This is a genomic window from Nocardia vulneris (assembly GCF_001613425.1).
In the GTDB taxonomy this organism is placed as follows: Bacteria; Actinomycetota; Actinomycetes; order Mycobacteriales; family Mycobacteriaceae; genus Nocardia; species Nocardia vulneris.
Map to the genome: position 1 here is coordinate 284,738 of NZ_BDCI01000002.1, position 55,713 is coordinate 340,450.

At 67.9% G+C, this 55,713-nt stretch carries 57 protein-coding genes and 1 pseudogene (2 of these 58 only partly in view); 23 read left to right on the forward strand and 35 right to left on the reverse strand.

Translation table 11 applies throughout. The annotated features are described in order from the left end of the window. From NVU01S_RS03175 to NVU01S_RS44525, 4 genes and pseudogenes are all read right to left on the reverse strand, one after another. Positions 1 to 639, reverse strand: the 5' portion of a protein-coding gene (locus NVU01S_RS03175) for an energy-coupling factor ABC transporter ATP-binding protein (RefSeq protein WP_043681202.1). Its footprint begins 81 nt before the window's first position; only the first 639 of its 720 coding nucleotides appear in the window; the start codon lies at positions 637 to 639; its stop codon lies beyond the left edge, outside the window. Next, complete coding sequence (gene cbiQ / locus NVU01S_RS03180; RefSeq protein ID WP_043681201.1) at positions 636 to 1,397, reverse strand: cobalt ECF transporter T component CbiQ; 762 nt, start codon at positions 1,395 to 1,397, stop codon at positions 636 to 638. Before cbiQ ends, NVU01S_RS03175 begins: the two co-directional genes overlap by 4 nt. Beyond that, positions 1,398 to 1,784: a PDGLE domain-containing protein gene (locus NVU01S_RS44520; RefSeq protein WP_209444893.1), complete on the reverse strand. Its 387-nt coding sequence runs from the start codon at positions 1,782 to 1,784 to the stop codon at positions 1,398 to 1,400. 33 nt (positions 1,785 to 1,817) lie between these two features. After that, positions 1,818 to 2,468: pseudogene (locus NVU01S_RS44525) on the reverse strand (energy-coupling factor ABC transporter permease); the annotation flags it as partial. A gap of 127 nt (positions 2,469 to 2,595) precedes the next feature. Between NVU01S_RS44525 and NVU01S_RS03190 the strand changes: the two are divergent. After that, on the forward strand, positions 2,596 to 2,958 hold the full coding sequence (locus tag NVU01S_RS03190) for an ArsR/SmtB family transcription factor (RefSeq protein ID WP_043681199.1): 363 nt from the start codon (positions 2,596 to 2,598) through the stop codon (positions 2,956 to 2,958). 195 nt (positions 2,959 to 3,153) lie between these two features. Continuing rightward, positions 3,154 to 3,861 carry a cupin domain-containing protein gene (locus tag NVU01S_RS03195; RefSeq protein WP_029898208.1) on the forward strand — a complete coding sequence of 236 codons (708 nt, stop codon included), beginning with the start codon at positions 3,154 to 3,156 and terminating at the stop codon, positions 3,859 to 3,861. Here the strand turns inward: NVU01S_RS03195 and NVU01S_RS03200 are convergent. The 3 genes from NVU01S_RS03200 to NVU01S_RS03210 all read right to left on the reverse strand — a co-directional run bounded on the left by NVU01S_RS03200 (position 3,845) and on the right by NVU01S_RS03210 (position 6,707). Further along, on the reverse strand, positions 3,845 to 4,891 hold the full coding sequence (locus NVU01S_RS03200) for an RNA polymerase subunit sigma-70 (RefSeq protein ID WP_043681197.1): 1,047 nt from the start codon (positions 4,889 to 4,891) through the stop codon (positions 3,845 to 3,847). The genes NVU01S_RS03195 and NVU01S_RS03200 overlap by 17 nt on opposite strands. Then, positions 4,888 to 5,892 (reverse strand): zinc-binding dehydrogenase, encoded by a 1,005-nt coding sequence (locus tag NVU01S_RS03205; protein WP_043681247.1) that lies wholly within the window; start codon positions 5,890 to 5,892, stop codon positions 4,888 to 4,890. The genes NVU01S_RS03200 and NVU01S_RS03205 overlap by 4 nt, the downstream gene beginning before the upstream one ends. Positions 5,893 to 6,065: 173 nt before the next feature. Beyond that, on the reverse strand, positions 6,066 to 6,707 hold the full coding sequence (locus NVU01S_RS03210) for a hypothetical protein (RefSeq protein ID WP_244467527.1): 642 nt from the start codon (positions 6,705 to 6,707) through the stop codon (positions 6,066 to 6,068). A gap of 118 nt (positions 6,708 to 6,825) precedes the next feature. Between NVU01S_RS03210 and NVU01S_RS03215 the strand changes: the two genes are divergently transcribed. The 3 genes from NVU01S_RS03215 to NVU01S_RS03225 all read left to right on the forward strand — a co-directional run bounded on the left by NVU01S_RS03215 (position 6,826) and on the right by NVU01S_RS03225 (position 9,464). Beyond that, on the forward strand, positions 6,826 to 7,692 hold the full coding sequence (locus NVU01S_RS03215) for a helix-turn-helix domain-containing protein (protein ID WP_043681195.1): 867 nt from the start codon (positions 6,826 to 6,828) through the stop codon (positions 7,690 to 7,692). A gap of 74 nt (positions 7,693 to 7,766) precedes the next feature. Further along, complete coding sequence (locus NVU01S_RS03220; RefSeq protein WP_043681239.1) at positions 7,767 to 8,885, forward strand: serine hydrolase domain-containing protein; 1,119 nt, start codon at positions 7,767 to 7,769, stop codon at positions 8,883 to 8,885. 189 nt (positions 8,886 to 9,074) lie between these two features. Continuing rightward, positions 9,075 to 9,464, forward strand: coding sequence for a VOC family protein (locus tag NVU01S_RS03225; protein ID WP_244467526.1), 390 nt, complete (start codon positions 9,075 to 9,077; stop codon positions 9,462 to 9,464). A 10-nt stretch (positions 9,465 to 9,474) separates the two neighbouring features. On the opposite strand, the gene NVU01S_RS03230 is transcribed toward NVU01S_RS03225, so the two are convergent. Both NVU01S_RS03230 and NVU01S_RS03235 read right to left on the reverse strand, forming a co-directional pair. Further along, positions 9,475 to 10,161: an LGFP repeat-containing protein gene (locus tag NVU01S_RS03230; protein WP_043681192.1), complete on the reverse strand. Its 687-nt coding sequence runs from the start codon at positions 10,159 to 10,161 to the stop codon at positions 9,475 to 9,477. 184 nt (positions 10,162 to 10,345) lie between these two features. Then, the gene (locus tag NVU01S_RS03235; protein WP_043681189.1) at positions 10,346 to 10,783 is read right to left on the reverse strand and encodes a MarR family winged helix-turn-helix transcriptional regulator; all 438 of its coding nucleotides are present in this window, start codon (positions 10,781 to 10,783) and stop codon (positions 10,346 to 10,348) included. A gap of 76 nt (positions 10,784 to 10,859) precedes the next feature. On the opposite strand from NVU01S_RS03235, the gene NVU01S_RS03240 reads away from it, so the two are divergent. From NVU01S_RS03240 to NVU01S_RS03255, 4 genes are all read left to right on the forward strand, one after another. Next, entirely contained in the window at positions 10,860 to 11,507 is a 648-nt protein-coding gene (locus tag NVU01S_RS03240; RefSeq protein WP_052281349.1) for a maleylpyruvate isomerase family mycothiol-dependent enzyme, read from the forward strand. Positions 11,508 to 11,591: 84 nt separating this feature from the next. Further along, a complete protein-coding gene (locus NVU01S_RS03245; RefSeq protein ID WP_156161967.1) occupies positions 11,592 to 12,173 on the forward strand; it encodes a hypothetical protein in 582 nt (193 codons plus the stop codon). A 185-nt stretch (positions 12,174 to 12,358) separates the two neighbouring features. Next, positions 12,359 to 13,027 (forward strand): MspA family porin, encoded by a 669-nt coding sequence (locus tag NVU01S_RS03250; RefSeq protein ID WP_043681183.1) that lies wholly within the window; start codon positions 12,359 to 12,361, stop codon positions 13,025 to 13,027. Positions 13,028 to 13,074: 47 nt separating this feature from the next. After that, positions 13,075 to 13,734 carry an MspA family porin gene (locus NVU01S_RS03255; RefSeq protein WP_043681229.1) on the forward strand — a complete coding sequence of 220 codons (660 nt, stop codon included), beginning with the start codon at positions 13,075 to 13,077 and terminating at the stop codon, positions 13,732 to 13,734. Between the two features lie 152 nt (positions 13,735 to 13,886). On the opposite strand, the gene NVU01S_RS03260 is transcribed toward NVU01S_RS03255, so the two are convergent. The 4 genes from NVU01S_RS03260 to NVU01S_RS03275 all read right to left on the reverse strand — a co-directional run bounded on the left by NVU01S_RS03260 (position 13,887) and on the right by NVU01S_RS03275 (position 17,024). Further along, on the reverse strand, positions 13,887 to 14,135 hold the full coding sequence (locus NVU01S_RS03260; RefSeq protein ID WP_043681180.1) for a hypothetical protein: 249 nt from the start codon (positions 14,133 to 14,135) through the stop codon (positions 13,887 to 13,889). Positions 14,136 to 14,163: 28 nt separating this feature from the next. Continuing rightward, entirely contained in the window at positions 14,164 to 14,994 is an 831-nt protein-coding gene (locus NVU01S_RS44530) for a VC0807 family protein (RefSeq protein ID WP_082032426.1), read from the reverse strand. A gap of 6 nt (positions 14,995 to 15,000) precedes the next feature. Next, complete coding sequence (locus tag NVU01S_RS03270) at positions 15,001 to 16,218, reverse strand: cytochrome P450 (protein ID WP_043681174.1); 1,218 nt, start codon at positions 16,216 to 16,218, stop codon at positions 15,001 to 15,003. A 143-nt stretch (positions 16,219 to 16,361) separates the two neighbouring features. Then, entirely contained in the window at positions 16,362 to 17,024 is a 663-nt protein-coding gene (locus NVU01S_RS03275) for a TetR/AcrR family transcriptional regulator (RefSeq protein WP_063048050.1), read from the reverse strand. Positions 17,025 to 17,151: 127 nt separating this feature from the next. Between NVU01S_RS03275 and NVU01S_RS03280 the strand changes: the two genes are divergently transcribed. Beyond that, positions 17,152 to 17,508 (forward strand): hypothetical protein, encoded by a 357-nt coding sequence (locus NVU01S_RS03280; RefSeq protein ID WP_043681171.1) that lies wholly within the window; start codon positions 17,152 to 17,154, stop codon positions 17,506 to 17,508. A gap of 1 nt (position 17,509) precedes the next feature. Here NVU01S_RS03280 and NVU01S_RS03285 read toward each other — a convergent pair whose 3' ends face one another. Genes NVU01S_RS03285 through NVU01S_RS03295 form a run of 3 tightly spaced genes read right to left on the reverse strand, consistent with a single transcriptional unit; the run spans position 17,510 to position 19,797 of the window. Then, the gene (locus NVU01S_RS03285) at positions 17,510 to 17,773 is read right to left on the reverse strand and encodes a hypothetical protein (RefSeq protein WP_043681168.1); all 264 of its coding nucleotides are present in this window, start codon (positions 17,771 to 17,773) and stop codon (positions 17,510 to 17,512) included. 20 nt (positions 17,774 to 17,793) lie between these two features. Continuing rightward, positions 17,794 to 18,846 (reverse strand): LacI family DNA-binding transcriptional regulator, encoded by a 1,053-nt coding sequence (locus tag NVU01S_RS03290; protein WP_043681223.1) that lies wholly within the window; start codon positions 18,844 to 18,846, stop codon positions 17,794 to 17,796. Positions 18,847 to 18,900: 54 nt separating this feature from the next. After that, a complete protein-coding gene (locus NVU01S_RS03295) occupies positions 18,901 to 19,797 on the reverse strand; it encodes a Rossmann-fold NAD(P)-binding domain-containing protein (protein ID WP_043681165.1) in 897 nt (298 codons plus the stop codon). Positions 19,798 to 19,894: 97 nt separating this feature from the next. On the opposite strand from NVU01S_RS03295, the gene NVU01S_RS03300 reads away from it, so the two are divergent. Continuing rightward, a complete protein-coding gene (locus tag NVU01S_RS03300) occupies positions 19,895 to 20,485 on the forward strand; it encodes a TetR/AcrR family transcriptional regulator (RefSeq protein ID WP_156161965.1) in 591 nt (196 codons plus the stop codon). Here NVU01S_RS03300 and ctaD read toward each other — a convergent pair. Continuing rightward, complete coding sequence (ctaD, locus tag NVU01S_RS03305; RefSeq protein WP_043681217.1) at positions 20,470 to 22,182, reverse strand: aa3-type cytochrome oxidase subunit I; 1,713 nt, start codon at positions 22,180 to 22,182, stop codon at positions 20,470 to 20,472. The genes NVU01S_RS03300 and ctaD overlap by 16 nt on opposite strands. A gap of 550 nt (positions 22,183 to 22,732) precedes the next feature. Here ctaD and NVU01S_RS03315 point away from each other — a divergent pair. After that, positions 22,733 to 23,248 (forward strand): hypothetical protein, encoded by a 516-nt coding sequence (locus NVU01S_RS03315; RefSeq protein ID WP_052281347.1) that lies wholly within the window; start codon positions 22,733 to 22,735, stop codon positions 23,246 to 23,248. Between the two features lie 19 nt (positions 23,249 to 23,267). On the opposite strand, the gene NVU01S_RS03320 is transcribed toward NVU01S_RS03315, so the two are convergent. After that, positions 23,268 to 24,449 (reverse strand): phthiocerol/phthiodiolone dimycocerosyl transferase family protein, encoded by a 1,182-nt coding sequence (locus NVU01S_RS03320; RefSeq protein WP_043681159.1) that lies wholly within the window; start codon positions 24,447 to 24,449, stop codon positions 23,268 to 23,270. 171 nt (positions 24,450 to 24,620) lie between these two features. Between NVU01S_RS03320 and NVU01S_RS43110 the strand changes: the two genes are divergently transcribed. After that, positions 24,621 to 24,782 (forward strand): hypothetical protein, encoded by a 162-nt coding sequence (locus NVU01S_RS43110; protein WP_156161963.1) that lies wholly within the window; start codon positions 24,621 to 24,623, stop codon positions 24,780 to 24,782. An 83-nt stretch (positions 24,783 to 24,865) separates the two neighbouring features. Then, positions 24,866 to 26,299 carry a nitrate/nitrite transporter gene (locus tag NVU01S_RS03325; protein ID WP_052281346.1) on the forward strand — a complete coding sequence of 478 codons (1,434 nt, stop codon included), beginning with the start codon at positions 24,866 to 24,868 and terminating at the stop codon, positions 26,297 to 26,299. A 98-nt stretch (positions 26,300 to 26,397) separates the two neighbouring features. Here NVU01S_RS03325 and narI read toward each other — a convergent pair whose 3' ends face one another. Genes narI through NVU01S_RS03345 form a run of 4 tightly spaced genes read right to left on the reverse strand, consistent with a single transcriptional unit; the run spans position 26,398 to position 33,310 of the window. Next, a complete protein-coding gene (gene narI, locus NVU01S_RS03330; protein WP_043681156.1) occupies positions 26,398 to 27,138 on the reverse strand; it encodes a respiratory nitrate reductase subunit gamma in 741 nt (246 codons plus the stop codon). Next, a complete protein-coding gene (narJ, locus tag NVU01S_RS03335; RefSeq protein ID WP_043681153.1) occupies positions 27,135 to 27,815 on the reverse strand; it encodes a nitrate reductase molybdenum cofactor assembly chaperone in 681 nt (226 codons plus the stop codon). The genes narI and narJ overlap by 4 nt, the downstream gene beginning before the upstream one ends. A 13-nt stretch (positions 27,816 to 27,828) precedes the next feature. After that, on the reverse strand, positions 27,829 to 29,583 hold the full coding sequence (narH, locus tag NVU01S_RS03340) for a nitrate reductase subunit beta (RefSeq protein ID WP_063048051.1): 1,755 nt from the start codon (positions 29,581 to 29,583) through the stop codon (positions 27,829 to 27,831). Position 29,584: 1 nt separating this feature from the next. Then, positions 29,585 to 33,310, reverse strand: a complete 3,726-nt coding sequence (locus NVU01S_RS03345; RefSeq protein WP_063048052.1) for a nitrate reductase subunit alpha — start codon at positions 33,308 to 33,310, stop codon at positions 29,585 to 29,587. 627 nt (positions 33,311 to 33,937) lie between these two features. Here NVU01S_RS03345 and NVU01S_RS03350 point away from each other — a divergent pair. Next, positions 33,938 to 34,396 (forward strand): hypothetical protein, encoded by a 459-nt coding sequence (locus tag NVU01S_RS03350; RefSeq protein ID WP_156161873.1) that lies wholly within the window; start codon positions 33,938 to 33,940, stop codon positions 34,394 to 34,396. Here NVU01S_RS03350 and NVU01S_RS03355 read toward each other — a convergent pair. The 4 genes from NVU01S_RS03355 to NVU01S_RS03370 form a co-directional block, all read right to left on the reverse strand. Further along, positions 34,375 to 35,268, reverse strand: a complete 894-nt coding sequence (locus NVU01S_RS03355; protein WP_043678812.1) for an NAD(P)-dependent oxidoreductase — start codon at positions 35,266 to 35,268, stop codon at positions 34,375 to 34,377. The genes NVU01S_RS03350 and NVU01S_RS03355 overlap by 22 nt on opposite strands. A 211-nt stretch (positions 35,269 to 35,479) precedes the next feature. Further along, entirely contained in the window at positions 35,480 to 36,799 is a 1,320-nt protein-coding gene (locus tag NVU01S_RS03360; RefSeq protein ID WP_043678807.1) for an MFS transporter, read from the reverse strand. Between the two features lie 102 nt (positions 36,800 to 36,901). Then, positions 36,902 to 37,660 (reverse strand): SCO6745 family protein, encoded by a 759-nt coding sequence (locus tag NVU01S_RS03365; RefSeq protein WP_043678804.1) that lies wholly within the window; start codon positions 37,658 to 37,660, stop codon positions 36,902 to 36,904. Positions 37,661 to 37,739: 79 nt separating this feature from the next. Next, the gene (locus NVU01S_RS03370; protein WP_043678801.1) at positions 37,740 to 38,732 is read right to left on the reverse strand and encodes a helix-turn-helix transcriptional regulator; all 993 of its coding nucleotides are present in this window, start codon (positions 38,730 to 38,732) and stop codon (positions 37,740 to 37,742) included. Between the two features lie 62 nt (positions 38,733 to 38,794). On the opposite strand from NVU01S_RS03370, the gene NVU01S_RS03375 reads away from it, so the two are divergent. Continuing rightward, positions 38,795 to 39,148 (forward strand): YybH family protein, encoded by a 354-nt coding sequence (locus tag NVU01S_RS03375; protein ID WP_209444873.1) that lies wholly within the window; start codon positions 38,795 to 38,797, stop codon positions 39,146 to 39,148. Between the two features lie 96 nt (positions 39,149 to 39,244). Continuing rightward, the gene (locus NVU01S_RS03380; RefSeq protein WP_043678798.1) at positions 39,245 to 39,730 is read left to right on the forward strand and encodes a DUF488 domain-containing protein; all 486 of its coding nucleotides are present in this window, start codon (positions 39,245 to 39,247) and stop codon (positions 39,728 to 39,730) included. On the opposite strand, the gene NVU01S_RS03385 is transcribed toward NVU01S_RS03380, so the two are convergent. Together NVU01S_RS03385 and NVU01S_RS03390 are read right to left on the reverse strand one after the other, a co-directional pair. Further along, entirely contained in the window at positions 39,708 to 40,994 is a 1,287-nt protein-coding gene (locus NVU01S_RS03385) for an APC family permease (RefSeq protein WP_052281195.1), read from the reverse strand. The genes NVU01S_RS03380 and NVU01S_RS03385 overlap by 23 nt on opposite strands. Positions 40,995 to 41,054: 60 nt before the next feature. After that, positions 41,055 to 42,806: a glycoside hydrolase family 183 protein gene (locus NVU01S_RS03390; protein ID WP_156161871.1), complete on the reverse strand. Its 1,752-nt coding sequence runs from the start codon at positions 42,804 to 42,806 to the stop codon at positions 41,055 to 41,057. Between the two features lie 271 nt (positions 42,807 to 43,077). On the opposite strand from NVU01S_RS03390, the gene NVU01S_RS03395 reads away from it, so the two are divergent. Further along, positions 43,078 to 44,211: a phosphotransferase family protein gene (locus NVU01S_RS03395; protein ID WP_043678792.1), complete on the forward strand. Its 1,134-nt coding sequence runs from the start codon at positions 43,078 to 43,080 to the stop codon at positions 44,209 to 44,211. 42 nt (positions 44,212 to 44,253) lie between these two features. Then, positions 44,254 to 45,351, forward strand: a complete 1,098-nt coding sequence (locus tag NVU01S_RS03400) for a TIGR03857 family LLM class F420-dependent oxidoreductase (RefSeq protein ID WP_043678862.1) — start codon at positions 44,254 to 44,256, stop codon at positions 45,349 to 45,351. Here the strand turns inward: NVU01S_RS03400 and NVU01S_RS03405 are convergent. Further along, on the reverse strand, positions 45,276 to 46,904 hold the full coding sequence (locus tag NVU01S_RS03405; protein ID WP_052281193.1) for an MFS transporter: 1,629 nt from the start codon (positions 46,902 to 46,904) through the stop codon (positions 45,276 to 45,278). The genes NVU01S_RS03400 and NVU01S_RS03405 overlap by 76 nt on opposite strands. 99 nt (positions 46,905 to 47,003) lie before the next feature. Next, entirely contained in the window at positions 47,004 to 47,423 is a 420-nt protein-coding gene (locus NVU01S_RS03410) for a YbaY family lipoprotein (RefSeq protein ID WP_052281192.1), read from the reverse strand. 131 nt (positions 47,424 to 47,554) lie between these two features. On the opposite strand from NVU01S_RS03410, the gene NVU01S_RS03415 reads away from it, so the two are divergent. Both NVU01S_RS03415 and NVU01S_RS03420 read left to right on the forward strand, forming a co-directional pair. Then, the gene (locus tag NVU01S_RS03415) at positions 47,555 to 47,848 is read left to right on the forward strand and encodes a TetR-like C-terminal domain-containing protein (protein ID WP_052281191.1); all 294 of its coding nucleotides are present in this window, start codon (positions 47,555 to 47,557) and stop codon (positions 47,846 to 47,848) included. Between the two features lie 95 nt (positions 47,849 to 47,943). Continuing rightward, on the forward strand, positions 47,944 to 48,639 hold the full coding sequence (locus tag NVU01S_RS03420; protein WP_043678789.1) for an LmeA family phospholipid-binding protein: 696 nt from the start codon (positions 47,944 to 47,946) through the stop codon (positions 48,637 to 48,639). Between the two features lie 8 nt (positions 48,640 to 48,647). On the opposite strand, the gene NVU01S_RS03425 is transcribed toward NVU01S_RS03420, so the two are convergent. Beyond that, positions 48,648 to 49,115, reverse strand: a complete 468-nt coding sequence (locus NVU01S_RS03425; protein ID WP_167829443.1) for an RDD family protein — start codon at positions 49,113 to 49,115, stop codon at positions 48,648 to 48,650. Between the two features lie 203 nt (positions 49,116 to 49,318). Between NVU01S_RS03425 and NVU01S_RS03430 the strand changes: the two genes are divergently transcribed. After that, complete coding sequence (locus tag NVU01S_RS03430; RefSeq protein ID WP_052281189.1) at positions 49,319 to 50,524, forward strand: glycoside hydrolase family 76 protein; 1,206 nt, start codon at positions 49,319 to 49,321, stop codon at positions 50,522 to 50,524. Here the strand turns inward: NVU01S_RS03430 and NVU01S_RS03435 are convergent, their stop codons facing one another. Both NVU01S_RS03435 and NVU01S_RS03440 read right to left on the reverse strand, forming a co-directional pair. Next, complete coding sequence (locus NVU01S_RS03435) at positions 50,525 to 51,700, reverse strand: DmpA family aminopeptidase (RefSeq protein WP_043678786.1); 1,176 nt, start codon at positions 51,698 to 51,700, stop codon at positions 50,525 to 50,527. Positions 51,701 to 51,704: 4 nt separating this feature from the next. Beyond that, positions 51,705 to 52,322, reverse strand: coding sequence for a TetR/AcrR family transcriptional regulator (locus NVU01S_RS03440; RefSeq protein WP_043678783.1), 618 nt, complete (start codon positions 52,320 to 52,322; stop codon positions 51,705 to 51,707). 116 nt (positions 52,323 to 52,438) lie between these two features. Between NVU01S_RS03440 and NVU01S_RS03445 the strand changes: the two genes are divergently transcribed. Further along, positions 52,439 to 53,848, forward strand: coding sequence for an APC family permease (locus NVU01S_RS03445; protein WP_052281188.1), 1,410 nt, complete (start codon positions 52,439 to 52,441; stop codon positions 53,846 to 53,848). Here the strand turns inward: NVU01S_RS03445 and NVU01S_RS03450 are convergent. Beyond that, complete coding sequence (locus NVU01S_RS03450; RefSeq protein ID WP_043678781.1) at positions 53,836 to 54,822, reverse strand: AraC-like ligand-binding domain-containing protein; 987 nt, start codon at positions 54,820 to 54,822, stop codon at positions 53,836 to 53,838. The genes NVU01S_RS03445 and NVU01S_RS03450 overlap by 13 nt on opposite strands. Positions 54,823 to 54,887: 65 nt before the next feature. Continuing rightward, positions 54,888 to 55,713 carry the 3' portion of a sugar ABC transporter ATP-binding protein gene (locus NVU01S_RS03455; RefSeq protein ID WP_043678779.1) on the reverse strand. The gene runs 680 nt beyond the window's last position, so 826 of the gene's 1,506 nt are visible here — the last part of the coding sequence; its start codon lies off the right edge, out of view; it ends in the stop codon at positions 54,888 to 54,890.

The window sequence follows — 55,713 nt, forward strand, 5'->3', positions numbered from 1 at the left end:
GTCGAGGATCACGGCGCGGTCGCAGACGCGGTGGGCGTATGGCAGGTCGTGGGTGACCATGAGCAGCGTGGTGGGCAGGGTCAGCAGGATCTCGGCGAGTTCGCGGCGCGCGACCGGGTCCAGGTTGGCGGCGGGCTCGTCGAGGACGAGAACGTCGGGCCGGCAAGCCAAGACGGTGGCCAAGGCGGCGCGGCGGCGTTCGCCCAGGGAGAGCCGGGCCGGCGCGCGCTGCGCCTGGTCGGTCATCCCGACCGCGGCGAGCGCGTCCCGGACCCGCTCGGCGAGCGCCGCGCCGCGCACGCCGAAATTGGCCGGTCCGAACGCGATATCCTGCGCGACGGTCGGCATGAACAGCTGATCGTCCGGATCCTGGAAGACCACGCCCACCCGCTCCCGGATGGCGCGCACGGTCTCGCGGCCCAATCGTGTTCCGCCGATGTGCACTTCGCCGGATGCCGCGAGGAGCACACCGTTGAGGTGCAGCATCAGCGTCGACTTCCCCGCACCGTTGGGTCCGAGCACGGCGACGCGCTCACCATGGGCGATCTCGAGGTCTACCCCGTGCAACGCCGCGGTGCCGTCCGGGTACGCGAACCGCAGGTCCAGCAGGCGCACCGCGGGCGCCGGTGCCGCGGTCACCGAACCGCCCAGGCGCCCAGGCAGATTCCGACGGCCACGACCGCAGGCAGGCAGCCGAGCAACCATTGCCGCGGCACGGCAGGCCGCTCACCGAGATCCGGCACAGCGCCGGTGAAACCCCGCGACAGCATGGCCAGATGCACGCGTTCACCTCTTTCATAGGACCGCAGGAACAGGCTGCCCACGCCGCGCGCGGTCGCGCCCGCCTGCCGCAGCGTGCGGGGGTCGTCGCCGCGCGAGATCCGGGCCAGCCGCATGCGCGCCGCCTCGTCGGCCAGCACATCGACGTAGCGCAGCATCAGCACCACGATGGTGACGATCAGGCCCGGGACACGCAGCCGGGTCAATCCACCGGGCAGCTCCCGGACCGCGGTGGTTGCCGCCAAGGTCAGCGAAACACCGACGCCGATCGCCCCTTTCGCCACGATGCCCCATGCCGCGTAGAGGCCCGTCGTGGACAGCGAAAGCCCGAGCACCGTGGTGCGCGGCTCGCCCGCCGCGAAGGGCAGCAACACCGCCAGCACCACGAAAGGCAGCTCGATCAGCAGCCGCGGCGCGATCCAGCGCACCGGGACACCGATCCACCGCCACAGTGCGATCAACCCGAGCGCGTAGCAAGCGAAGGGCCAGAACAACTCTCGTGGCGTCGCGACGACGGCGCACACGGTCAGCATTGCACAGACGATCTTCACCTCGACCGGCGCGCGATGCGCGGGCGAGGCGCCGGGCAGATAAAGGCGATTGCTCGTACCGGGCACCTACGGCGTTCCCGGTTGCGCGCGTTCGTCTGCAGACTCGTTGTGCGCGTGGGTATCCCGGCCTCGGGCCCGGCCCGCCCGGATCATCCGGAGCACGGCGAACAAGGCGGCGAAGGCGGCGGCGACGCCGAGCACGCCCGCCAACCCGGTGAGTCCGTCGTCGCCGTCGATCGTGTAGTCGGCCAGCGGCGAATTCGCGAACCGGTGCTCCTCGGCGTTCTGCGCGATACATTCACCGCGCAGTTCTTCGGCACCCTCGGTCTGCACCACCGTGCAGCCGCGTTGCGTGGTGGCGTCGAGGCCGTCGGGTTGCGAACTGGCCACGTAGGACAGCAATCCCGCGATCAGCACCGCGACCGCGGCGAAGGCCCAGAGGAATCCGGTCATCGACACTCGCGCGCGCACCGGCGCTGCGCCGCCCCGCGCCCGGCGCAGCACATAGACCAGATCGGGGCGCGCGTTGACGACGGCGACCACGGTGATCGCGGTGATGATCCCTTCGCCCACGCCGATCAGCGCATGGGTGATCAGCATGTACCCGGCCACCGCGCCGACCGTCGAGCCCGCCGCACCGCCGATCGCGTACTCCAGCACGAAACCCATTGCGGCGCAGACCGTTGCGACGAACGCGGCGAGGAACGCGACGATGCCGAGGCCGGAACGGACGCGGTCGACAAGTACCGGCAGCAGCCGGCGCGCGACCGCATACCCGACCGCGACACCGATGAGGGCCATGTTGGTGATGTTCGTGCCCAGCGCGCTCAACCCGCCGTCGGCGAACAGCAGCGCCTGGACGACGAGCACGATCGCCACGCACAGCGCACCGACGTAGGGCCCCACCAGGATCGCCGCCAGTGCCCCGCCCAGGAGGTGACCGCTCACGCCCGGCAGGATCGGGAAGTTGACCATCTGCACCGCGAAGATGAACGCCGCGACCAATCCCGCCATCGGCGCGGCCCGCTCGTCGAGTTCGGCGCGCGCCCGCCAGGCCGCGAAAGCCAGTCCGGCGACGGCGATGACGGCGAAGAGGGCACTGGTCGGGACATCGACGATGCCGTCGCTCATATGCATTGCCAACGTACTGCTCACCTCGCGAGACAATACGCTGTCATGTGTTCACGTGAACAGATGTGTACGTATTCGGCTCGCCGGATCGATCCCCGGCGAGGGACGGTCGGCGAGGTGGCAGAGTAGAAGAGTGGCAGTAAGTCCTCCGTTGAATCCCGAGCACGCCCGCCGCGCGGCGTCCGGTCTGGACATCATGGCGATCGAGCACTGGGCGGGCCGGTTCGATCTGCTCTCCGACGCCAACCGCCTGCGCCTGCTGGTCTGCCTGCACTACGCACCCGACATCAGCGTCAGCGATCTCGCCGCCGCCGTCGGCATGTCGGCCACCGCCGCGTCCCAGGCGCTGCGCATCCTGCGCCAGCAGGGCTGGGTCGCCAGCAGCAAGGAAGGGCGGATCGTGCGGTACCGGCTCGCCGACGACACGGTCCACCGGCTGCTGCACTGGATCGGCGCCACCCACGCGAGCGAGGCGCCGGAGCACGACTTCTCCTGAGCAGGCGGCAGACCGTCATGCCGACAGCCTTATCGGGAATCCTTGACCCGCAACGGTTCTGCGCCGAGACGGCACCGAATGGGACTTACCGGACTATGACGCGTGTCACCTGGCCACGGAAGTGTTGCACGGTTAACTTAGATCGCAGAGGTGCTTTCCCATTCACTCGGTTCTTGCGCATCAGGAGATGGCGATATGTCAGAAGACTCGAATGCCAAGCAGGACAACAACAACGGCGGGATGGACCGTCGAGCGCTGCTCGGCACCGGCGTCGCCGCCGTGGGCGCGGCCGCGCTGGGCGGCGGACTGGTCGGGGCGGCCGCGGCGAGTCCCGCCGACCCACCCGCGCTCGCGAGTGACGGCGCACTCGACAGCAATCTCAACAACGCCTCCCACCTGTTCAAGCTGCGGGCGGCCGAACGGGCGAACTTCGACGGCGGATACCTGCAGGGGGCGAACGAGGACAATTTCCCTGTGCTGCAAGGCCAGAAGGGGTCGGTGTACTTCGTGCACCTGGAGGGTGGCGGCATTCGGGAACCGCACTGGCATCCCTCGGCCTGGGAACTGAACTACATCATCTCCGGCAAGGCGAAGTGGACGATCCTGGGCACACACCCGGACGGGACCTATCACAACGACGTCTTCGAGGCCGACCAGGGCGATCTGGTCTTCGCGCCGCAGGGCTATTTCCATTACTTCGAAAATGCCAGTGCCGACACGCCTTTGGATGTTCTCGTGACCTTCAACACCAGCGCCAAGGAACCCAACGACGATATCGGCATCGTCGCGACCCTGAACTCGCTGCCCCGCGAGGTCCTCGCCGCGTCGTTCGGCATCCCGGTCTCGGCCTTCGCCAACGTTCCCACCGAGATCAAGCCCGTGGTGATCACCCGCCACAAGTAGCCGAGCACCCCGGGCGGCCGTCGCAACACCGGCCGCCCGGGGCCAGCAGTTCGGGAAAGCCGGGAATCGCGCGCATCGCGGGATCATGGAACGCGACGACCCGGGCGATCCCGGCGGCCGTAACGGAAAGCACGACAATGCCGTTCGCCCTTATCACGCCGTGCTCGTCCCTGCGATACACCGCGGCGGCGGGCTGGCCATTGGCCGTCGTCGCGAACATCCGCCAGTCACCGGGATCGCCGAGTACATACGTTTCGAGCGTGCCGAGGCACTGCCGCCGCCCCGCATACCAATCGCGGAACGGTGTGGCCTCCAGGGTGGCGTCCGCGCGCAGCACCTGCTCGAGCATCCGGGCGTCCGCGTGTTCGAAGGCGGCGATGTAGCCGTCGAGCAGTGCCCGCGCCCGCTGTTCCGTCGGCTCGAGCAGGCGCTCGCGGGTGGGCGCCACCTCCTGCAGCCGAACCCGAGCGCGTTGCAGGCCGCTCTTCACCGCGGCGGTGGTGGTGCCGAGGATCTCGGCGGTCTCGGCCGCGGAGAACGCCAGCACCTCGCGCAGGAGCAGAATCGCGCGCTGGCGGGCAGGCAGATGCTGCAACCCGGCGATCAGCGCCAGCCGCAGCGACTCGCGGGCGATCGCGGCCGCGGCCGGGTCATCGGTAGCCGGGGCGAGTAGTGCGTCCGGCAACGGCGTCAACCACGAAACTTCCCCCGGTGCCGTGGGTTTCGGCGCGCGGGGCGGGCCGGTGTACGCGTCTGCCAGGCCGGAGGGCAGCACGCGGATCCCGCGCGGAGCCGCCGCGGTCAGACACACGTTCGTCGCGATCCGGTACAGCCAGACCCGCAACGACGCGCGGCCCTCGAAATCGGCCCGCGCCCGCCACGCCCGCAGATAGGTCTCCTGCACCAGATCCTCGGCGTCGTGGGCGGAGCCGACCATGCGATAGCAGTGCGCGAGCAGTTCCCGCCGGAATCGCTCGGCCTCGGCGGCGAACCGGTCCCGGTCCGCCGCCCGCGTCCGCGACGTCGTCATGCCGGGAGTGTAGGCCGCAGTGCCAGTTTGCCGACGGTGGCGCGGGACTCCAACGCCGCCAGGACCTTCGGGCCGTCGGCCAGATCGTGCACCGTGGGACGCGCGGGCGCGCAGACACCGGCGGCGACGAGCCCGGACAATTCGGCCAGCACCGCACCGAAAATATCCGGCGCGGCTTCGATCAGCACGCCCATGTTGAGCCCGATGACCTGAACTTGGTTCCGGTACACCAGATCCCAGTTGCTGAGCGTAGCCGTCCCGCCGGCCAGGCCGTACACCACGACCCGGCCCGTCACCCGTCGTGCCGCGTCCAGACCGGCCTCGAGCGCGGCACCGCCCGCGGATTCGAGCACCAGATCGACGCCGCTACCGCCGGTCAGCGCGCGCACCTGCGCGGCGAGATCTGCGCTGCGGGAGTCCACCACGTGGTCGGCACCGCGTGAGCGCACCGTCTCGTGCTTGTCCGGCGCCGCGGCGGCGATGACCGTCGCGCCGTAGTGCTTGGCGAGGAGCACCGCGGCCTGGCCGGTCGCGCCCGCCGCGGCCTGGATCAGCACGGTCTCCCCCGCGGCCAGGCGGCCCACCGGCCGCAGCGCGGCAATGGCGGTGGGCCAGTTCACGCCCAAACCCAGGGCCTCGTCCGCGGTCCAACCGGGCGGCACCGGCTGCGCCGCGGCCGCGGGCAGCACCATGTATTCGGCGAAGGCAGCCTCACCCACCCCGAACACGTGCGCACCCGGTGCGGGCTCGGTCACGTCCGGCCCCACCGCCACGACTTCGCCCGCGGCCTCGAAACCCGCCAGGTACGGCGGCTGCGGGCCACCGCGAAAAGTCCCGTAGGACCGCGAGATATCGACGAAATTGACGCCCGCGGCATCGACTCGGATCAGCACCTGCCCCGGGCCCGGCACCGGTACCCGCACGTCGGCGATCGCACGCATATCCCGCGGACCGCGCAACGACGTCTGTTCCAGCGCACGCATCATGGTCGGCACACTCACCGCGACCAACTCCTTCTTCCAGGCTCCTCGCGGTCCGCCCTGCGACGGACCGCATCCGTCGCTTGTGTAGACCTCGATCACCGCGCAAAGGAATCGTTGCCCAGGTCGCGCGCATGCCGGACCCGGGCTCGAGGAGGGTCGGGCCCGGGACCGGATCTTCGAGGGATCGGTGGCTAGGCGTGCCCGCCGCCGAGGCCCGGCTTGTGCAGTCGAGGCTGGGGTTCGAAGGCGGGGCGGTCGGTCGTGCGCACCGGTTCCGGCGCGACCACGACGCCACGGTCGTCCGGGCGGGTGGTCCGAGCGTCGACCTCGCGGCGCGCGAAGGCGATATCGCGGGCGCTGCGCACCGACAACCGGCCGAGCGAGGTGGCGGCGAAGAACAGGATCAGTGCGCCGAGACCGTAGAAGAAGGTCAGTTGCAGGAGGGCGCGTTTGAGATCGGAGGACGCGACCGGCTCGCCGAGCGCGCCCAGATTCAGCAGATCCGCCAGGAACGGACCGACGACGAACCACAGACCGGCCGCCGCGGCCAGCCAACCGCCGAAGCCGGCGACGAGCCGATTCCGGCTGGTCAACATCAGGAATCCGCCGACGATCGCGACCACGCCGGGCAGCACCTCGAGCCAGCCACGTGCCGAGGTCCACACCCACGAGTCGTCCGGGGTGAACGCGAAATCGAAGTACGGTCCGAGGAACGGAATCAGCGCGCCCCAGATCCCCAGCAAGAGCACCGCGAGCCCGCCGAGGGCGCCGCGACTGCGGGGTATCCGCAGGGCCGGGCCGCGGTCGGCAGCAACGTTGTCATCGACGTTCATCAGAGCCTCCATTCGTCGAAGTAACTGCTCCTACCGCCTACCCCCGCCGCATCGACATATGCATAACCTGCATCAATGAGCCGAAACGCGGCCGTCGGGCGATGCGTAACCTGAACGCGTGGGAGTTGTGCACGTCGGCCGCGCGCCCGAACCGAGCTGGGATTTCGCCGCCGCGGTCGCGCCGCCGGGGGCTGCGATCATCGGTTACCGCGATCTGGACGGTAGCGGGCTGGATCTGCGCGTCGCCGGGACGACGGCGATCACCGTGGTGATCGGGTTCGGGACGCAGGACGTGCTCGTCGACGACGCGAGCGGACGGCGCACCCTCGACGGCTTCGTGGCCGGGCTCCCCCTCGACCCGATGCGGGTGCACAGCGCACGCGCCGAATGCGTCGAACTTCGCCTCTCGCCGCTGCGGGCGTATTCGTTGCTCGGCGTGTCACCCGCCGAACTCGGCCGCGGCGCCGTCGCCCTGGACGACCTGTGGGGGCGGCGCGCCCGGCAGTTGCGCGAACAACTCGCGGCCGCGCCGAACTGGGACGAGCGTTTCGCTCTGACGAAATCGTTTCTGGCACAACAGGACCGGCGATCGCACTCGCTCGACCCAGAGGTGCTGGCGGGCTGGCACCGCATCCTTGCCGCGCGGGGACAGATACGGATCGGCGCGCTCGCCGAAGCTCTCGGCTGGAGTCACAAGCGGCTGTGGGCGCGGTTCGAATCCCAGATCGGGCTGACGCCCAAGCGTGCGGCGATGCTGGCCCGGTTCCGGTACGCGGTCGACGGCCTGCTGGCCGGGCGCCCCGCCGCCGCGGTCGCGGCGGATTCCGGCTACACCGATCAGGCCCACCTGTGCCGCGACGTGTCGATCTTCGCCGCCGATACGCCCGGCGCGTTGCAAGCCCGGTATCGGCCCGCCATCGCACGACACCGGTACCAGGCTTGGGGAAAATTCTTCCAATACCGCGCGACCTCGCTCGATCGATAGTGGTGTTCGCCCCGGGTGCGGTCGTCCGATCGCCGCCCGGGGCGTCACCCATCGACAACGAGAGGACAGCTGTCGTGCACAACACTTTTGATCCCGCGGCACTGCAAACCGCCCTGGACGCCGTCCACACCGCCGGGTTGCCCGGCGCCTTCGCCGAGGCCCGTGTCGGCGACCAAACCTGGCGCGGCGCAGCCGGAGTCGCCGACCTGGCCACCGGCAGGCCCGTCACCCCCGAGATGCGCCACCGGGTCGGCAGCATCACCAAGACCTTCACCGCCGCCGCGGTGTTACAACAGGTCGAAAACGGCGAAATAGCTTTGGACACACCGATCGGCCACTATCTGCCGCACCTGGTTCCCGGTCCCCGCGGTGCAGCGATCACCGTGCGGATGCTGATCAACCACACCAGCGGTCTCGCCGAATACCTGCCGCTGGCCTATCCTTCGCTCGCCGCCTTCCCCGCCGTCGGCAGAACAACGCCGAAAAGCCTGGAGGACAACCGGTTCACCCGCTTTGACCCGGTCGAGCTGATCGAACTCGGGGTCGGAGCGCCCGCGGTCGGCACTCCCGGCGGTACACCCGGCGTGTACTCGAACACGAATTATCTTCTGCTGTGCCAGCTTCTGGAGTTGGTGAGCGGTCTGTCCGCGCAGAAGTGCATCACCCGCGACGTCATCGAACGCGCCGGACTGCCGGACACCGAACTCCCCACCGAGCCCTACCTCACCGGTCCGCACGCCCTGCATTACGAGGCATGGTTCGGCATGTTCGACCCGCCGCGTGATTTCAGCGTCTTCGACATGTCGTGGGTCGGCCCGTCCGCCTCGCTCGTCTCGACCGTGGCGGATATGAACCGCTTCTATCGGCTCTTGCTCGCAGGTGACATCGTCACCCCGTCGTCACTGGCGCAGATGCAGCAGACCGGACCGGTCATCTCGTTCGAGGGCAAGACCATCACCTACGGTCTAGGTCTGCACAAGCTCACCGTGCCCGGTCACGGCGTCTTCTGGGGCCACGACGGCTCCGCCTGGGGCAGCGGGGCGCTGGCGATGATCAGCGCCGACGGACAACGGCAGCTGGCGCTGGCGGTGAACATGCAGCGGTGGAACGCACTCGATTCCACCCAAAAGCCGCAACCCCACCCCATCGACTTCGCGCTGCACGCTTTCACCCAACTCGCGCTCTGTGGTTGACCCCGGCGACGCGGACGCGCATGGCGTAAGTCACCGAGGGAGCCCGGGCTGCGGACTATACGATGAGCAGACAGCGGGCTGAACGAAGTCATCGAGCCCGACCCTGAGATGCGGCGTCACCGGCGTTCGGCGCGACCGAGCGCGAAAGCGAACACATCCTCGTGTCGACCCGGCGAAGGGAGCGGCGGCTTGAATGTCCTCGGCGGCGCGGTAATGATCAACGTTCCCGATCCGGACGCTTCGGCGAAATTCATGATCGAACATCTGGATTTCACCGAGACGATCACCGACGAGGGACTCGCGGTGATTTTCTCGGCCGCCGCGGATTTACACCTGGCGTTCCTGCGCGTCGGCGTGCCGGACTTCCGGCCGGAATCCGTGGCGGGCGCCCTGAGTAAAGGAATGATCATCGTTCTCGTCGTCACCGACGTGGACGCCGAGCATGCCCGGTTGGCCGAGGCCGGGGTCGAGATCGTCACCCCGCTCGGATTCTCGAAATGGGAAGGCAGTTCCGGCGAGCGGTACTTCCAGATGCGGGACCCGAACGGGCTCATCGTCCGATTGACCGAGTGGGTGTGAACCGGCTCGGTCAGCGGGGCGGCTGCCATTCGATGCGGCCGCCCTGGAAATCCTGGGCGCGGCCGTTGTTGTAGTCGTACTCGTCGCTGATCGGGTACCCGTAGCGGCCGTTCTCCCAGTTCTGGCTCGCCCAGATCTCGCGGATCGCGCCGACCACCACGCGGGCGCCGGTATCGGCCGACCAGTAGATCGAGCCGCCCTCGAAATGCTGGCCCGCGCCGTTGTTCTTGGCACGGAATTCGTCGGTGGCGGGGAACCCGAGCCGGCCGTCCTCCCAGGACAGCGTCGCCCACTTGTCGCGGATCGCGCCCCAGGTGTTGTGCGCTCCGGTGGCCCGGGACCAATGGATGGTGCCGCCCTCGAAGTGATTGAAACGCCCCGGTTTCCGGGTGGGCATTTCCCGGCTGGTCGGATATCGCAAAGCGCCGTCCTCCCACCCGAGTTCGCCCCATTTGGCGCGGATCGCACCGCCGATCTGATTGGCATGCCCGTCGGATACCAGCGGATGCCAATAGATCGAACTGTCCTTCTCGAACGCCTGCCAGCGCCCGCCGCGGGAAGCGTCGGACTCCGGGTTCACCGCGATACCGAAGAAGGCGACACCACCGGCCGCGTCGTATTCGATTCGGATCGCGCCGTAGATCGGATAGGGTTGCGCGGCGGATTCGGCGGGAACCAGGGCGAAGCTGGTGCACACCGCCGCAATGACGGCGGCCCGAGCTGCTCGAACGACGCTACGCCGACCATGTTTCGAAATTCGCGGACCAGATGACATGGCCCCTCCTTATGCCCCCGGATAATGCCTCCATTTTACTTGCGCCCGAGGACTTTCGACAGGGGTCGACCGGGAAGGAACGAAAACCGCTGTCCGCGTTGCCCACTCAAGCGTAGGGGTCGGTGATCTCGCGCAACCGGGTCATCGTTCGGCGCAATTGGCGCATGCTCGCGGGTCCGAGTTGCTCGGCCCATTCCGTCTGCACCTGCTCGGCGACCGAGTTCGCGTACGTCGCGCCCGCTTGCCCGCGCGCGGTCAGCCGGACGAGGCGGGCGCGGCCGTCGCTGGGGTCCGCGACGCGTTCCACGTAACCGGCACGTTCCAGTTGGTCGACCAGGAAGCCCGCGGTCTGCTTGGTCACCTGAGCCCGCTCGGCCAGTTCGGTGAGCCGGGTGCCCGCCGCACCGATCTGCGCGACGATCCGGCCCTGCGCGACGGTGAGGTCGCCGTAGCCGGACTCCGCCAGCGCCGCGAAGACCCGGTTCTCCATCGATCGGTAGGCGATCATCATCAGCAGACCCACGTTGAGCTGCTCGTCTGCCATCACGCTCCTTGACATTAGTACGAGAGACTGACGATACTAGTCAGAGTCACTGACCAATGCTAGCGGGAGGTGCGTTATGCCGACCGAACAAGTCACGCTGGACCGCGACGGCAGCTGGCGGGCCATCGAAGCCCAGCGCCGCGCGATCGCCGCCCTGCTCACCGAACTGACTCCCGGCGAATGGGAAAGCCCCTCGCTGTGCGCCGGATGGCGCGTTCGCGACGTCGCCGCACATCTCGCCCTCACCCCGCAGGTCCCCTCGATCCGGGCGATGATCACCGCCGCGGCCCGGGCGCGCGGGAACTACAATCGGATGATCGACCAGCTCACCACCGCCTACGCCGAATATCCTGTCGCACAGCTTATTTCGGATATCGACGAGCACGCGGCGGACCGTTCTCTGCCGAAACTCACCAACTACCGCAACATCCTGTTCGACACGATGGTGCACGGCCAGGACATCGCGATTCCACTCGGCCGCACCCTCGACCTGCCGCCATTCGCCGCCGCCGTCGCCACCCAGCGCGCCGCCACCATCGGCTGGCCGGTCTTCGCCCGGCACCGCCTCGACGGCATCCGCCTGTGCGCCACCGACATCGACTGGTCCTACGGCACCGGCCGAGAAATCCACGGCCCCATCAAAGCCCTGCTCCTCTTCGCCACCGGACGCACCGCCCTGCACCACCACCTCACCACCGAAGGCCACCCCCTCCACCAAGCCTGACCAGCACCGTGTGATCCCAGCGCTTTTCGTGGCATGATCTATCGCGGAGCTAGGCAGCTCTGGTGAAGACGTGGGGTGTGCGCGATGACAACAGTCGTGGCAGTGGCAGGAATCGCCGGCACTTTGCTCGGGTCGCTGCTCAGCCCCATATTGGCCGATATGTGGCGGCGGCGCGGCGACACCCGGCATTACATCAAGACTTCGAGACTCGCGCCGTACAGCGCTTTCGCCAGTTCCGCGGAGGCACTTCAGCTGCAACTGGACCGTCGCGTCGGTGGCCGTTCCCGGGACAGCGAGCTGTTCGACCAACAGGTCGACATCCTCGAAAATGCCCGAGCGCAAATCAATCTCATCGGTTCGCTGCCTGTTCGTGCGTGGGCGTACCGCTGTCGGCTGGCAGTGACGATGCTCGACCGCAGCCTCACCGAAGGCGACGCCGCCAAGAGTTTGCATCACCGGGCCAAGCTCCATGAGGCGATAGCGCAGTTCGCGACGGCGGCGCGCGCAGAGCTCGGCATCGATACCCGGACAGTCGTTGTGCCCGAACAAGCGGCGCTGGGCACCTTTGCGGATACCGCTCCTGGGCACCTCGAGTGGCTCGCATCCGCACCCGAGCCGCCCGCCATGGAGGCATCGATTGTTCCGCGTACTGAACTATCCCCGTAGCGGGCAGCTTCAACCAATACCGGACTGACCAGCCGGGTGGATGGGGGGTTCGGCCGGTTGGGGGGTGGTTGGGGGTGGCGGGGCGGGCCTACGCTCAGCGCGGTTGCCGCTCCGGCGCACGGACGGAGCGGTGACCTGTTCTCGCGGTGCGTAATTCGCACTCCTGCAAGGTGATGAGGGTAGGCATGAATAGATTTCGCGCGGGCAACCGCGGCGTACGAGCTGCCGGGCTCGGTGTCGTGGCGACTGTGGCGCTCGGGTTGTCGGCTACCGGTGCGGCGCACGCCGACACCTTTGTGCCGCTACCGGACGGGGAACGACTCGGCCCCGGCGTGAGGATCAGTCGCACACAGGAAAGCGCGCTGGTCTCGCCGTCGCTGGCGGCCAACGGCGCCGGACGCGTCGCGTGGCTGACCGGGACGGTGACCGCGGACGTGACGACGACCCCGCAGGGCAAACCCGGACCCAACAACGGCGCCAAGAACGCGCCGGGCACCAACAACTCCTCCACGCACGGAGCGTCGCGGCTCAGCACGGGCTATATCGTCGGCTGCCAGGTCAGTATCAGCGACAACGCCATTTCCGCGGGCTTGTCCGCCGGCGTCAACGTCACCAGCGGAAAAGTGGGTGGCTCGATCGGCCTGAAGCTCGGGCCCGGCCAGGTGAGCTTCGTCGACATCGAGGGCAAGGACATCCTGCGCCCCGGCAGCTACTCGATCGAGTACCGCGATGTCGAAATACAGATCCAGGGCTGTGCGGGCTACGCGCAGGCGCGTTCGTACACGGTGGCCGAGATCATCGGCGACAACTACGCCAAGGTCTCCCTCTACGGCCAGCCGTTCAGCATCGGCTGACCCCGAAGCTCCACTTGCGCAACAGCATTCAACCCAAGGATTTCTCGATGATCAATCGCACTGTGGCACGCCTGGCCACCGGCGTCGCCGCGACCGCGGCCCTCGGCCTGTGCCCCACCGCCGCCCACGCCGACACCGTCGTCGCGCTGCCGGGCGGCGAGCTCACCAAGACGCTCTCGGACGGCACGGTGCTGACGGTCCGGCTGGTCGGCGAATCCGCCACCATCAGCCCGTCCATGGGCGCCACCCCCGTCCACCGCAACGCGTGGGTGTCGGGCTCGGCACAGGTCGAACTGTCCAGCTCCGACGCTGTCGGCGGCAAAATCTATCCCGGCTACGTGGTGGGCTGCCAGGTCACGCTCAAAGGCGGCGGCGTGAACGGCGGCGTCGACGCCAAAACCGATTGGGAGGGCAAAAAACCGGAGATCGGCGGCAAGGCGGGCGGCAACCTCACCCTCGGTCCCGGTCAAGCCAAGTCCCTGTATCTGCTCGACCAAGAAGAAGCCGACGACTTCGGCAACGAATCGCACAGCACCCGAAACAAATTCAAGGGCACGAGCGGCAGCGTCACCTGGGCCGACTCCACCATCGGCGTGCAAGGCTGTGCGGGCTACGCCCAAGCCCGCGCCTTCGTCCGCGTGAAAGTCGCCACCGCCACGGTGAATTCGGTGGTCACCCTATGGGGACAGCCCTTCAGCATCGGTTGACGCTCGGCGAGCCGGATCCGGCGGGATCACCGGATCCGCGGACTCGCCCGCCGAAGCGCGCCGGACCCTCATTCTCGGCGAGCACCATCTCCAGCTCACCGCCCGCGGTGTGCAGTTCGTCGACAACGGAAGCCAGGTCGACGCCGACACCGTCATGGCCGGTCTGGAACCGGGGATTGGTCGATGGTCAGGTAGGAGACCGCCATGCGGACAGTCCGCAGGCGCCACTGCTGCCAGGTCATCCCGTCCGGAGCCGTCTCGACGCTCAGCGCGCGGTGCATCGCCGACGCGGTGATGGTGCGACCGATGAACGCCAGCGCCGCATCCGCGTCGTGCAGCCGGATCTCGTCTCGGTGCGGTGTAGCGGCCTCGACCAGCAGGCTCTGTTCGACTTCGAGCAAGGACAGTGACGGAGTGCCGGTCGTGAGCTCATCGACGCACTGGCGCTTGCCCTTTCACCGGTTCGCCGACCCGCACATGCCAGTTCATCCACGCGAACAGCAGCAGGATGCACCCGGTGCCGACCAGTGGCGACGCGACGGCCGCCACCTGCACCGGGCTGGTGAGCACGAGCACGACCCGCACCAGCGATTCCGCGATGAGGCCGATCCCCCACACCGCGGCGACGGTGCGCTGCTGTCGCCGGAAGGCCCGCGACTGCCGCCAGGCTTCGTCCCAGCTGAGTCCGTCGGGGACGAAATCTCTACGGATGTAATAGGTCAACGGCCGCCACAGCGCCAGCGACACCAGGATCACCGCGCCCATCACCGCGGTGATGATCGGATCTTTGAGCAGCACGACCGTGGCGTTGCCGGTCAGCAGTCCGGCCAGCATGCCGAGTACGAATCGGCTCAGCACGAGAACCGACAGCGCACTCACCCGTCGATGCCTCAGGTAGCCCACCCCGACCCGCAGCGCCGAGACGCCCCCCGCGGCGACGAGCGCGACGACATCGGAGACGCCCGCGAGCGTCAGCGCCAGATAGGCGGCGTACGGCACCCCGACGTCGACCACGATCGTCTTGGCGACCAGTGCCCCGGAAGTCTTTGCCGGACTTGCTGTCTCATCGTCCACCACAGTGATCGCACCGGCCGGGCAGCGCGCCACCGCGTCCTCGACCGCGAGCCGCTGCCCGGCCGCCGGCCGCTCCACCACGAGCCGGGCCAGCCCGGTGTCGTCGTCCTGGTCGAACACCGCCGCCGCGGCGAGCACGCAATTCCCCGACCCGACACACACATTCCGATCCACCTGAATTCGCATGCGCCACTACCACCGCACCGGCAGCGACTGCACGCCGTAGACGATGGAATCCGCCCGGAACACGAGTTCTTCGGGCGCCACGGCCAAGCGCAGCGCGGGAAACCGGCGGGCCAGTTCCGGTAGCGCGATCCGCAGCTCCAGACGTGCCAGCGGTGCGCCGACGCAGTGGTGGATGCCGTGACCGAAAGCCAGATGGCCGCTGGGCTTCCTGGAGATATCGAAGATGTCACCGCCGGGCCCCAGGTCCGGATCGCGGTTCGCGCCGGGAATCGAGCAGAGCACCATATCGCCCGCGGCGATCGGCTGGTCACCGATCACCGTGTCCCGCAGCGCCGTTCGCATACCGGGGTGATGCACGATCGAGAGATAGCGCAGCAGTTCCTCCACCGCCCGATCCGTACTCCCCGGATCGTCGCGCAGCAGCGTCCACTGGTCCGGATGCTCGAGCAACAGCAGGGTGCTCAATGCCAGCATGCTCGCGGTGGTCTCGTGCCCGGCGAGCAACAGCAGCACGCCGATACCGATCAGGTCCGCGTCGGAGAGGGCGGCGCCGTGCTTGCGAACGAGCATACCGAGCAGATCCTCGCCCGGGTCGGCGCGTTGCCTGCGCACCAATTCGGCCATGTACCAGCGTGATTCGGCTCCAGCCGCGGCACGTTCGACGTGACTCGACGACCGATCGAGCTGCGCGGCGCCCCACTGCTGGAACTCGGCGCGGTCGGCGTACGGCACGCCGAGCAGCTCACAGATCACCAGGGACGGCACCGGCAGCGCGAAGCTCTGCACCAGGTCGACCGGACCACCGTGCGCGGCCATGGCGTCCAGATGTTCGGCGACGATCTGCGCGATGCGCGGCTGCAGCCTGCGCATCCGCGCGACCGTGAACTCCGGGGTCAGCACCCGGCGCAGGCGGGTGTGCTCCGGCGGATCGGCGACGACGAGCGGTCCGGGCGCGACGTCGGCCATCCGGGCTACCTCTTGTGCACCGAGCAGCTCGGCGAGGTGCTCGGCCATGCGATCGAACGAATTGCTGTACAGCGCAGCATCGTTCAATACCTGCCTGGCATCGTGGTAGCGGGTGACCAGCCACACCGGGACGGCCACCGGGCCCATCGGCAGCTCGACTCGGCTGACCGGCAGGGTTTCTCGGCGCCGCACGAGTTCGGCGGTCGGGTCGAATCGTTCTCGTCGTCGATAGAACGGTACGGAGGCGGTGTGCGTCATCGATCGAATCCCATTCACTCAGCACGCAGGATCGCGACAGATAAGCAAGAGTCGACTCTCACTTGTGTCGCTGACCCGAAGGTAGCACAAATGAGAGTCGACTCTCGTTACAAGCGCAGCCGACCGCGCTGATCAGCGAGAACTCAACGGCCGCGGGGTGATTCCGTGGCAGCGGCGGCATCGAACGGTGGCAGCGCGGTGGCCGCGGCGGGCCGCATCGCGTCCAGCATCAGTGCTAGGTAGCGCCGCCATCCCTCGCCCGGCCCCCTTCCCGCACTGCCCATCCCGAGGAACATGGCGTCGGCGGCGCCGCCGAGCCGCTGCGCGCCGATCAGCATCGTGGTGAGCCGGGGCAGATCGGCGGCGACGAGATCATCGCGCACCACCCCCGCGTCCTGTGCCCGCCGCAGCACGACACCGAACGCGTCGAAATACTGTGCGGCCAGCCCGGTGAAGATATCCGGCGACTGCGCGGCCGCGATCGTGCGCTGTTCGTCCGCGGCCACCTCGAGCACCACGGTCAGCATGTCGACCATCGCCTGCCACGGATCCGCGGTGTCCAGCGCTGCGGCGGCCACCGGCGCGATCGCCTCGTCGAAGCGTCGGGCGAGCACGGCGTGAATCAATTCGTCCCGGCCCGCGAAATGCCGATACAGCGTCGCCTCACCCACTCCGGCACGCCGCGCGACCGCACTCAACTGCGCGTCGGCGCCGTGCTCGGCGAACACCGCCCGCGCGGCACCCAGAATGCGCTCGATATTGCGAACCGCGTCGGCGCGCGGCCGCCGCTGAGGAGTCGAAACCATGCCTCACCCTAGGCAGGCGCGCAGGCGCGCCCCTACATCTCCGGTTCGAGAGCGGGTCCGGTGCCCGCCACCGCACCCCTAGAGTTGAGCCTTGCTGAACTAACACTGGCGAGCAGAGAGGGCGTGCATGGGGATCGAAGGAGAGCGGCTGGGCCTGCCCGCGCTGTGGGCGGTGGCGGCCTGGGGCCTGATCGCGGCCGTGCTGTCGGCCCCGGTGGCGGCCGCCTTGGTCGGCGTGGTCTACCGGTTTCCGATCCCGTTCGGCGACCACGCGCAGGGTTTCGGCGAGGCGGGCAACGCGGCCATGGCCTCGGTGTTCTATCTGGTCAAAGGCGAAGGATTCGGGCTCGCCGCGCTCGGCGGCGGTGCGGGCTACTTCATCGCGCGAGCCGGCGGGCCGGGGTTGCTGCGCGCGCTCATGCTCGCCGTCCTGGCGGCCTTCGGCCTGGCGCTGCTGGCCGCCCTCATTCTTGCCGTGCTGTAGCTCAGGGCGTACAGGTGGACGCGCGGCCGCCCGGGCAGCCACCGAGCGATCGGGCGGCGGAGGCCGTGCGAGTCGCCCGGCTGTGGTCGAGGCGATCGGCCAGCGAGGTCCGCCGGTGCGCCGACGCACGCAGATAGGCGGTGATCCAGCGTCGCGCCGGGGAGTTCCGGGCCGGTTCCGCGCGCCACACCGGCGCGTCCGGACGTGCCGAGTCGGCTTGCGCACGAACAGCTTTGACGGCCATGGTGGCCGCGACAGGATTCATTGTCGTTCCTTTCCGGATCGTCAGCCGCGCACCGGTCCGGTGCTGGAGCGGACGATCAATTCGGTGGGCAGCACGACTCGCTCCTCGGTGTATTCGGGATCGAGCAGCATGCGCCCGAGCAACTGACCCTTCCGCCGGATCGGTTGCCTGATCGTGGTGAGGCCGGCTGTTTCCGCGGCCGAGATGTCGTCGAAACCGGTGACCGAGATATCGCGCCCCGGGGCCAGTCCGCGCCGCCGCATGGCTTCGAGCACACCCAGCGCGAGCACGTCGCCCATCGCGGCGATCGCGGTGGGGCGGTCGCGGCGATCCAAAACCAGTTCGGCAGCGGCGATTCCGGAGTCGACCGAGTTGTGGCCGCCGGAGACGACGGTGATCTCGGCCTCCGGGCCGAGGCCGGCGCGCAAGCCGCCGATCCGCAGCCGGGCGTTGTTGTAGAGCACCGACAGGTCGCTGATCTCGCGTACGCCCGGAGCGTCGCGCCCGCAGTCGACGACCGCGGCCACCCTGGTGTGGCCGAGTTTCGCCAAATGCGCGCCGACCGCCCTGGTCGCGGCCGCCTCATCGATCACCACGCGGCGTCCCGGAAACTCGTCGTCGGAATGCGCGAACGGCAGGCCCCGGGCCGCGACCACGTCCAGCGCGGGATGGTCCGGGTCCACACAGTAGGCCGCGACGCCGTCGACCACGGCGTTGCGCACCGCCTCGACGGAGTCCCGGATGGCCTGCTCGTCGGCGCCGACCTCATAGCGCGGCAACGGAATCAGCAACAGGCCGGTGCTGGTGCGTTCGGCCACCTCGCTCAGTCCGGCCAGCAGGCCGACCGCGAACGGGTCGGAGAACGCATAGGACAACTCTTCGGTGAGGATCAGGCCGATCGCGCCCGCCCGCCGGCCGCGCAGCGTCCGCGCCGCCGCGTCGGGACCGGTGTAGCCGAGTTCCCGGGCCGCCGCGAAAATCCGTTCCCGCACCGCGACCGAGAGCTGCTCGGGCCGGTTGTAGGCGTTCGAGACCGTCGACAGCGAAACCCCCACCGCCGCCGCAACGGACTTCATGGTCGCTTTGGGTGGCATGCCGGACAACTCCCCTAGGTCTACTGAAACGTTCTACTAGAACGATACAGAAGCCTACGCCCGAAGGCGAGGGTCTGGGCGATCCCAGACCCCGGATGCCGCAGCCGCACGGGCGAACTCTTCGAAGGAGCGCGGGGCGCGGCCCAGTAGGTGCTGGATTCCGTCGAACGGCACCGAGTACGCGCGACTCGCTCGACCGCGCACCGCGAGGTCCATGAGGGTGATCGAGTCGTCGGTGAATCCTGCGGCACGGTTCGCCGCCAGCGCCTCGTCCAGGTCGATGCGGTGCGCCACGATGGCACGGTCGAGGGTGCGCCCGATGACCGCCACGGCGTCCTGCTCGCTCAGGGCCCGCGGGCCGGACAACTCGTAGGTCCGGCCGCCGTGCCCGGCGGTGGTGAGCACCCGCACCGCGGCGTCCGCGATATCGGTGACGTCCACGAAGTCGACCACGACCTGGTCCGACACCGCCACGAACTCCACCCGACCGGCGATGATGCCGTCCCGCAACGGTCCGGTGCGGAAGTTCTGCGCGAACACGCTCGGACTCAGAACGGTCCACTCCACGCCCGATTCCCGGACCGGACGTTCCAGCTCCACCATGAACGGATTCACCGGCTCCGCCCGGGCACTGCGCCCGGCGAGCAACACCAGCCGCGTCACGCCGTGAGCCACGGCCGTCGTCACGAAGTCCGCCACCGCATCCGCCGCGAAACCGACCGGGCGCGCCGTTTCGCCTGCGCGCACCCCGAAGGTCATCGGCGTCGCGAGGTAGACGGCATCGACGCCGTCGAGGGCGGCCGGCCAGCTCGCCGGCTCGTACCAGTCGAACGGCGTGCTACCGCCTCGCGATCCGGCCCGCACGGGCACGCCCAGCTGACGCAATCCCGCGGCGACCCGGCTCCCGGTATTGCCCGTCGCTCCGGTCACCAAGACCTGCTGCTCGGACACTTCGTCTCCTCTCGTCCGGCGCCGCTGGTCACGGCCCCGACGCCAGGGTTCGCCGGGCAAAATGGACCCGCAAGTCCGGTTTGGCTAGCCTCGAAGGATGCCACTGGGACCGACCGCGAAGGGCGCCGCGACGCGGCAACGGATCATCGCCGGGGCCGCGGAGGTGATCCTGCACCGTGGCGTCATGAACACCACGCTCGACGACATCCGCGACCACACCGGCACCAGTAAGAGCCAGCTGTTCCACTATTTCCCGGATGGCAAAGAGCAACTGCTCACCGCCGTGGCCGGTTACGAAGCCGCGCGCGTGTTGAATGCCGTGCAGGAACGCGTCGATCCGCTCATCACCTGGCAGGCCTGGTCGGCCTGGCGCGATCAACTGATCGGCGAATACGACCGGCACGGCGCGGACTGCTCGCTCGGGGTGCTGATGAACCAGTTGGCTCCCGCCAGCCCCGCCGCCCGCGCGGTGGTCGCCGAGTTGACCACGAAGTGGCATGCGTTCGTCCGCGCGGGCATCGCGGAAATGCGGCGCCGCGGCGATATCCGCCCCGAGGTCGATCCCGATCGCAGCGCGTCCGCGGTGCTGGCGGGCATCCACGGCGGCGTCGTCCTGCTGCTCAGCACCGGCACCGTCGACCACCTGGCGGCGGCCCTCGACACCGCCATCGACTACCTCAAAGGTTGACGGTGCCGCCGGCCGACGTGCGCCTCGGCCCGCATCCGCTCGACGACGTGCGGGTAGTGCAGCTCGAAAGCCGGTCGCTCGGAACGGATTCGGGGCAGCTCGTAGAAGTTGTGCCGCGGCGGCGGGCAGGTGGTGGCCCACTCCAGCGAATTGCCGTACCCCCACGGATCGTCCACGGTGACGACCTGCCCGTAGCGGTAGCTCTTGAACACGTTCCACAGGAACGGAATCATCGATCCGCCCAGCACGAACGCCCCGATCGTGGAAATCGTGTTGAGCGTGGTGAATCCGTCGCCGGGCAGGTAATCGGCGTAGCGCCGCGGCATACCCGCGTTGCCGAGCCAATGCTGAGCCAGGAACGTGAGATGGAAGCCGAAGAAGGTGGTCCAGAAGTGCCATCTGGCGAGGCGCTCGTCGGCCATGCGCCCGGTGATCTTCGGGAACCAGAAGTAGATACCGGCGAAGGTGGCGAACACGACGGTGCCGAACAACGTGTAATGGAAGTGCGCGACCACGAAATACGTGTCGCTGATGTGGAAGTCCAGCGGCGGGCTGGCCAGGATCACCCCGGACAGGCCACCGAAGAGGAAGGTCACCAGGAACCCGAGCGAGAACAGCATCGGTGACTCGAAGGTCAGCTGACCGCGCCACATGGTGCCGATCCAGTTGAAGAACTTCACCCCGGTCGGCACCGCGATCAGGAACGTCATCAGCGAAAACCAGGGCAGCAGAACGGCTCCCGTGGCGTACATGTGATGCGCCCACACCGCCACCGACAGCGCCGCGATGCCCAGGGTCGCGTACACCAGCGCCGTGTAACCGAAGATCGGCTTCCGCGCGAACACCGGGAAGATCTCGGACACGATGCCGAAGAACGGCAACGCGATCACATACACCTCGGGATGGCCGAAGAACCAGAACAGATGCTGGAACAGGATGACCCCGCCGGTCGCCGGATCGTAGATGTGCCCGCCGAGATGCCGGTCGTAGAACAGCGCCAGCGCCGCCGCGGTCAGCAGCGGAAACACCATCAGCATCAGCACACTCGCCACGACCACGTTCCAGGTGAAGATCGGCAACCGGAACATCGTCATACCCGGGGCCCGCAAGCACACCACCGTGGTGATCATGTTCACCCCGCCCAGAATCGTGCCGAGCCCCGAGACTCCCACGCCGAGAATCCACAGATCCGCGCCCACGCCCGGCGAGTGGATGATGTCGGTCAGCGGGACATACGCCGTCCAGCCGAAATCGGCGGCGCCACCGGGGGTCACGAACCCGGCGGTCGCCATCGAGGCGCCGAACAGATAGAGCCAGTAGCTCAACGCGTTCAACCGCGGGAACGCCACATCCGGAGCCCCGATCTGCAACGGCACCAAGATATTCGCGAAGCCGAAGATGATCGAGGTCGCATAGAACAGCAACATGATCGTGCCGTGCATGGTGAACAGCTGGTTGTACTGCTCCGGCGAGAGGAACTGCAGGCCCGGCCGGGCCAGCTCACCACGGATCAGCAACCCCATGACACCCGCGATCAGGAAAAACGTCATCGAGGTCACCAGATACATCTGACCCAGCACCTTCGGATCGGTCGTGGTGACCATCCGGTACAGCGCCGAACCCTTCGGCAACCGCCGCGCCGGATAAGGCCGCCGCGCCACCAGTTCCGGTTCCGGCTTGGGAGTTACCGCTGTCACCACACCCTCCTCACACCGCGGCGTAGGTCGCCGTCGGTCCGCGCATCACCCGCGGCCGAGCCGACCGTAAACACCGGGCCTCCCCCGAAAACACCCTCCGCGCAGAGGAAATGACCTTCGGCGACCCATCCGATGACCTTCGTCCCCGGGCATGGGACCTGCTCGGCGGCGGACTCGGCCCGAAGGTCCACCCCAACAGGGACGAACGACTCTGCCGCTCGTCGCGCACCCGGCATAGCCTGGTTCGGGTCAGCTGCTTTCGCCCGGCTGACCTGGCGCGAGCCTTACCCCACAGCATTCGGCCGCGCCACCGTGTTGTTGCCGCCGGGGCCGATCCTTCCCTCGGCGGCAACAACCACGCCCCGGCGGAAAGTCACGGCCGCAACGACTTCCGGCGCCATGCAGCGGGCCCGGTGGCGCGATCCGGCGAAAACGGTGATCGAACACGATTGACCGGCCATCCGCGGGGTACGGCTGATGAATGCGGGCGCGCTTCGCCGGGACCCGCGCCGATTCAGCAGCAATTCCGCAGGGGAAGGGAACGAACGCGATGACAGACACCCTGGTCGATCTGACGGCGGACAGCGGACAGGTCGCGCGACCGGATACCCGAGGGCAATCGCCTTGGCGCAGCGGCCATTCCGCTGCCGCGACGGAATGGCGCGACGCCAAAACCGTACTGGTGACCAGGATTACCGGTCCGCGGCAGCTGACGACCGTGCCCCGGTTGGTCATTCCCATCGGCGATACCCAGCTCGCGTTCCGGGTGTCGTCGAAATCCGCCGAGGCCGAGCAGTTGGCCCGCGACGGCCGCGTGCTGGTGCAGCCGGGCGACCGGCGCGGCACGCCGGCCCTCGGCTCCCACCAGCGGCAGGGCCAGGCCCAGTTGGTGACCGCGGGCACGCTGCTCCCCTACGTCGAGTCCGAGATCGCCGCGAAGTACCGGTGGCGAATTCCCATGGCGCGCTTCGCTCATCGCCTCGGGCACGGCGACGCACCCTACGCCGACGTCGTCGTGCTGGTCGCCGTGGCCGAACCGAGCAGCATCCCCATGTTGCCGCAGTAGCGGATTCGCGAACCAGGGTTCAGAGCGCGGCCAAACGGTGCAGGTGCTCGGCGAAGCGGCGGCCCGCGTCCGGGGTGTGCGCGCGCGTGTCGATCGTGAGCTGACCGTCGTAGGTCGTGATGACATGCGGTGTGAGTGTGGGCACCGGCGCATCCGACATGAGGGGATGGAAGTCTTCGATGGTGAGATCGGCCGGGGTCGGCAGCGCCGGAATCACCCCCCAGTTCGTCGAGATCAGCGCGCTGGACAAGGCTTCGGGCGTCAGCAGGGACGCGAGTTCGGCACCGCCGGTGAACAGGGCGCCGGTGGCGATCGACTCGCGCAACCTGCCGCTGACCGCCCGGGCGAGAGCGAGCAGGTCGCGCTCGCTGTGCGGATCGGCGGCGAAGTAGGCGATGCTCAGCACGTTGGTCCCCTCGGGGTATCCGATCCGGGGGCTGACCCTGCTGCGCAGATCGACGGGATAGGTGTAGTGCAGTGTGTCGATATCGACGCCACGGCTCTGCGCGGTCGCGGCGAGCAGCGCCGCCGAGACCAATCCGTTGATCGTGGTGCCGTGCTGCCGACCCGTGGCCAGTAAGGACCGAGTCTCGTTGGCGGACAATCGGGTACGAACACGCTCGGCCGGAGTCGCCGAACGGTCCGCCGGCGATTCGAGCCCGTCCGTATCCGGCAGTTCGAGGGCGGGCGCGGCCGCGACACCGCGCGCCGCGAGCAGCTGCTCGAGCGAATGGGGGTAGGCGTGGCGCGCGGGTGCGGCCGGCGCGCCTTCGGCGTGCGCGGTGTAGTACTTCCACAGTTCCGACAGCAGGTGCAACGAATGGTGACCGTCGGCGATGGCGTGATGGGTCAGCAAGGTCACCGCGACCGTATCGTCGTCACCGCGCACCGTATGGATCGCCGCTGCGCGACCGTCCAGGTCGGGTAGCTCGTACAGCGGGTCCTCGACCGGACCGGCCACCTCGAACAGCGCGGCCGCGACGTCCGACACCGCCGCGATGGCGGGCCCACTCTCGCCGTCCTGCACCATCCGGGTGGACAGCACCGGATAGGCGGCACGCAACGTCTCGAAGGCACGGGCCAGCACCGCAGCGTCGAGCCTGCCGCGCACTCGGGTGGAGTACCCCACGTAGAGCCCGAACCGGAAATACATGAGCTCGCTCGGGGCGAGCGGACGAACCAACAGCTGCGACGACGTCATGACACTGTCTCCTTCGGCTTCACCTTGGGGTCGAGCAGCCCGGAACCGCCGCCCTAACGGCACTGGTAAGGGGAGGTCGGCTAACCCCAGGCTAAACATCAATGGCAGTATCTGCCATAATGTCTCAGTGAGTCATAAGGGTAATTTCTGCCACTTGCCGGGGCAGGAGTGATGCAGCGCACAAAGGTCGGCGATGCCCCCGCCGAGCGCGAAATCCCCATGGCCGCAACAGTGTCGCGCGCGAGCCACGCCCTGAACAGCGCTGCCGCCGGGCACAACCATCTGGACCGTTTGTTTCACGCGCTGCGTCTGCGCCCCGTGAGCAAGCGTTGATCTCCCGGTCATTGCGCGCATCATGCCCGCAATACCCGCTGCATACCTTGGGTTGAACCGATTATGGGAGGCCTGAGTTGAGCATGCTGACGCGTAACCGTGACATCGAGAATTGGGATGCCGAGGATGTCGCGGCCTGGGAAGCGGGTGGAAAAGATATTGCCAGACGAAATCTGATCTGGTCGGTCGTCGCCGAGCATGTCGGATTCTCGGTGTGGTCGATCTGGTCGGTGATGGTGCTGTTCATGCCGGCCGAAACCTACGGGATCGACCCGGCCGGCAAGTTCTTTCTGGTCGCGGTGCCGACGCTGGTCGGCGCGATCCTGCGCATTCCGTACACGGTGGCCACCGCGAAATTCGGCGGCCGCAATTGGACCATCTTCAGCGCGGTCCTGCTGTTGATTCCGACGCTGCTCACGCTGTATTTCATCAATCAGCCCGGCACCTCGTACACGACATTTCTGCTCGTGGCGGCGTTCGCCGGCGTCGGCGGCGGCAACTTCGCCTCGTCGATGACGAATATCAACGCTTTCTATCCGCAGCGACTCAAGGGCTGGGCGCTCGGGCTGAACGCGGGCGGCGGCAATATCGGCGTGCCGGCGATCCAACTGCTCGGTCTGCTGATCATCGCGACGCTCGGCCACGACTACGCGTCCCTGATCTGCGCGATCTACCTGGTCCTGGTGGCGGTCGCCGCGCTCGGCGCCGCGCTGTACATGGACAATCTGCGTAATCAGAAGGCCGACCTCGCCGACATGCTCGCGGCGCTGAAGGTGCCGCAGTCCTGGGCGATCGCGTTCCTGTACATCGGCACGTTCGGCTCGTTCATCGGCTACAGCTTCGCGTTCGGCCAGGTCCTGCAGATCAGCTTCAAAGCAGGCGGTGACACCGCCGCGCAGGCGGCGCTGCATGCCGCGCAGATCGCGTTCATCGGTCCGCTGCTCGGTTCGCTGGCCCGCCCGTACGGCGGCAAATGGGCCGACCGGATCGGCGGCAGCAAGGTGACCATGTACGTCTTCGGGGCGATGATGGCGGCGGCGGTCCTGGTCGTGGTGGCCAGCACGCTCGGTGATCGCAACGGCGGCGTCCCGAGCGGCGCGGCGATGGTGACGCTGATCGCCGGGTTCATCGCCCTGTTCATTCTGTCCGGCATCGGCAACGGGTCTGTCACCAAGATCATCCCGTCGGTGTTCGACGCCAAGTCCAAGAGCCTGGATCTCCCCCGTGCCGGGCAGGCCGCGTGGGCCCGCAACACCGGCGGCGCGCTCATCGGCTTCGTCGGCGCGATCGGTGCGCTCGGCGGTGTCGGCATCAATCTGATGCTGCGCTCCTCCTACGCCTCCACCAAGTCCGCGACGACCGCGTTCTGGGTCTTCATGGCGTTCTACGTCGCCTGCGCCCTGGTGGTCTGGGCGGTCTTCCTGCGCCGTCCCCGGGCCGGCGCCGAACCCGACGTGGTGGTCGAGGCGGAAGCGTTCGTCCTGGAAGCCGAAGCGGCCGCACACAGCCGCCGCTGACCTGCTGGAGCAGCACAAAAGCCGGGTGCGCCCCGACCTCGGAAGGTCGGGGCGCACCCGGCTTTTCAGGCCTCGGGCGGAACTCCCCGCCCGCCGGTTCAGCGCCAGCGATCAGGGGTGACCGGAGCGTCCCAGGCGCGGGCGTAGCGGCGAGTGTCGGGCGCGCTGGACTGCTTGCGGCGGTACACGACATAGGGGCGGGTCAGATAGCCGATGGGCGCGCTGAACATGTGCACCAGGCGGGTGTAGGGCCAGACGCCGATCAGGACGAGCACGATCAGACCGTGCAGCTGGAAGGTCCACGGCGTGCCGACCATCAGTTCCGGTTCCGGATGCGGCGTGAAAAGGCTACGGAACCAAGGGGAAACGGTTTCGCGATAGTTGTAGGTTCCCCAAACGAGGTTGCTGCCCCAGGTGTTGAGCAGTCCGGTGACCAGCGCGCCGGCCAGCAGGACGTACATCACTTTGTCGTTGGCCGTGGTGGCCTTGCGCACCGCGGGCACGGTGATCCGGCGATAGAGCAGGATGCCGACACCGGCGAGCACGGCCACCCCCGCGATCGACCCCGCCGAAACCGCGATCAGGTGATAGGCGTGCTCGGAGACGCCGACCGCGGCCGTCCACGATTCCGGTATCAGCACCCCCAGCACGTGACCGCCGATCACGCCGAGCATGCCGAAGTGGAACAGCGGGCTGCCCAGACGCAGCAAACGGCTTTCGTAGACCTGGGAAGACCTTGTGGTCCAACCGAATTGGTCGTTCCGATAGCGCCACAGATGGCCGAGAACGAACGAGGTGAACGCCACATACGGCAGGGTCAACCATAGGGTGCTGGTCATCGGCGGCCTTCTCCTTGCGCGAACATCGTGGGATCCATGGCGAACGGCTCGAGTCCCACTTCTTCTTCCGGTGGCCCCTGCGCGGCCAATTCGGCGATGCGCCGCCGGTCCGCGGTGGTCGGCGGTGGCAGCGTGGCGACCACGGCCGTGAGCACCGCCGCATACGGAGAAACGCTGTCCGCCAACGAGAGCCGGAGCAGCTCCAGCACCGGCACGTGCTCGCCGAGCAATCGTTCGCCACCGATCGGATCGACCGTCGCGGCGAACTCGAGCAGCACCGCCAGGTGATCGGGCAATTCCTCGTCGCCGAGTTCGACACCCGCCTGCCGGTAGGCGTGTTTGAAGCGGAGCAGCGCCATCCCGCGCTTACGGGTATCGCCGTACGCGTAGAAGGTCAGGTGCATGCTGGAGCGGCGGCGCATGTCGAAAGTGCGCACGTATTCGGCCGCGAGCTCCAGTGGCGCGGTGGCCCGGATATGGGCCAGGAATCCGAGCAGCGGTTCCCGCACCGGTGGCGGCAATTCTGTTGCGGCGTCGAGCAGTTCGTCCGTCATGGCGAGCAGTTGTTCGCTCGGATAGTCGAGCAGCAGCGCGGCGATCCGCCAGACCAGGCGGCGGTCCCGCTCGGCCATGGGCACCGCGGGCTCCGGCCTGCGCCGGACTTTCAGCAGCGCCATGATGAGCTCTCGTTCATTGCGGTGTCCCCGTGGGTGTCGGGGCGGCGAGCGGAGTGCCCTCCGGCACAGCGCCATTGCTTCCGTTCGCCGCCGCGCCGTTTCCGTTCGTGCCGTTTCCGTTCGCGCCGCTTCCGTTCGTCGCGTTGTGCTCTTCCCTGCCGTTGCTGCCGTTCTGCGCTGAAGGCAACAACCCGTTGGTGCTCTTACCGTCCCAGTCGAGTAGGTTGATCCGCTTCGACTTCTCCTGTGGTGCAGCGTCGTTGGTGTCGGTGAGGTGGAACTTTTCGACCATGGTGTCGAGTGCGGTCATGCCGGGTCCGCCGTCGGTGTCGAGGCTGCATCCGGTGGCGAGTGCGTCGAGTTGGTGGGCTTGTGATCCGGCGCCGGAGGGGATGACGTAGCGGTGTTCGTATTTGGCGATGGCGAGTAGCCGGTAGAGGGCTTCGATTTCTTCGGGTTGGAGCCGGATCGAGGGGGCGATGGCCGGGTCTGGTTCTTCGCCGAGGTTGATCGAGCGCATGAACGCGCGCATCCCGGCGAGTCGCTGCAACGCGGCGCGCACGGGTCCGATCTGGCCGGCGGTGAACAGTTCGGCGAGGTATTGCAGGGGGATGCGCAGGGTGTCGATGGCGCCGAAGAGGTTGTGCGGGTTTTCCCCGTCGTGGCCGGTTTGGGTGAGGACGTCGACCACGGGTGAGAGGGGTGGGATGTACCAGACCATGGGCATGGTGCGGTATTCCGGGTGCAGGGGCAGCGCGATCTGGTAGTCGGCGATGAGTTTGTAGACCGGTGAGTCCTGGGCGGCTTGGATCCATTCCGGGGAGATACCGGCGTGTTCGGCTTCGGTGATGACGCGGGGGTCGTGGGGGTTGAGGAAGACCCCGAGTTGGGCGGGGTAGAGATCTTCGGGGTCGGTGACCGCGGCCGCGGCACCGACTTTGTCGGCGTCGTAGAGCATGACGCCGATGTAGCGCAGGCGTCCGACGCAGGTTTCCGAGCACACGGTCGGGATCCCGACTTCCACCCTCGGGTAGCAGAAGGTGCATTTCTCGGCTTTGCCGGTTTTGTGGTTGAAGTAGATCTTCTTGTACGGGCACCCGGTGACGCATTGCCGCCAGCCCCGGCATTTGTCCTGATCGACGAGCACGATCCCGTCCTCGGCGCGTTTGTAGATCGCCCCTGACGGGCACGACGCCGCACACGAGGGGTTGAGGCAGTGTTCACAGATCCGGGGCAGGTAGAACATGAAGGTTTGCTCGAACTCGAGTTTCACCTGGTCGGACAACCGCGCCAGCAGCGGGTCTTTTCCGACCTGGTCGGGTCCGGAGCCGAGGTCGTCGTCCCAGTTCGCGCCCCACGTGATCGTCGTATCGGCGCCGGTGATCAACGATTTCGGGCGCGCGACCGGGGTGGTGTCCATCGCCGGGGCCGAGAGCAGAGTGTCGTAGTCATAGCTCCACGGCTCGTAATAGTCGGCGACGGTGGGCAGGTCGGGGTTGGCGAAAAGGTTGAGCAGGCGGGTGAACCGCGACCCCGACCGCAACGTGAGTTTGCCGCGCCGGTTCAGTGTCCAGCCGCCTTTCCACCGGTCCTGGTTCTGGTATTGGCGGGGATAGCCTTGCCCGGGCCGGGTTTCGACGTTGTTGAACCACATGTATTCGGTGCCACCACGATTGGTCCACGCCTGTTTACACGTCACCGAACAGGTGTGGCAGCCGATACATTTGTCCAGGTTCATCACCATCGCCAGCTGTGCCATGACACGCATATCAGTACTCCACTTCCTGGCTACGGCGCCGGATCGTGGTGACCTCGTCACGCTGATTACCGGTCGGGCCGTGATAGTTCAACGCAAACGACTGCTGGGCATACCCGCCGATCAAATGCGACGGCTTGATCATGATCCGGGTCAACGCGTTATGGATCCCACCCCGCTTACCCCGCGCATCATCGACCTCGCCACGATCCTCGATCCGGGGCACACCCACCGCCCGGTCCTGCGCGTGATACATGAACACCGTGCCCTCGGGCATCCGATGCGACACGATCGCCCGCGCCACCACCACCCCGTTACGGTTGACCGCCTCGATCCAATCATTATCGGCCACACCGATCTTCGCCGCGTCCCGCTCCGACATCCAGATCGAGGGCCCACCCCGCGACAACGTCAACATATGCAAATTGTCCTGATACGCCGAATGGATCGACCACTTCGAATGCGGCGTCAAATACCGCACCGTCACACCATTCACCCCCACCGCACCGACCTCGGGCTCACTGAACAACCCCGTCATATCCAACGGCGGCCTGAACACCGGCAACTGCTCACCCAGCTCGATCATCCAATCATGATCCAAATAGAAATGCTGACGCCCCGACAACGTATGCCACGGCTTCAACCGCTCCACATTGATCGTGAACGGCGAATACCGCCGCCCACCCGACTCACTCCCCGACCACTCCGGCGACGTGATCACCGGCACCGGACGCGCCTGCGTATCCGCAAAACTAATCCGCTTCCCCGCATGCTCCGCAGCCAAATCCACCAACCCGGCACCCGTACGACGCTCCAACGCCTCGAAACCCTGCACCGCGAGCCGGCCATTGGTCGTGCCCGACAGCGCCAGAATCGCCTCCGCGGCATGGATATCCTTGGCCAGCGACGGACGCCCCTGGGCCACACCGGAAACCACGGTGCCGTTGACCCCCGCGAGGTATTTCACCTCCTCCTCCGGATAGGTCGTCACCCCCTTCGTGGTCAAGCCCAGCGTCTCGACCAACGGCCCCAAAGCGGCCATCTTCTCCGCGATCTTGGGGTAGTCCCGTTCCACCAGCACCAGTTTGGGCATCGTCTGACCCGGAATCGGCTCGCACTCACCGGCTTTCCAATCCAGCACCCGCCCACCCGCCTGCGCCAACGCATCCGGCGAATCGTGCTGCAACGGCACCGCCACGATATCTTTGCGGACACCCAGGTGCTTTTCGGCCATCCACGAGAACCCGCGCGCGATCCGATGGAACGCCTCGAAATCGGTCTTGGCCTCCCACGGCGGCGAAATCGCCGGAGAGAAGGCGTGCACGAACGGATGCATATCGGTCGAGGACAGATCGTGCTTCTCATACCAAGTCGCCGCGGGCAGCACGATATCGGAGAACAATGTCGTGCTCGTCATCCGAAAGTCCAACGACAGCAACAGATCCAGCTTCCCCGTCGCCGCCCGCTCCCGCCACACCAACTCCTGCGGCCGCACACCGGTCACATCCGTGGTCTGCAAATTCGAATCCGCACCCAGCAGATGCTTGTGGAAGTACTCGTTACCCTTGCCCGACGAACCGAGCAGGTTCGCCCGCCACACCGTCAGACAGCGCGGGAAATTCTCCGGAGCATCGGGATCCTCACACGCGAAACGCAGGTCACCGGATTTCAATTCGTCCACGATGTGCTCGGGCGCGGACTTACCCGCGCGCTCGGCCTCGTCCGCCAGATCCAGCGGATTGCGGTCGAACGTCGGATAACTCGGCATCCAGCCCAGCCTGCTCGCCAACGCGATATTGTCCGCCGCCGTGCGCCCCGCGAAGCGGCCCTCCCCCAGCGGCGAAGCGAACGCCGCCGCGGTGAACGGGTCATAGCGCCACTGATCGTTGCTGAGATACCAGAACACCGTGCCCTGCATCTGGCGCGGCGGCCGCTGCCAGTCGGAGCCGAAAGCCAATGTGGACCAACCGGTTACCGGTCGGCACTTCTCCTGTCCGACGTAGTGCGCCCAGCCGCCACCGTTCACCCCCTGGCAGCCGGTGAGCAGCGTCAGCGTGAAGAACGCCCGATAGATCTGATCGGAGTGAAACCAGTGATTGGTGCCCGCACCCATCAGAATCATCGACCGGCCGCCCGAACGCATTGCGTTGTCAGCGAACTCGCGCGCGATCCGGGTCGCCTGCACGGCCGGTACACCGGTGACGGCTTCCTGCCAGGCAGGCGTATACGGCTCGGACGCATCGTCGTAACCGGACGGCCAGCTTCCGGGTAGACCCTCGCGTGCGACACCGTACTGAGCCAGCAGCAGATCGAACACGGTGGTAACCCGCTTGCCCGCAACGACCATCGTCGGCACACCGCGGGTCAGCACACCGGGCACGTCGGTGTCGAAGCGGGGAAACCGCACGGCCGCAGCATCATCGGTGCGGCCGTGCAGCGTCAGCAGCGGATCGACGTCCGCCAGGTCCAGGTTCCACCGTCCGGTGCCGGACGCGCCGAACCGATCGCCCAGCGATCCGTTGGGCACCACCGGATTCGCGTCGGCATCCAGCAGCACCGTACGGAACGCGTCACCCGCGTCCGGTTCGGCGGCCCCCTGCGCCACCGAACCGGACGCGGCGAGGTCGGCCGCGGTCAGGAACTTGCCGGGCACGTAGCCGCCGTCCCGCTCGTCGAGGGTGATCAGGAACGGCAGATCGGTGTAGCGCTTGACATAGTCGGTGAACCGGGCCGTGGTCTTGTCGACGAAGAACTCCTTGAGCATCACGTGGCCCATCGACATGGCAAGCGCCGCATCGGTTCCCGGCCGCGCCGCCACCCACTCGTCGGCGAACTTCGTATTGTCGGCATAGTCGGGCGACACCACCACGACCTTCTGCCCCCGATACCGCGCCTCGGTCATATAGTGCGCATCCGGCGTCCGCGTCACCGGCACATTCGAACCCCACATGATCAAATACCCGGCATCGAACCAATCCGCCGACTCCGGCACATCGGTCTGATCACCGAACACCTGCGGCGACGCCACCGGCAGATCCGCATACCAGTCATAAAACGACAGCATCGACCCACCCAGCAACGAAATGAACCGCGCCCCAACCGCATGGCTGACCATCGACATCGCCGGAATCGGCGAGAAACCCGCCACCCGATCCGGGCCGTACTGCTTGATCGTGTAGACGTGCGCCGCCGCCGCGATCTCCGCGGCCTCCCACCATTCGGCGCGCACAAAGCCACCCTTGCCACGAGAGGACTTGTAGCGCTTCGCTTTCGCCGAGTCCTCCACGATTTCGCCCCAGGCCAGCACCGGGTCCTTGAGCCGAGACTTGGCTTCGCGGTACATCTCCAGCAGCACGCCACGCACATACGGATAGCGGATGCGGGCAGGCGAGTAGGTGTACCAGGAGAACGACGCACCGCGCGGGCACCCGCGCGGCTCGTACTCCGGCTTGTCCGAGCCGACCGAGGGATAGTCGGTCTGCTGCGATTCCCAGGTGATCACACCGTCTTTGACGTAGATCTTCCAGGAGCACGAACCCGTGCAGTTGACGCCGTGGGTCGAGCGCACCACTTTGTCGTGCGACCATCGGTCGCGATAGAACTCGTCGGCCGCGCGGCCGCCGGTCTTGTGCAGCGTGCGCTGGTCCGCCGAAATCTCGCCGCGGTGAAAATACTTACCCAACCGCAGCAGTGCGTCACCGGCGTCGGCGTTTGATCGGTCGGTCGGTCGGTGCGCCACGACGCCCCCTTCGAGCTGTGAAAATCGGGCTGGTGCTCAGACTGTAAGGACCACGGGACGTGCGGCCAAACGGTTCCCTCACACCCCGCCCGGACGCGTTGTGCGGTGTGAGATCACGGCAACCTGCCGGTCACGGCACCCCGCCCGTGCCCGCCCTCGCACAGCCGTTCGACCTGCGCGTGAGCGCGCCGACCGGCCGAAACACCCGGCGGTTCGCCTGTTTCGACGACGATCATGTGATTGTTCGGAAACAGCGGGTTCTCGGGCGGTTTACATTTGTTAACAGATCATCGATCAGCGGAATCGACGACTTCGCCGACCACGCCGCCTCGCGATCGAGACCCGGCGGCCCGGGCGATCCCTCCCCCATCCGTCGCGTACGGACGACCATCCGACACCTTCCCCTGCGTCGACCGGGGCAACCCCCGGTGCACCGGATGTCATGCGGACCATCGCAACACAGTTCGGCCCGCCGGCGCTACCGAACGCGGACATCGATCTGTCGGCCGAACGGCGGATATTCCCCGGACGGCACCGGTGGCATCGTGGTCAGCGCAATCGAAACCAATCTTCGGTGGAGGAAAAGTGTTGAGCCAGAGTGTGATTCGTCGTCCAGGCCTGCGCGACATGGCTGCGGCCACCGTCTTGGCCACGGCCCTGACCGTCGCGGCCTCGGCCGGCGCGTCCGCCGGACCGGGCACAGGTAGCTCCGGCAGCTCGGACACCGGCAGCGGCAGCGGTAGCGCCGGCAGCGGCAGCGGCCCCGGCACGCCACAACCGCCCACCCAGCGCTGCAACCAGTCGACCAAATCCGGCGGCGCGGGCGTCACCGACACCATGCACGAACTCGGCCGTGGCGGCCCGCTCTCCTTCGTCCTGACCTACGAGACCTACGACGTCCCGGACAAGATCGACGTCTTCTACCAGGGCGCGCTGGTGCGCACCACGGGTTACGTCGGCGACCATCTCAATCAAGGCACCGGCTCCCTCACCGTCGGCCTGCCCGCGGGCACCGCCACCGCCGTGATGGTCCGAGTCACCGGCCCGAACGGCACCAAGTGGGACTACACCGTCAGGTGCCCCTGATCCGTGCGCAGCAGTTCGATCAGGGCGGTGATGCTCTGCGCACCCCGGCCATCGGCCACCGCTCGGCGCAGCAACTCGTGCATCGGGCCATGCCAGGACATATCCACCCCGGCCTCCCGACCGAGCCGCTCATCGTCGTCGATCGCGGTGTGGAACAACGCGATCGACGATCCGAGCCGGGTGTAGTCCTTGCTGTCGATCTCGTCGGCGACTACCGGCAGGATCGATGCGATCATCTGTAGCCATTTGATCGAGTACGGCACCATCGACTGTGCCGGGATACCGCGCCCGGCCAGTAGCGCCGCGCCTTCGAAGAATCCGAGCAACGCGGGCAGCAGGGTTGCGCCGACCGCGGATTCGAACAGCGCCGCGAGATCCGGTTCGGCACCGAGGTGGACCACTTCACCACCCAGTACCCGCAGCGTCTCCACGTGCTCGGCGAAGATCGTCTGCGCGCCACCGAAGTACAGCAGGGTGTCGGGCGCGCCGATCGCGGACGGGACATTCTTGATCGCGCCGCCGAGGAAACGTGCACCCAGGCCGGTCACCCAGCTCGCGAATTCCCTTGCTTCGGAGGGTATTCCGCTGTTCGTCGTGACGATGACGCGGCCCGCCAGCTCGGCTTCGGCCGCCGCCAGCGCGGTCCTGGTCGCCTCGAACGTGGTCATTGCGGAGATGATCAGCGGGCTCGCGGCCACGGCGTCGGCGATCGCCAGGCGTTGCCGCGCGCCCGCGGCCACGAGCGGCGCCGCGCGCTCCGGGTTCCGGTTCCACACGGTGGTGGGGTGTTTCGCCGCGAGGAAAGCCGCGGCGACCGCGGTACCCATGGACCCGGTGCCGAGCACCGTCACCGGCGTTCGCTGTTCCGTCATTGCGCTCCAATTGCGTTGTCTACCAAGCAGGCACAGGGCCTCGTGCTCCGCCAGTGTCGAGGCAGACGACCAGCGCGGACAAGTACGCACTTTCCCCGGGAGTTGCGCACGTCCAGGTAAGTAACCAGCTCAGCGCCGCAAGGACGGTGCGGTACCGCGCAAGACCACACCCGAACCGGTCAGGTGTGGTCTTCGTCGGTGTTCGCCGTGGCTACAGCGCCTGGTCCTTGGTTTCCACCAACGCCTTGGCGCAGCCGAAACTCAATACCGCCAGACCGGCCAGCATGACTCCGATCGCATTGCTGCCGTATGCCGACGAGAGCGGCGTGGCGACCAGGGGCGGGATCGCACCGCCGAGCACCCCGGCCAGGTTGTAGCCGAGACCCGCGCCGGTATAGCGGTAGCGGGTCCGGAACATCTCCGGCAGCAGCGCACCACACGGCCCGTACGCGACACCGAAGATGGCCAGGGTGGTCAGCACACTGAGCACGAAGGCGGGCCGAGAGCCACTGTCCAGCAAGGGGAACAGCACCAGCGACCAGACGATGGCCACCCCGGACGACGCCATGATGACCCGGCGGCGGCCCAGCCGGTCGGAGTAGATGGCCGAAAGCACGGTCGCCGCACCGAATATCACCGCCGCCCCGATGCCGACGGTCAGCACGAACGGGCGGCTGAACCCCAGGGTCTTGGTGCCGTAGCTGGTGAGGAAGGCGGTGCCCATGTAGAAGAAGGCGAACAAGGTGGCCAAAGCGCCCGCGGACAGCAGGATTTCCTTGGCCTGGTGCCGCCAGGCCTCCAGGAAGGGCAGCCGCGCCGGCCCGGCGTCGAGCGCGCGCTCGGTCGCGTTCGCACGGAAGACCGGCGTTTCCTCGATCACCAGACGCACATACAGCCCGACGCCGACCAGGACGATCGAGAACACGAACGGGATGCGCCAGCCCCAGGTGAGGAAGGCGTCGTCGGTGTCGCCGAGAAAGGTGCCGGTGATGAGAAAAGTGCTGCTGGACAACGCGAAGGCGAACGCGGGACCGATCTGCGGGAACATCGCGTAGAGACCGCGTTTGCCCGGTGGCGCGTACTCGGCGGTGAGCAGGGTCGCGCCCGCCCATTCGCCGCCGACGGCGAAGCCCTGACCGAAGCGCAGCAGCACCAGGATCAACGGAGCCGCGACGCCGATGGTCGCCGCGCCGGGCAGCAGGCCGATCAGCAGCGTGGAGATGCCCATCAGCAACAGCGTGGAGACGAGGGTCTTCTTGCGGCCGATGCGGTCGCCGAAATGCCCGAAGATCATGGCGCCCACCGGGCGTGCGATGAACGCCACGGCGAACGTCGCGAACGAGGCGACCGTGCCCGCCGTCGATCCGAGCGCCGGGAAGAAGACCTTCGGAAAGACGAGCGCCGCCGCGGTCCCGTAGATGAAGAAATCGTAGAATTCGATGGTGGTGCCGATACAGCTCGCGACGGCCACCCGGCGCATGCTCGTGCCGGTCGTCGTCATCGTTGCCTGTTGTGGCGACAGTCTTTTCATGCGGTCCTCATTTCATCCCCTGCGCCGCCAGTCCAGGCGCGGGGTGAGAGGACCATAGTGATGTGGGTCACTCCGTGGTAACCCCCGAACGGGGGTAGGGACCTACTGTCGAACAGACGATTCGCGAGTGAACGCGGCGCGGTGCGCGTCGGTCAGCAGCACACCGAGTTCCTGCTGCTCGGACTCGTCGAGCACCTCGAAGTACGGCTGAATCAGCTTGTCGGTCAAGGCTTCCGCCGCTTCCCAGCGCTCACGCTGCGCGGGCGTCGGCGTCGCGAACGGTTCGGGCCAGCCGAGCAGGCGAGCCTGATCACCGCCGTCGAGCATCGGCGACCCGGAGACGAGAATCGCCTCCAGCGGTGTCAGCCCGCACGCCGTCACCGCGATGAAGTGCAGCCCGCCCCGCAATTCGCGCACCACGTGCAGCAGCAGCGTCGCCCGGCCGAGCCCGTCCGCGGGCCGCGGCATCGCCCGCCAGCCCGCGAACAACGGCAGTCCGGCCGGCGACGCCGCCGCGGCCACCCGCTCCAGCAATTCCGCCAGCCGATCCGCGGCTTCGAACGAGGCGAGCTTGCGGCGACCGAAATCCTGACAGGCGGCCGAATAGGCCTGTGCCGCTTCGGCGGCGGCGATCGGCGTCGATTCCCAAGCCGACCGGACCCGCTCCGGCGCGAAGAAGCCGAAGGCCGCGGCGACCACGTCGGCATCCACCTCGCCGACCACGCCACCGCGGCCACGGGTGTACGGGCCGTGGAACCCGCTCACCCCGATGGCACTGCCGAATTCCTTGACTTCCCGGGACAGCATGAACGCCCCACCCAGCTCCGAGATCTGCTTCTTCACCACAGCCGCCGTCATCATGAACGAAATACTATACGTACGGCCGTACGTCTTACAAGAGACGCGTCGAACCGCATCGGCTGACGAAATCGCCTACGGCTCAACCTTTATCGAGATCGAGCGGTGAGCCGTCATAGTGGGCGGCCAATTCGGCGGCTCGATCGCGCAGCGCGGTGCGCAGCCATTGCGGGGCAAGGACTTCCGCGTTCGTGGCCAGTTGCCAGAGCGCCCATTCGGCGTGTCTCGCGTCCTGGAAGGTCACCTCCAGCCGTATCCAGGCGTCCGCGTCGGTTGTCTCGGCGCGCACCGCCAGCGCGGTGTCGACCAGCTCCGCGCGCCGCGACGGGTGCACCCGGGCACGCACTGCCACTTGGTCGCCGCCGGTACGAAATCGCGTGCCGCGTTCCTGCCACGCCCGGTCCAGATCGACCCGGTCCGGGCGCTGCGCGGGTTCCGGCAGTTCCTCGGCGGCCGAAATACGCGACAGGCGGTAGGTGCGGTCCGCACCGGACCGCGTGGCCAGCAAGTACGCCTGATCGCGCACGGTGACCAAGCCGACGGGGTCCACCGTGCGCCAGGCCGGCTCCTGATCCACCGCCGCGTAGCGGATACGCAGCTTGTGCCCGGCCAGCACCGCGCGCCGGACCTCGCGCGCCACCGCGTCGGGCACCGCCTCGGGGAGCGTGCGCCGCGACAGGAGATCGGTGTCCGGATCGATCAGCAATCGTTCGGCCGCGCCCGCCGCGGTCAGCCGGTAGCTCTCGGGCAGCGCGTCGACCACCTTGCGCATCGCCGAGGCGAGCGCCGAGCCGAGCCCGAAAGCCTGTGCGCCAGGCCGTGATCCGGCCACCAGCAGCGCCAGCGCCTCGTCGTGGTTCAGGCCCGTCAGCTCGGTCTGGAAACCCGGCAGCAAGACGAACCCGCCGTGCCTGCCGCGCTCGGCGTACACGGGGACGCCTGCCGCGGACAGCGCATCGATATCGCGCAGCACGGTCCGGGTGGAGACCTCCAGTTCGCGGGCGAGCGCGGTCGCGGACAGCCTGCCGTGCCGGCGCAGCAGCAACACCAGGGAGACCAGCCGATCGGCACGCATAGAAAAACCTTCGCAGAAATACCCGACACAAGATGTCGTGATTTGCTGAGAGTGTAGTCGGTATGACGAACAACAAAGTGGCCACCGAGCCCAACGACCTGGGCAGATACTTCGTCGAGCGCGCCAACGCCGGCGATGTCGACGGACTGGTGGCGCTCTACGAACCGGACGCGGTGCTGGAGTTCCCGCCGGGCCACTTCGCCACCGGACACGCGGCGATCCGCAAGGTCTACGAGCAGTTCGTGGCGGCCGCACCGGTACTGTCCCCCGGTAGGCAGCACCCGGCACTGGTGAGCGGCGACCTGGCACTGACGACGACCACCCTGACCACCGGCGAGATCGCGGCCGAGGTCGCACGCCGCCAGCCCGACGGGTCCTGGTTGTGGGCGGTGGACCAGCCGACCCTGCTCCCGTAGGCACCGCGGCGGTGGGCCGGATCGACCGCGCCCACCGCCACCGTCGAAAGGCTGCGATCACCGTCGAAAGGCAGCGATCACTGTCGAAAGGCTGCGATGAAACACATAACGACGATCGGCGTCTACGGCGGCACCGTCGAGACCTTCCTCGCGACGCTCACCGCGGCGGGCGTCGGACTGCTGCTCGACCTGCGCCAGCGCCGCGGGGTCCGCGGGCCGGAGTACGCCTGGGCGAACTCGGCACGTCTTCAGCATGCGCTCGCCGCGACGGGTATCGAGTACCGCCACGTGAAGGGGCTGGCGCCGACGACCGAACTACGCCAACTCCAGTACCGCGCAGACGATCTGGCAGGCGTCGGCAAGCGGAGCCGCGTCCGGTTGGCAGCCGAGTACGCCGAGCGCTACACCCGGGAGATCCTCGACCCGTTCGACCTCGCCGCCCTCGCGCAAGACCTCCCGAACAACAGCACGACCGCACTGTTCTGCGTCGAACGCGATCCGCAGGCCTGCCATCGCGCGCTCGTGGCCGCCCGCCTGCACGCCGATCACCGACTCCCGATCACCCATCTCTACCCGGATTGAGCGACCTGTTGCTCAGCAACCGGACGCCGTACAGAACTGCTCCCGCGGCGACGACCCCCGCACCGGTGACGATGGACCCGACCGGCAAGGTGAACGCCAAGACCAGACAGCCGAGCAACCCCGTAGCGGGAATCACTCGGGGCGGCCGGTTTTCGTCGCGGGACAGGGTCCAGGCCGACACATTCGCGATGGCGTAGTAGAGCAGCACGCCGAACGAGGAGAACCCGATCACGGCGCGCAGATCGATGGTGGCGGCGGTGACCGCGACGAGCACGCCGACCACCACCTCGGCACGATGCGGGACCCCGAATCGCGGGTGCACGGCGGCGAGACTGTGCGGCAGGTGGCGATCGCGGGCCATCGCCAAGGTGGTGCGGGAGACGCCGAGGATCAGTGCCGACAGCGCGCCCAAGGCCGCGACCGCCGCACCCGTGCGCACCACCGGTGCCAACCATCCGACCCCCGCGACCTGCACCAGCGCAACGAGCGGTGCCGCTGCCGTCGCCAACCGATCCGGCCCGAGTACGCCCAGCGCGGCCACCGCTACCGACGCGTACACGACGAGCGTGCCGCCGAGCGCCAGCGCTATCGCACGCGGAATCGTGCGGGCCGGGTCACGGACCTCCTCACCGAGCGTGGCGATACGCGCGTACCCGGCGAAGGCGAAGAACAACAGACCGCCCGCTTGCAGCACGCCCGTAACGGTCAGCGCACCGCCGAATTGCATTCGCTGCCAATCCATCCGGTTCGAACCGAAGGCTGTGGCAACCACCACCGCGAGCACGAGCAGCACCACGACCACGATCACCCGGGTCAGCCATGCCGATTTCTGCACGCCGCGATAGTTGACGGCGGTCAGCGTCGCCACCGCGACGACCGCGACCGCATGAGCGTGCGCGGGCCACAGGTAGATTCCGGCAGTCAGTGCCATCGCCGCACAGGATGCAGACTTGCCCACCACGAAACTCCAGCCCGCGAGGTAACCCCAGAACGGCCCCAACCGCTCCCGCCCGTACACATACGTGCCTCCGGAAGACGGATACCGAACGGCCAGCCGCGCCGAAGAAATCGCGTTACAGCAGGCGACCACCGCCGCGAGCGCGAGCCCGATCAGCAGCCCTGCTCCCCCGGCCCGCGCCGCCGGGCCCAGCGCAGCGAAGATGCCCGCGCCGATCATCGCCCCCAGTCCGATCATCACGGCGTCGCCAACGCCCAGGCGCCGTGGCAGCGCCGCGTTCGCCCCGGCCGAGCCGCTGTCGTCCATCGCAACTCCCCGAGTTAGCGCTGTGGTTGCCGCCTATCCTATGACGCGGGCCCGCCGACCCTAACGGTAGTAGACCTCGAGTTCTGCGATCGAGGTGAAATAGGCGCTGCCGCCTGGTTTTCCGATGATGCGGAGGCCGTCGCCGGAGGTGGTCGCGAAGCTGAAAGTATAGGTGGTGAAGGCGCCGGTCGACGCGGTGTACGGGTAGCGGGGCTCGATCTTGGTGTTCTGGACGTCGATCCAGCGGAAGTCCTGGCGCACCTGAACGCGCAGGCTTGCGGCGAACCAGCCGCCGTCGTCGAACATTTCACCGGTCGTGTAGACCACCTGATTCATCAGGTACGGCTCGGACCAGGTGAAACCCCAGAAGTCGAGGTCCTTGTTCTCCTGGTCGAAGCTGTTCTCGCTCTTGGTGAAATCACCGTCGTTGTAGTACTCGGTGTGGCCGAAGTGGGCGGATTTCTCGATGGGCGTGACCGCGGCGCCGGTGTAGGCCAGGTTGTCGCGCGGGTCGGGCTGGTTCGCCGGCGTCTGCGCGCGGTACGGCAGCAACGTCATCTTGCGCAGGTTGAAGCTGTAGGCGGTATCGCCGCCCGCGCTGCCCACCCACCAGTTCGACTGCACCCACATCGACGTCCCGTCGGCCGCGATGAACTTCGACGGGATCGTGGTGGCATAGCCGCCGTTCTTCGGACCGGGGCAGCCGGGGCCCCGGCCGAACCACGGATAGCCGCCGAAGTCCTTGGTGAGGAACAGTTTCCAAGGACCCCACGGCGTGGGCGCCTCATAGAACTCGTAGGTGTACTCGGTCCAGGAGGTGTACAGATACCGTTTCAGCGGTTCGACGTACACCACCCCGCCCTGCGAGATCACCGAGAGGTTGTGCGGCCACTCCCGGTAATTGCGCAGCGTCGGATACTGCCGCCGGGTGTCGCGCAACACCGCGCGCCGGTCGGTCAGCTGTTTGCTCCACCGCGGTGTGTCACCGTCGAGCCCGGCGAAGAATTCCCACCGGTTGCGTTGCTCGACCGCCTCTTTCGGCGCACGCGCGAGATACAGGTCGAACGGGTCGGCCACCGTCGCGGTGAACGATCCGCGCCAATTGCCGTCCAATCCATACGCATAGACGTAGCGGCCCGCGTCCGCGCCCAATGCCGTTGCGGCATAACCGGAGTCACGCCCGAAGTCGAGAAAGAAGACGGTGGTGAACACGCCGCCGGTGAACATCGGCTGCTGCGTCTTGTGCCAGGTCCGCCCGTGGTCGTCCGACCACGAGACACTGGCGGCCGGCGCATCGTTGAACGCGATATCCCCCGGACCCAGCCGTAGATCCTGAATCGCGAGATAGAGTCGCCCGTCCACGCAGACGATCCCGGTCGGCTTCCGGTTGTAGTGCGCGGGATCGCCCCAGATCGCGCCGACCTCGTCGGCGACCGCCAGCACCTCACCGGTGAACCCGCTCTTGGGATCTCCGCTGATCCGGTTGACCACGATGTCGTGCCGCGGCCCGTCCGCGAACCCGCTGCCATCACCGTTGACCGAATAGAGGTTGTCGTCGTCGGCCCAGCAGGTCACCCACAGATCGCCGTCGCTTTCGCTGTCGACCTCGACGGCGTTACCCACCATGGCCGTCGCGAAGAAGGTGCTCAGCTCGGAAGTGGAAACAGCACGCGCATCGGCCTTTTCTTCATGCTCGCCGGACTGCGCGGGCGAGCGCGACCCGGCGGTGCCGGCGACGCCGAATCCGGCGGCCAGCACACCGGCGGCTCCGGAGACGCCGACCATGAACCGGCGCCTGCCGATACCACTCACCCCCGACCCCCTCGGCCACCGACCGAGCACTCCACCGAACCGCCCCTCGGGCAGGCACTTTCGACCCGGCGGGCCGACACGCTGACAACGCTGTTCACGCAGACCATCTTTCGAGCAGAACCAATCCCGGCCCCGACACTAGCCGTTCACCCCCACCACCGGCACGGCGAGCTGTCCACACCCACTCCCGCTCATCGAGAACACCTGTTGACACCCCGAAACACCGCGGCCGATGGTTACCGCAGCTTCGTAACCGTGTCAGGAGTGGTCGATGTCTTCCTCCCAGCCCGAATCGGGCATGCGGCTGCAACGCAGCAGCCGCGACACCAGCGCGCTGATCCCGCGCCTCACCGAATGGCTGGCCACCCAACTGCCCGAGGCGGCCGGGCCGCGACTCACCCTGCAATCAGGCATCGACAGCAACGGCATGTCGGCGGAAACCTTGGTGCTCAACGCGATTTGGACCGAAGCCGGTACCTCGCGGACCGTCGACCTGATCGGCCGGATGGTGCCCACTCCGGGCGATTTCCCCATCCTGGCGCACTACGACCTGCAAGCCCAGTTCGACGCCATGCGCCTCGTCGCCGAGACGAGCGACGTGCCGGTGCCGCGGGTGCGCTTCCTCGAACCGACCGGTGCGGTACTGGGTACGCCCTTCCTTCTGATGGATCGGGTGGACGGCGTGGTGCCCCCGGATGTCATGCCGTACACCTTCGGCGGCAACTGGCTGTTCGACGCCGACGCCGAACAGCAACACAGGTTGCAGCACAGCACGATCGAGACACTTGCCGCGCTGCACGCTATTCCCGACGCGCGCACCGTCTTCGCCTTCCTCACCCCTGCGCAGCCGGGGACGAGCTCGCTCGAACGCACCCTGCACCGCGCCCACGCGTGGTACGAGTTCGCGGCACGCGATACCGGCCCGTCGCCGCTGGTCGAGCGAATCCTGGTGTGGCTCACCGCGAACCTGCCCGAAACCGCGCCCGGCGACGACGTGCTGTCCTGGGGCGACGCGCGCATCGGCAACTGCCTCTACCGGGACTTCGTGCCCGCCGCGGTACTCGACTGGGAGCTGGCGACGATCGGCCCCCGCGAACTCGATGTGGCCTGGCTCGTGTTCGCGCACCGGGTCTTTCAGACGATCGCGCAGACTTTCGGTCTCCCCGGCATGCCGGGCTTCCTCCGCGAAGCCGACGTCGTGGCGACCTACGCCGAGTGCGCGGGCCGGCCGCTCGGCGATCTCACCTGGTACACGCTGTTCGCCGCGCTGAACTACTGCGTCGTCTTTCTGCGGTCGGGCGGTCGGCAGATCCATTTCGGCGAGCTGGCCAGGCCCGACGACATCGAGTCGCTGCTGCATCACCGCTCGCTGGTCGAAGAACTGCTCGCCGAACTCGGCGCCTGAGCACCGCCGCACGACAATCCTGCTGGGGAGCGCACTTTCGTGATCGAACAACTCAATGAACTGGCGTACTACTGCATCACCCGGCATCCCGCCGATGCCCGGGTCTTGTTCCCGGAGGCCCGCGCGGCCGAGGAATTGGGCTTGGGCTCGTGCATGATCGGTGAGCGGATGACGGTCAAGGACTCCGCGGTGCTCTCCGGCGGGCTCGCCGGGTGCACCACCGATCTGGGGATCGCGGCGGCGGCCACGAATCACCACACCCGGCATCCGATGGTCACCGCCACCATCGGTTCCACCATGCAGGCCATCACCGGGGGCCGCTACGCCCTGGCTTTCGGCCGCGGCATGGCGGCGAACTGGAAAGCGATCGGCCTGCCCGCGGTCACCGAGGCCCAGTTGCGGGACTTCGTCGGCCTGCTGCGCCGACTGTGGGCGGGCGAGACCATCATCGGCCACGACGGGCCCGCCGGGGCCTGGCCGGTCCTCTATCACCAGAACGGCCTCGACGAGGCTCCGCCGATCGGTTTCGTCGCGGTCGGCCCGAAGACTCTCGAACTCGCCGGCGAGATCGGCGATTTCGTGGTGCTGCACACCTTCTTCTCCGAGGAGGCCACCACCAAATCCGTTGCGGCGGTGCGCCGTGGCGCGGAACGAGCGGGCAAGGACCCGGACCGCGTCCGGATCTGGTCGTGTCTGGCGACCGCGAGCGACGCGCTCGCCCCGGCGGACCAATTGCGTAGGCGGACCGGCCGTTTGGTGACCTACCTGCAGGCCTACGCCGACGTGCTCATCTCCGCCAACGGCTGGGATCCGCAGGTCTGGGAGCGCATCCGCGGCACCCAGCTCTACCTCGACGCCGCGGCGGCGGGCCCGATCGACGCGTCCGCCTCGGTCGAGGTCCTCGAACAGTTCGACGCCCTCATCCCGGACGAGTGGCTCGCCGCAGCCGCGTACGGCTCCCCAAAGCAGTGCGTACAGAAGATCTCGCGCGAATTCGACCTGGGCTGCCACTCGGTGATCATGCACGGCGCCGCCCCGCACGAGCTGGCCTCGGTCCTCACCGCCTACCGAGCCGACCGCCCCACCCTGCGCCGGGCGGTCGCGGCGAACCCGGGAAAGTTCGCGTCAGCGGGCCGGTGACCGGCGCGTGAAATCAGGCCCAGCACAAGCACTATCACGATCCCGCCACCCGCCAGCGCGGCCGAGGTGGCCAAGATCGCACCGATACCCGCCGCGCTGGCCGTGTGCCCCGCGGCGACGAGCTGGTCGGCCAGCGCGGGAGGCACGTTCGGCGTCGCGGCCGTGCCCTCCACCGATCCGCCTGCCGCGAGTACGTCGACGGCGCCGCGAGCAAGCTGATCCGGAATCTGCGGGAAAGCGCGCAGCGCGTCCTCGGCGCTCAACCGCACCGTCGATCCGAATACCGCCCCGAGGGTCGCGACACCGAGCGCCGTCCCGAGTTGCCGCGCCGTCGAGGCGACCCCGCTGGTCATCCCCGGCCGCACATTGGCGGCAATCCGCAGTGCCGCCTCCGAGGTGGTCGGGACGATGATCCCGAGCGCGATGCCGGAACAGAGCAGCACCGGAACGAACTGGGTCCAACTGCCCTCGGCCGACACCTGCACGGCCGACCAGGCACCGCCCAGAATGGCGGCCAATCCGAGCAGGTACCAGAGCACATCCGGCAGGAATCGTTGCGCCGCCGACACGATCGGCGCGGTGATCAACGCGGTCACCGACATCGGAACGAGCGCCAAGCCGGTGTCGATGGCCGACATGTGCAACGTATTGACGAAGTACAGCGCCAGATAGTTGCCTGCCGCGGTCACCGTGGCGAAGGCGATCAACCCCGGGACACAGATCGCGGCGAAGTCCGGCCGGGCCACCAGGCGCAGATCGACCATCGGGTCGGCGGCCCGTAATTCGGCGCCGACGAACAGCAGCGCAGCCACAACCGTGACACCGAAGAGGGCAACCGTCTTGGCGTCGGACCACCCCCACCCGTTGCCGTTCACCAGCGCCAGGACGACCGCCAGTAACGCCACGGTCGCCAGCACCGTGCCTGCGATGTCCAACGAAAACTCTTGTACGTCTTTACTGTTCGGTATCCGCGCGGCCAGGACGAGGGCGATCGACCCGATCGGCAGGTTGATCAGGAAGATCCAGCGCCAGTCCAGATACTCGACCAGTACGCCACCGACCACCGGACCCGACGCCGTCGCCAGTCCCATGACGGCGCCATAGACGCCGATCGCCTTGGCCCGCCCGGCGGCCGCGGGGAAGGCCGCCGAGATCAACGGCAAGGCGAGTCCCATCATCGCGGCGGCGCCACACCCTTGCACCGCCCGCAATACGTTGAGCACCACTATGTTCGGTGCGCACGCACAAGCCACCGACGCGGCGGTGAACACGCCGAGGCCGGCCACGAAGAAGGCCTTGCGCCCGTAGCGATCGCCGGCGACCGCGATCGTCAGCAGCAGCACGGCGATCGGCACCGTGTAGGCGTCGACAATCCATTGCAGCGCAGACAGATCGGCCCGGTACTCCCGCTGGATATCGGGTAGCGCGACGGCGACGATCGTGACATCGAGCAACAGCATGAACAAGGCGATACACACCGTCGCCAGCGTGACCCTGGGCGCACCGCGGCGGTCGGCGAGCGTTCGAGCCTCGGGTGGGTGGATACCGTTCACGGGCTTTCCTTCCGACACTGCGATGTGGACAGTGGCCACACTAGTGGTCACCGTCCACATTCACAAGGGTCGGATCAGCGGCCGACCCGCCGGGCGCCGCTACGGAATGGCTTTCAAGGTCAGACGCTGGAACGGCACCGGCCCCTCGGTGGGCACCGTGTGGCGCGTATCGGTGATCCACCGCAGCTTTCCGTCCACGTAGACGTCCGCCGATACCGCGAGCGTCCGGCGTGGATCGACCCGACCGGCCCGCAACTCGAACCGAGCAGGCTCGGCCACCGCCAGCCCCGCGCGGGCCAGCTCGATTGCGGGCGCGTCCGCCAACGAGACATCCACCAACCGGACCGTGATCACCGAGCCCGCCGGCGGCGGCCCACCCGGAAAGCTCAGCTCGCCGGTGACTACCAACGGCTCCACCGAATCCGCTTGTGCGGCAGTATTCGTCAGGGCATAACAGACCGCACCGGCCATGATCAGCACCGCCACGGCTCCCGCGATCCATCGCGTCTTCTCGGTCATGAACCTGACGATAGCCAGATAATTGCCACGGCAGGCGATCGTTAAGAGTCCCCTAATGGAACCCTAATCGACCCCGCACCGACGCCATCGCCGGACAAGCCGAGCCGCTGCCGTTCGAGGGTCGCTTCCGCGTGCCGGCGCGGGCCTACCTCGACTTCGCGCTCGCGAATCCGGCCCTGCTCACGCTCATGTTCGCGCGCAAGCGCAGCCCGACGGGCGGTGCCGAAATGGGCGCCGCCGTCGCGGCGGCGTTCGCGGTACCGGTGACCCTCACCGCCGACGCGCAGCCCGCGGCGAGCTCGTCGAGGGCGATCCGCTGCGGATCGGCTGGACCGTCGCGATCGCCCTGCAGGGCCTGGCCAGTTTCGTCGTATCCGGGCTGGTGGGAGCTGCGGATGTCGATGCGCTACTGGACGAGACCGTGACCAACCTGACCCGCGGGCTGCATCCCCGCGACGGCGCACCATGACCGATGCCCGCCGGCACAGCATGATGGTGGGATGGGTGAACGGGTGAGCACATGCGCGGACTGCTGATACTGATCGTGGTCGCGGCGATCGCGCTGCTGGTCGGCGACCGAGTCGCGGTGACCATGGCGCAGCACGAGATCGGCCGGCAGATCGCCGCGGAATATCAACTGGCGCAACAACCGAACGTCGATATCACGGGCTTTCCCTTCCTGACCCAGGCCGTCGACGGCACCTACCGCGAGATCGATATCCGGGTCGGCGACTGGAGCGGACAGGGCCTGACGGTGCACGACCTCGATATCACGCTGGTCGATGTCGCCGCGCCGCTGAACGACGTATTGCACAGTCGCACTTCGAATTTCGTCGCGGCGACCGCTACCGCCACCGCCGTGGTGCCGTACGATGCCGTGCGCGGGTTCGCGCCGTCGGGTGTGGAGTCGATTTCCTACAGCCCTGACGGGTTGCGCATCACCGGAACCTTCCCGGTGGAGGGAATCCCCGTACCAGGAACCGTGGTGGTGACGGTGGCGCCGACCGACGGCGGCATCGAGGTCACCCCGGTATCCGTGCAGTCCGCGGTCGGCGGTCCCACCATCTCCCTGGCCATGCTGCGCAGCACGCTCACCTTCACCGTGCCGCTGCAGCGGCTACCACTCGGCGCCCGCCTGACGGCCATCCAGCCGAGCGCCGACGGCCTGCACGTCACCGCCGTCGCCCACGACGTCCGGTTCTCCGACCTCCCCTGAGCACCCGCTCACGGTGCCGCCCACCGCCGCTCGTCGCGCCGGCGCACGGTGCGCAACCCACACGCCTGGCCCACGCTCGCGCCCTCCAGCAAGAACTGGGCGACGATCACGACGAAACCGAACAACCACCTGAACAGCGTCTGCCACAGGCGTGGCCGACGGCCGTCCTTCCGGCGCAGCACCCGCATGCCGAAGAGCAGTTTGGCCAGACTCCCCCGAAACAGCAGCGTGCCGACCACATGGTTGACGAACGACACCCCGAGCAGGCACGGCAGGAACACCGGCGCGAACTCCGCGATACCCGCGGACGCGTGAAAAACGCGCACCGCCAACGCCAAAGCCACGAAGAAGGCCAGTAATCCATCCGTGATCGCCGCGAGCGCCAGCCGGTTCTCCCCCGCCTCCTCCGGCACCCATACGCGCGATCGGCCAAGACCCGCGGCGGCTACGGCGGGATCGATATACGGTGCGTTCACCGGCCACATTGTGCCCAACACCGCCCCACCTGCCCAGCAGCGGTAATTGGGGGCTGGTCCGGCGCGGGAAACTGTTTGCGGAATGTTCGTTCTGGGCATGCCCCGCAGGCTGCTCTGCTCTGTTCTCATGGGTCGGGAAGAGTTCGAGTGTGCGGGGCGGGTGGTGCCGGCCGCGGCGATGGTTGTCGAGGGAGTCCGAGCGGATGGATCGCCGGCATGCGGGGATCAGCAGGCGCAGGGTGTTGCTGGCGGCAGGCGCCTCGATCGCACTCACCACCGTGACGCCGCCGACGCGGGCGGTGGCGATCAGCGCGAACGTGTCCAGCGGCCCCGAATCACCGGTCCAGCGGGCGGATCTGGCGGAACAGGCGATCGTGCAACGGCATGTGCGCACCCTCTGGGGTCACCCGCACCTGCGTCTGGGCACGCTCGTCTGGCCCTCGTCCCTGCTGGATCAGTCGTTCGCGCGCTGGTGCTACTGGTGGCAGGCGCACCTGCTGGACTGTGCGGTGGACGCCGCAGAGCGCGCCCGCACGCCCGAACGCGTCGACCGGGTCGTCGCCCTGGCCCGGGGCATCCGGGCCCGCAACATCACCGGCTGGACCAACCGCTACTACGACGATATGTCTTGGCTGGCACTGGCTCTCGAACGCGCGGACCGATTGCTCGGCGTCCGCTTCGACGATGCCGTGGCGGAATTGACCGCCGATCTGATCGCAGGCTGGAATCCCGCCGTCGGCGCGCTGCCGTGGCGCAACGACGACGAGTACTACAACACTCCGGCGATCGGTCCCGCCGGTATCGCCCTGGCCCGCTCGGGCGAACTGTCACGCGCCGCACAGCTCGCCGAATTCCTGGACACCCGATTACGCGACACCGGCAGCGGCTTGATCCTGGACGGCGTACACGAGCCGGGTGGCCGAATGGAACGCACCATCCACACCTACTGTCAGGGCGTCGCCATCGGCCTGGAAACCGAATTGGCCACGCGCACCGGCGAATCGAAGCATCGGCGGCGCGCCACCGACCTCATCGGCGCGGTCGCGGACCGGCTCACCACCGCCGGGGTGATCGCCGGCTCCGCCGACGACGACTCCGGGTTGTTCATGGGCATCCTCGCCAGATACCTCGCCGAAGCCGCACTCGCACTGGGTGACACGACCGCCGCGCACATCGTGCACGCCTCCGCGCAGTCCGCGTGGCGGCACCGTGCCGAGGTCGACGGACTGCCCTTGTTCGGCGTCGACTGGGCCCGTCCCGTCCCGGTGCCCCGGCACCCGCAGACCCTGCCCCAGCTCATGTACTCCCCCGCCGACACCCCGGCGAACCTCAGCCGCGACCTCTCGGTCCAGCTGAGCGCCTGGATGCTCCTGGAGGCCGACCACCGGCTGACCGCGGCAGGCCGCTGATCACCGGAAACCGTTGGTCAGCAGGGCTTTCAGCTGGTCGTGCGGGAGAGCGTGCGACTGATGACCGTCCCGCCCGGTCATGGCGCTGTTCACGACGAGCGCGTTCAGGACGGCTTCCTCGACCGCTTGGACCACCGCGGTATACACCGGGTCCATGCGGTTCCAGGGGAGCCTGGCGGTGGTGACGAGTTCGGCGGTCGCCGGCTCGCCGAGCGGAAATCCCGTGTCCGCCGGGCGGTCGTCGGCCGTGGAGAAGGCGAGGAACAGGTCGCCGGAGAACAGGCTGCCGGTGGTACCGGTGCGGGCCAGCCCGAACGGCACCCGGCGGGCCATCGCGGTGCACTGCAACGGATCCAGCGGCGCATCGGTCGCGACGACGACGATGACCGACCCCGAACCGCCTGGCGCGGCGGGCGATTGATCGGGTGCGACACCCCAGTCCGTCGTCTCCATCGGGTTGGGCACGTCGAGTTGCGTGCCGACGCGCTGCCCCCGGATCGTCAGTTCTTGGCGCGCACCGAAATTCGCCTGGAGGAACACGCCGACGGTGTACGTCCGCGCCCCGAATTCGACCCGTCTCGACGCGGTGCCGCTGCCCCCTTTGAACCCGTAGCAGTTCATGCCGGTGCCGCCGCCGACCGAGCCTTCGTCCAATGGCCCGCTGCGGGCCGAATCGAGCGCGGCGACAACGATTTCCGGCGTGACGTGGCCGCCGTTGATGTCGTTGAGGTAGCCGTCCCAGGTTTCGGCGCAGACCGGCAGCAGCCACTCCCGGCCCAGCGCCGGATCGGTCTGGTTGATCCACCGGATCGCCCCGGTGTGGCACGCCCCGATGGCATGGGTGTTGGAGATCGTGACGGGCATCGCCAGCTGCCCGACCTCGTCGATCCATGCGGTGCCGGTCATCTCGCCGTTCCCGTTGAGCGAGTAGCGGCCTGCCGCGCACGGCCGTCCGAGACCGGATCGGCCGCGCGGCAGCACCGCCGTCACGCCGGTGCGCACCGGACCCGAGCCCACCCGCATCGGCCCGTCGCCCGCGATCAAGGTCTGATACCCCACCGCCACGCCGGGCACGTCGGTGATGGCGTTCCACGGTCCCGGTTCGCCCTCGGGGGCGATGCCGAGGGCGCGGGCCCGCGGGCGTCCGTCCGGGGTGCACGAGTGCTGCTCGGTCATCGGCTCATCCTTCGGGTGTCGTGATGTCGGCGCAGCCCGTAGCGGTCCGCGCGTAGGAGCAGATCAGTTCGGCGGCACGAGTTTTCGTGATCGACCGGTTCCGGCTGACGATGTGCAGGCCGTAGGCGTCCTCCAGCGCGACCAGATTCGCCGCGACATCCAGCAGGGGTGCGCCGATCGTGAAGTGCCCCTGCGCGATACCCACCTCCAATGCACTCAGGTACACCGCGACCTGCTGTTCGAACAGCGCGGTGATCCGGTCGCCGTGCTCGGCGGCGACGCTGCGATAGGCGGCCAACCGGTACAGCGCGACCACCAGTTCGTCGGCGTCCGAGGCGGGCAGACCCGCCCAGATCAGCGCGCCGATCTTCGCGCGCGCGTCGCCGATCTTCGCGACCATGGTCAGCCTGCCCCCGAAGAACCGGTCGCTGGCATCGCGGTGCACCTCGCGCAACAGGTTGTCGAGATCGTCGAAGTAGTAGTGCACCGTCGCGGGTGACACCCCCGCGGATTCGGCGACCTCGCGGATCTTGAGCTTGCCGACGCCGCGGTCGGACACCGCGGTGAGCGCCGCGTCGAGGATCACCCGACGCGCCTGCTCCTGATCCTTCCGACGTGCCATCTACCCCTCCTGTTTCCCGATACTGATGGACAGTCAACTATGCAAAACATCGAAAACCAGACCTTCACAGCGCCTTTAGTCCATTCTTTGACTGTACATCAAAGAAAGGACCGGCCATGGCGACCCAGACCACCGGCCACACCGCCGACGACGACCATCGACAACCGCGCTACCGTCAGCAGCTGTCCCGAGCGCTCGGCATGGGCGAGAACATCCTGATCACGCTCTCCGCGGTCACCCCCGCGTCGAGCGTGTTCATCATCATTCCGGCGATCCTGCTGGCGGCGGGCGGCGCATCGGTGCTGACCCTGGCGATCGCGGCGGTGGCATCGGTGTTCATCGGCCTCTGTTACGCCGAGCTGGCCACCACCTTCCCCATCACCGGCGGCGAATACACCTGGGCCGCACGACTACTCGGCCGCCCCGTCGGTTTCGCGTTGTTCGCGCTCACGCTGGTGAACGGGGTGCTGATCATCGCGGTCATCGCCCTGGGCACCGGCGACTATCTCGGCGTCGCGATACCTCAGCTCGGCGGTAAATGGGTCGGCATCGGCGTCATCGTGGTGACGACCGGCATCGCGATCCTCGACATCAAGGCCAACGCCTGGGTCACCGGCGTTTTCCTGTGCGTCGAGATCGCGGCGATCGCGGTGCTGGCCTTCCTCGGCTTCAGCAACATCGAACGCGGACCGTCGGAATGGCTGCACGCGACCACCCTGACCGAGGGCACCCAGACCCAAATCGGCGTCGGTGCGCTGATCGCCCTCGTCCCGGTCGCACTGTTCGGCTACAACGGTTACGGCGCGGCGGTCTATTACGCGGAGGAGACCAAGGACGCCCAGCGCACCATCGGCCGGGTGATCATGATCTGCCTGGCCGCGACCGTCGCCATCGAGATCGTGCCGCTCGCGGCGGTCGTCCTCGGCGCACCCTCGCTGACCGACCTGCTGAACAGCGCGGCCCCGATGAACCACTTCCTCACCGCGCGCGGCGGCACTACGGTGAACACCCTGGTCAGCATCGGTATCGCGATCGCGATCGTGAACGCGGTGATCGCGATCATCCTGCAGATCTCGCGGCTGCTCTTCGCCTCGGCGCGCGACCGCAGCTGGCCCGACCCGATCGATCGGGCGCTGGGCAGCGTGCATCCGCGCTGGCATACGCCCGCGCTCGCGACCATCGCGGTGGGTGCGGCCGCCACCGTCGCGGCGGCCGTGCTGCCGCTGTCCTGGCTGATCACCGCCACCGGCGCCGGGCTGGTCCTGGTGTATCTGTTCGTCGCGCTGGCCGCGTTCCGGGTGCGCAGTCGTCCGGCGTCGGGCGGCTACCGCATGCCGCTGTGGCCGCTGCCGCCGATCGTCGTCGTGGCCGCCATGGGCTACGCGGGGTACAGCGTCGTCGACGCGTCCTGGCAGCAGATGGTGGTCGCGGTCGCCGCGATGCTGCTCGGCTGCGCCTACTACCTGATCTATCTGCGGCCGCGGCCGGACCGCTGGCAGCTGCCCGATCCCGTTCAGGAATCGTGAGGCCCAGCGGGTGACGAGACCGGTTGCGCGCGTTGCGCGCTCCGGTACTCGTGCGGACTGAGCCCGTACGCCGCGCGGAAGGTCCGGCTGAAATGCGCGGCATCGGGGAAGCCCCAGCGGGCGGCGATGGCGGCGATCGAGCGGTCGCGCCGCAGCGGGTCGCGCAGATCGCGCCGGCAGCGTTCCAGCCGCCGCTCCCGGATCCAGCCCGCGACGGTGGTCGACTGCTCGTGAAAGAGCTTGTGCAGGTAGCGGGTCGAGATGAAATGCGCGGTGGCGATGCGCTGCGGTGCGAGGTCTCCGTCGCCGAGATGCCCTTCGATATAGGACATGAGCTGTGCGGTGAGCGGGCGCCGGACCGCGGACCGGGTCGCGGCGAGCAGATCGAGCCGGGCACCGAGAACGGTGACTAGCAGATCGACGATATTGTCCGCCAACCGGGTTTCGGCCGGCCCGGTCACCTCGTCGAGGTGGCCGGCCAGCTCACGCAGCAGCATCGACAGCAGCGCGCCCGCACCGTTGTCCCCGGGTACCCGGCGCGCGGTGACCGCCGCGATGCGATCCTCGGGCAAGCACAGCGAGCGCCGCGGCAGCATCAGCACGAGCTGGCGATAGGGTCCGTCGAACGCCATCGCGTACGGGCGACTCGTGTCGTAGATCGCGAAATCGCCCTCGGCCAAACGGGTTTCCCGATCGTCCTGGGTGAGCAGGCAGGCGCCCTGCAACTGCACGCCCAGTTTGTAGCATTCCGGATCGGACCGCGCGATCAACGCCGCGGTCCGGCGCACCACGTGCGGGGTCGCGCCGATCTCGGTCACCTGCAGCGAACCCAGTGCCACACTGCGCAATCGGCCGTCGAACGGCTCGCGTCCGACGCGTTCCACCTGCAGGGGTACGAAGGTGTGGGAGACGGCGTCGCGGAAACTGTCGAATCGGTCCACCCGCGGCCACCGCGGCGGCATCGCCACTGACATGTGCCCTCCTCGATGATGCGGCACCGGCAGGTAACGATCATATACGATTTCACACCGCGCAGGGATCAGGCCGCACCGGTGTTCATGGCGTGCAGCAGGGTGTGCTGGTCGATCCGGTCGCCCTCGAGCGTCGCGCACAAGCGCCCGCGATACAGCACCAGTACCCGATCACACAGTGCCGCAAGCTCATCGAGGTCTGTCGAGCAGAGCAGCACCACCGTCGTCGCGGCCGCGGTGCGCAGCAGGGCGTGCAGGTCCGCCTTGCCGCCGACATCCACGCCGCGCGTGGGGTCGTCGAGCAACAGCACCGACGGTTCGGCCGCCAGCCATTTCGCCAGTACGACCTTCTGCTGGTTCCCACCCGAGAGCAACCCGCAGGCCAGATCGACGTCGGCGGTGCGAATCCGCAGTCGTCGCACCAGTTCTCGGGCGCGCGCACGCAACGTGCCCGGGGTCAGCAGTGCGCCGTCGCGGCCCAGCGCCACCGATCGGACCTGGGCCATGTTCTCCCACACCGGCTTGTCCAGCATCAGCCCGAGCCGCCGGCGGTCGCCGGATACCAGCGCGACCCCGGCGGCGATCGCCGCCCGCAGGCCGGCGGGTCCGGATCGACCGCCCGGGAGCGTGATCCGCCCCGCGCTGGGTGCGCACAGCCCCGCAACGACGTCGATGACCGCCGTGTGACCCGAACCGACCAGCCCTGCGATGCCGACGATCTCCCCTGGCGCGGCGCTGAATTCGAGACCGTGCAACCGGCCGGGCACGTCCACACCCTGCACGTGCAGCGCACCGCGCACCGGCGTGGAGGAGCGCGGCACCGCCACATCGGTTGCGGCGCTGCCGCGCTCGCCGAGCATGGCAGTCACCACCTGCGCCAGATCCAGCTCCGCG

Excerpts from the sequence above, each read along its gene's own strand:
- NVU01S_RS03240 (WP_052281349.1), top strand. The coding sequence starts at position 10,860 with ATGCCGACCGAACAAGTCACGCTGGACCGCGACGGCAGCTGGCGGGCC.
- NVU01S_RS03290 (WP_043681223.1), bottom strand. The coding sequence starts at position 18,846 with ATGCCACCCAAAGCGACCATGAAGTCCGTTGCGGCGGCGGTGGGGGTT.
- NVU01S_RS03440 (WP_043678783.1), bottom strand. The coding sequence starts at position 52,322 with ATGGCACGTCGGAAGGATCAGGAGCAGGCGCGTCGGGTGATCCTCGAC.
- narH (WP_063048051.1), bottom strand. The coding sequence starts at position 29,583 with ATGCGTGTCATGGCACAGCTGGCGATGGTGATGAACCTGGACAAATGT.
- NVU01S_RS03410 (WP_052281192.1), bottom strand. The coding sequence starts at position 47,423 with ATGACCGAGAAGACGCGATGGATCGCGGGAGCCGTGGCGGTGCTGATC.
- NVU01S_RS03430 (WP_052281189.1), top strand. The coding sequence starts at position 49,319 with ATGGATCGCCGGCATGCGGGGATCAGCAGGCGCAGGGTGTTGCTGGCG.
- NVU01S_RS03270 (WP_043681174.1), bottom strand. The coding sequence starts at position 16,218 with ATGACGCACACCGCCTCCGTACCGTTCTATCGACGACGAGAACGATTC.
- NVU01S_RS03245 (WP_156161967.1), top strand. The coding sequence starts at position 11,592 with ATGACAACAGTCGTGGCAGTGGCAGGAATCGCCGGCACTTTGCTCGGG.
- NVU01S_RS03365 (WP_043678804.1), bottom strand. The coding sequence starts at position 37,660 with ATGATGACGGCGGCTGTGGTGAAGAAGCAGATCTCGGAGCTGGGTGGG.
- NVU01S_RS03285 (WP_043681168.1), bottom strand. The coding sequence starts at position 17,773 with ATGAATCCTGTCGCGGCCACCATGGCCGTCAAAGCTGTTCGTGCGCAA.
- NVU01S_RS03255 (WP_043681229.1), top strand. The coding sequence starts at position 13,075 with ATGATCAATCGCACTGTGGCACGCCTGGCCACCGGCGTCGCCGCGACC.
- NVU01S_RS03445 (WP_052281188.1), top strand. The coding sequence starts at position 52,439 with ATGGCGACCCAGACCACCGGCCACACCGCCGACGACGACCATCGACAA.
- narI (WP_043681156.1), bottom strand. The coding sequence starts at position 27,138 with ATGACCAGCACCCTATGGTTGACCCTGCCGTATGTGGCGTTCACCTCG.
- NVU01S_RS03380 (WP_043678798.1), top strand. The coding sequence starts at position 39,245 with ATGAAACACATAACGACGATCGGCGTCTACGGCGGCACCGTCGAGACC.
- NVU01S_RS03360 (WP_043678807.1), bottom strand. The coding sequence starts at position 36,799 with ATGAAAAGACTGTCGCCACAACAGGCAACGATGACGACGACCGGCACG.
- NVU01S_RS03200 (WP_043681197.1), bottom strand. The coding sequence starts at position 4,891 with ATGACGACGTCGCGGACGCGGGCGGCGGACCGGGACCGGTTCGCCGCC.
- NVU01S_RS03320 (WP_043681159.1), bottom strand. The coding sequence starts at position 24,449 with ATGACGTCGTCGCAGCTGTTGGTTCGTCCGCTCGCCCCGAGCGAGCTC.
- NVU01S_RS43110 (WP_156161963.1), top strand. The coding sequence starts at position 24,621 with ATGCAGCGCACAAAGGTCGGCGATGCCCCCGCCGAGCGCGAAATCCCC.
- NVU01S_RS03355 (WP_043678812.1), bottom strand. The coding sequence starts at position 35,268 with ATGACGGAACAGCGAACGCCGGTGACGGTGCTCGGCACCGGGTCCATG.
- NVU01S_RS03250 (WP_043681183.1), top strand. The coding sequence starts at position 12,359 with ATGAATAGATTTCGCGCGGGCAACCGCGGCGTACGAGCTGCCGGGCTC.
- NVU01S_RS03315 (WP_052281347.1), top strand. The coding sequence starts at position 22,733 with ATGACAGACACCCTGGTCGATCTGACGGCGGACAGCGGACAGGTCGCG.
- NVU01S_RS44530 (WP_082032426.1), bottom strand. The coding sequence starts at position 14,994 with ATGCGAATTCAGGTGGATCGGAATGTGTGTGTCGGGTCGGGGAATTGC.
- NVU01S_RS03450 (WP_043678781.1), bottom strand. The coding sequence starts at position 54,822 with ATGTCAGTGGCGATGCCGCCGCGGTGGCCGCGGGTGGACCGATTCGAC.
- NVU01S_RS03385 (WP_052281195.1), bottom strand. The coding sequence starts at position 40,994 with ATGGACGACAGCGGCTCGGCCGGGGCGAACGCGGCGCTGCCACGGCGC.
- NVU01S_RS03350 (WP_156161873.1), top strand. The coding sequence starts at position 33,938 with ATGGCTGCGGCCACCGTCTTGGCCACGGCCCTGACCGTCGCGGCCTCG.
- NVU01S_RS03300 (WP_156161965.1), top strand. The coding sequence starts at position 19,895 with ATGCCACTGGGACCGACCGCGAAGGGCGCCGCGACGCGGCAACGGATC.
- NVU01S_RS03195 (WP_029898208.1), top strand. The coding sequence starts at position 3,154 with ATGTCAGAAGACTCGAATGCCAAGCAGGACAACAACAACGGCGGGATG.
- NVU01S_RS03280 (WP_043681171.1), top strand. The coding sequence starts at position 17,152 with ATGGGGATCGAAGGAGAGCGGCTGGGCCTGCCCGCGCTGTGGGCGGTG.
- NVU01S_RS03420 (WP_043678789.1), top strand. The coding sequence starts at position 47,944 with ATGCGCGGACTGCTGATACTGATCGTGGTCGCGGCGATCGCGCTGCTG.
- NVU01S_RS03325 (WP_052281346.1), top strand. The coding sequence starts at position 24,866 with ATGCTGACGCGTAACCGTGACATCGAGAATTGGGATGCCGAGGATGTC.
- NVU01S_RS03235 (WP_043681189.1), bottom strand. The coding sequence starts at position 10,783 with ATGGCAGACGAGCAGCTCAACGTGGGTCTGCTGATGATGATCGCCTAC.
- NVU01S_RS03370 (WP_043678801.1), bottom strand. The coding sequence starts at position 38,732 with ATGCGTGCCGATCGGCTGGTCTCCCTGGTGTTGCTGCTGCGCCGGCAC.
- NVU01S_RS44520 (WP_209444893.1), bottom strand. The coding sequence starts at position 1,784 with ATGACCGGATTCCTCTGGGCCTTCGCCGCGGTCGCGGTGCTGATCGCG.
- narJ (WP_043681153.1), bottom strand. The coding sequence starts at position 27,815 with ATGGCGCTGCTGAAAGTCCGGCGCAGGCCGGAGCCCGCGGTGCCCATG.
- NVU01S_RS03435 (WP_043678786.1), bottom strand. The coding sequence starts at position 51,700 with ATGACCGAGCAGCACTCGTGCACCCCGGACGGACGCCCGCGGGCCCGC.
- NVU01S_RS03395 (WP_043678792.1), top strand. The coding sequence starts at position 43,078 with ATGTCTTCCTCCCAGCCCGAATCGGGCATGCGGCTGCAACGCAGCAGC.
- NVU01S_RS03375 (WP_209444873.1), top strand. The coding sequence starts at position 38,795 with ATGACGAACAACAAAGTGGCCACCGAGCCCAACGACCTGGGCAGATAC.
- NVU01S_RS03275 (WP_063048050.1), bottom strand. The coding sequence starts at position 17,024 with ATGGTTTCGACTCCTCAGCGGCGGCCGCGCGCCGACGCGGTTCGCAAT.
- NVU01S_RS03210 (WP_244467527.1), bottom strand. The coding sequence starts at position 6,707 with ATGAACGTCGATGACAACGTTGCTGCCGACCGCGGCCCGGCCCTGCGG.